Below are 57,055 nucleotides of genomic sequence, written 5' to 3' on the forward strand. Positions count from 1 at the left end.
GGTCTGACGGCCGCCTCGGCGGGAGGCCCGGGCCGGTGCCCGGGCCTCCCGTCATGCCGTCAGCAGCACGGCCGAGCGGGCGGCCAGGGTGACTTCGGCGACCGGCCCGGGCGCCGGTGGGCCGGCCAGCGCGGTGTCGATCAGCGGGCGGTGCGGGCCGGGCAGGGTGAAGTGCCGGGGCTCGGGGCCGGCGTTCAGCAGCAGCAGGAAGTCGGCGTCGTGCACCGCGCGGCCGTGCTGGTCGCGTTCGGCCATCGCGGTGCCGGACAGCCGCATCGCCAGCGCGTGGCCCGGGGCGAACCAGTCCGCCTCGGTCATCTCCCGCCCGTCCGGGGTGAGCCAGCTCAAGTCCCGCGGGCCGTCGGGCCCGGCCGGACGGCCGGAGAAGAACGCCCGCTGCCGCAGCACCGGGTGGGCCCGGCGCAGCCGGATCAGCCGGGCCGTCAGCTCGGCCAGCGAGCGCCACTGCGGGTCGTCCAGCAGCGACCAGTCCAGCCAGCCGGTCTCGTTGTCCTGGCAGTAGGCGTTGTTGTTGCCGCGCTGGGTGCGGCCGAGTTCGTCGCCCGCCGTCAGCATCGGCACGCCGCTGGACAGCAGCAGGGTGGTCAGCAGGTTGCGCAGCTGGCGCACGCGCAGTTCGCGGATCGCCGGGTCGTCGGTGTCGCCCTCCGCGCCGTGGTTCCAGGACCGGTTGTCGTCGGTGCCGTCCCGGTTGTCCTCGCCGTTGGCCAGGTTGTGCTTGCGGTCGTAGGAGACCAGGTCGCGCAGGGTGAAACCGTCGTGCGAGGTGATGAAGTTGACGGAGGCGTAGGGGCGCCGCCCGCCGCGCTGGTACAGGTCGGAGGAGCCGGCGATCCGGGTGGCCAGCTCGCGCACGTCCGGCCGGACGCCGCGCCAGAAGTCGCGCACGGTGTCCCGGTAGCGGTCGTTCCACTCGGCCCACAGCGGGGGGAAGCCGCCCAGCTGGTAGCCGCCCGGGCCGACGTCCCACGGCTCGGCGATCAGCTTGACCCGGCTGAGCACCGGGTCCTGCGACACCGCGGCCAGGAACGGGTGCTCCATCTCCACCGCGTCGCTGCCGCGGGCCAGCGCCGCCGCCAGGTCGAATCGGAAGCCGTCCACGCCCATCTCCTGCACCCAGTAGCGCAGCGAGTCGGTGATCAGCCGGATCACCTGCGGGCGGCGGGTGTCCAGGGTGTTGCCGCAGCCGGTGTAGTCGGCGTAGCCGCGGCGGGAGCGGTCGAGCCGGTAGTAGCCGGCGTTGTCGATGCCGCGGAAGGACAGCGCCGGGCCCATCACGCCCGACTCGGCGGTGTGGTTGTACACCACGTCGAGGATCACCTCGATGCCCGCCGCGTGCAGCGCCCGCACCATCCGCTTGAACTCGCCGACCTGCTGGCCCCGGCTGCCGGAGGACGAGTAGCCCGCGTGCGGGGCGAAGAAGCCGAGCGTGTTGTAGCCCCAGTAGTTGACCAGGCCGCGCTCCTGGAGGTGGTCCTCGCTGACGTGGTGGTGGACCGGCAGCAGCTCCACCGCCGTCACGCCCAGCCCCGTCAGGTGGGCGATCGCCGCCGGGTGCGCCAGGCCCGCGTAGGTGCCGCGCAGCTCGGGCGGGATGTCGGGGTGGCGCTTGGTGAAGCCGCGCACGTGCAGTTCGTACAGCACCGTCTCGGCCCACGGCGTCTTCGGGCGGTGGTCGTCGTACCAGTCGTCGGCGTCGTGCACCACCACCGCCCGGGGCACGTACGGCGCCGAGTCCCGGTCGTCCCGGACGGTGTCCGCGACGTCCCGCTCCGGCCAGTTGCGGACGGCCGAGCTCACCGCGTCGTGCGTCACGCAGCCGCCGTCGATGGCGCGGGCGTACGGGTCGAGCAGCAGCTTCGCCGGGTTGTGCCGGGCGCCCGTCCACGGGTCCCACCGGCCGTGCACCCGGAAGCCGTAGCGGGTGCCGGGCAGCACTCCAGGCAGGTAGCCGTGCCAGGTCTGGTAGGTCTGCTCGGTCAGCCAGTGCCGGCTCTCCCGGCCGCGGTCGTCGAACAGGCACAGCTCGACCGCCTCCGCGCCCGGTGACCAGAGCGCGAAGTTGGTGCCCCGGCCGCCCTCGCCGTCGGTGCGGAACCGGGCGCCGAGCGGCTGCCAGCTGCCCGGCCAGGGCGGCGCCGGGGCCGGCCGGGGCGCCGAGCCGTTCGGCCCGGCGGCCGGTCGTGCCTCCCGGGACGTGCTCCTGCCCAGCTCCTGCCACGCCGTCATGGCGACCCTCCCAGCCATCCGGGGGCCTGTCCCCGTTCTTCCGGTTGTTCCCTGTGCGACGGCGCTCGTCACCCCGGGTCGGAATGCGTGACGCACCGTGATCAATCCTGTGCCCAGCGCGGCCGGGTGGGGAAACCATCCGGTCGTGTCCGGGGAGTGCGATCGGTCGTTGTCCCCGGCATCGGGTGGTTCGCGCGACAGCGGGAGGACGGCATGCACGCCGCGGTACGGCTCTGGGCTCGGTGGGCGGCCGCGGCCGGACTGGTCCTGCTGACCGGCTGCTCGGGCGTGTTCTCGTCGGGCGACGCCGGGCCGCCGGTCTCCCGCGCCCAGCTCACGATCGGCCCCGCCGACGGCGCGCAGGGCGTCGCGGTGGACGGCGCGGTCAGGGTGAACGTCACCCAGGGCCGCCTGCTGGACGTCGAACTGACCGACGACAAGGGCGCCCGGGTGCCCGGCACGTTCACCGGTGACGCCACCGGCTGGACGCCCGACGACCGGCTGGCCGCCGGCACCGCCTACACCCTGGACGTGACCGCCGAGGACGCCGGCGGCCTGCGCGCCGTCCAGCACGCCCGGTTCGCCACGGTGCCGCCCGACCGCACCTTCGTCGCCTTCTTCACCCCCGAGGACGGCTCCACCGTCGGCGTCGGCATGCCCGTCTCGCTGCGCTTCTCCCGCCCCGTCCCGGCCGAGAACCGGGCCGCCGTCGAACGGGCCGTCTCCGTCACCGCCGACCCGCCGGAGGAGATCGCCGGCCACTGGTTCGGCGACCAGCGGCTCGACTTCCGCCCGCACGCGTTCTGGCCGACCGGCACCAAGGTCACCCTGGGGCTGCGGCTCAAGGACGTGGAGGGCGCGCCCGGCTTCCTCGGCACCCAGAACAAGGACATCCACTTCACCGTCGGCCGCTCACTGATCGCCACCGTGGACCTGGACCGGCACACCATGACGGTCCGCCAGGACGGCCGCCTGCTGCGCACCCTGGAGGTCAGCGGCGGCAGCCCCGAGCACTCCACCTACCTCGGCACCATGGTGGTCTCCGAGCGCTACCAGGTGACCAGGATGAACTCGCAGACCGTCGGCCTCGGCGACGAGTACGACATCAAGGACGTCCCGCACGCGCTGCGGCTCACCACCTCCGGCACCTTCGTGCACGGCAACTACTGGACCGACCGCGAGGTGTTCGGGGCCGCCAATACCAGCCACGGCTGCATCGGCCTGGCCGACACCAACGACGGCAGCCCCAACACCCCGGCCGGCTGGCTCTACCAGCACATCCAGGTCGGCGACGTGATGGAGGTGCGCGGCTCGCACGGCGACCGGGTCTCGCCCGACAACGGCCTGAACGGCTGGAACCTCTCCTGGTCGCAGTGGACGGTCGGGCGGTCGGTGCCGGTTCACTGAACGGGCACTCGGCTACCTCGGAAGATTCACTCAGCTTTGACGGTTATTGTTGCCCGCGCGCCCGACACGGTCGGGAGTGCGGTGGCTGTGCATACCGGAGGGGAGCAGCGCGGTGAAGGCGGTTCAGAAGGCCGAGGGCGGAATAGTCGGGGGCGGACGGCGGGCGCGGCAGGCCGCGACAGCCGTGCTGGTGGGCGGTGTCCTGCTGCTCGGCACGGCCTGCAGCAGCGGCGGCGGCTCGAGCGACGCCAAGGGCGGCGGCGGTTCCTCGTCCGCTTCGGACGCGACGCCGAAGGTGTCGACCGCTCAGCTGACGGTCACTCCGGCCGACGGGGCGAACGACGTGGCGCCCAAGGACGGTCTGCAGGTGACGGTGGCCAGCGGCAAGCTGACCACGGTCGCGGTGACCGACAAGAACGGCAAGGCGGTGGCCGGCGAGATCGCCGCCGACGGCCTGAGCTGGAAGCCCACCGAGCAGCTGACGGTCGGCACCACGTACACGGTGAACGCGCAGGCGACGGACTCGGCCGGCCTGGTGGCCGCCTCCACCACCACGTTCACCACGCTGACGCCGGCCAAGAAGGTCGCCACCAACGACAACATCGCCGACAACGGCCAGTACGGCGTCGGCATGATCGTCTCGGTGAACTTCAGCAAGGCCGTCAAGAACAAGGACGCGGTGCTGGCCGGCATCACCGTGGTGGGCTCGGACGGCACGGTGGCCAAGGGCCACTGGTTCGGCACCTCCCGGCTGGACTTCCGGCCGGAGCAGTACTGGAAGCCGGGCACCAAGGTGACGGTGAAGTACCGGCTGAAGAACGTCGAGATCGCGCCCGACGTGTACGGCGACGTCGACAAGGACGAGCCGTTCACCATCGGCCGCTACCAGGTCTCGACGGTGGACGCCGCGACCCACCAGATGACGGTCTCGCGCGGCGGCGGCGACAACCAGACCATTCCGATCACGGCGGGCGACGACCAGAACCCGTCCTGGAACGGCACCATGGTGATCGCCACCAAGGAGAAGGTCACCCGGATGAACTCCGCCACGGTGTCCAACATCAAGGGCAAGGAGTACGACGTCCCGGACGTGCCGCACGCGATGCGGCTGACCACCTCCGGCACCTACGTGCACGGCAACTACTGGGGCGACGCGTTCGGCAAGTCGAACGCCAGCCACGGCTGTGTCGGCATCGCCGACGTCAAGGGCGGCAGCGACGGTTCGAACGCCGGCAAGTTCTTCAACACGTCGATGGTCGGCGACGTGGTCAAGATCGTGAACTCCAAGAACGGCAAGACCGTCTCCGGGGACAACGGTCTGAGCGGCTGGACCATCCCGTGGAGCCAGTGGTAGCCGATCGGTTCAACCGGCAGTGGGACGGCCCGGCGATCGTGCGATCGCCGGGCCGTCGACCGTTCGTGACCGTACCGGGACACTTGGCGCGCAACGTTTCCCGCTGCCGACCCGTCATATCAACCGAAAGACCTGTCAGCCGACAGGCAGGGTGTTGGGGAGAGCGGAACGTGAAGGCTATACGCGGGGGTTACGCGGTGGGGGCACTCGCAGGAGCCCTGGTGCTGATGGCCACGGCCGGCTGCAGCACGAACCCGGCCAAGGCCGACAGCCCGGCGGCGGCCGCGAGTTCGGCCAAGCCGAGCGTGTCGGCCGCGACCATCGCGATCGAGCCCGCCAGCGGCGCCACCGACGTCAAGACCAACGGCACCGTCAAGGTGTCGGCCACCGGCGGCAAGCTGACCTCCGTCAAGGTCACCGGCCCCGACGGCGTCGAGGTGCCCGGCGCGCCCACCTCCGACGGCGCCGGGTGGGCGCCGTCCGGCAACCTCAAGATATCCACCGCCTACACGGTGGACGCGCTCGCCGAGGACTCCCAGGGCGTGGTCGCCAACGCGCGTTCCACCTTCACCACCCTCACCCCGGACAAGGACGCCGGCGTCAACGACAACGTCGCCGACAACGAGCAGTACGGCGTCGGCATGATCGTCTCGGTCCGGTTCAACCGGGCGGTGAAGAACAAGGACGCCGTGCTGGCCGGCATCACCTTCGAGGCCTCCGACGGCACCGTGGTCAAGGGCCACTGGTTCAACGACAAGCGGCTGGACTTCCGCCCCGAGAAGTACTGGAACCCCAACACCAAGGTCACCATCCACTACAAGCTCAAGGACGTGGAGACCGCCCCCGGCGTGTACGGCGGCGTCGACAAGGACGAGCCGTTCACCATCGGCCGCTCCCAGATCTCCACCGTCGACGTCAAGACCCACCGCATGGCGGTCGTCCGCGACGGCCAGCAGACCGACTCCATCGCGTTCACCGCGGGCAAGCCCGGCTACGACACCTGGAACGGCACCATGGTGGTCGAGGCCATGGAGGGCACCACCCGGATGACCTCCGCCGGCGTCACCAAGGCGGGTTCCGGGGACGAATACGATCTGGTGGTCCCGCACGCCATCCGGTTGACCGACACCGGCACCTACGTGCACGGAAACTCCTGGAGCGACGGGGTCATCGGCTACTCCAACGGCAGCCACGGCTGCATCGGCCTCACCGACACCAAGGCCGGCAGCGCGAGCAGCCCGGCGGGCAAGTTCTACGCCTCCACGCTGGTCGGAGACGTGATCACGGTGGTCAACTCCAAGGGCGCGGTGGTCGACCCGGTCAACGGACTCGGCGGCTGGAACGTCGACTGGGCGAAGTGGTGATCGTCGGGCGCCTGTTCGGTTGCTGACGGCATATGCCAAATGCGCGGTGATCGTTTGCTCATTGTCCGTACGCGGCTGCCCACGTTCCGCAATGATGGGCGCCATGGCGGGATGGGGCGAAGCGGAACAGGCATCACTTCCATTGGTCGACACCCGCGGTGACGGCCCGCCAGGGGCCGGCACCGCGGTCGTGCTCGCCGAACTGGAACGGATGACCGCGGACGAGATGGAGCACGCCTTCCTGGGCGTGCTCCGCGACACCGAGACCGCGGAAGAGGTGCGACTGCCCTCCCGGCCGGAGTCGGCGGGGGTCGCGCGGCGGCTGGTGCTCTCGGTCCTGGACTCCTGGAAACTCCACCACCTGCTGGAAGTCGGGGAGTTGCTCACCGGCGAGCTGGTCGCCAACGCCGTGCGACATGCCGGCGGGCGGATGATCGGACTCAAACTCGTCCGGCGACCAGGGTGGCTACGGATCGAAGTCCGAGACTCCTCGCGGGCGATGCCCTGTCTGATAGTCGCCCCCGAGATCGGCTACCAGAACGGCCACGGCCTCCAAGTGGTCAACGACCTCGCCGACCGCTGGGGAGCGGACCTGCTGCCACGCGGCAAGGGCGTCTGGTTCGAGATGAGGACCCGGGACCGAATGGCCCCCTAGTTTTTTCACCCTCTGCAAAAACGATGCGGGGCCCCTGTCCGCGGTTGTTCGCGGTCCGGGGCCCCTGCGCGTCATCCGGCAGCCAAGGGGGTGCGTGCCGCCGGATGGAAGTGGCCGGGCCGTAACGCCCGACACCCATAACTATCGCACGCCGTGGTGCCAAAAACAAGTCGAAACCAAGGTCTGAATCCCGTTAAACCTTAGGATCTCAGGCCGCTCGAAAATCATCTCATAATCCGGACACGCACTAACAGCCCCGAAGGTCCCGCGAACAGGGACCTTCTAGCTATACCCAAACCCCCGCCGGCAGGAGAAGCCCGCGCGGCGGGGTGCAGGCGCTCGGAAGGTGCACTACGGGAGCGTCTGCTGGCGCACTGGCCGTCTGGCGGACGCCTCGACGGTGCGTGCTGCTCGCTAGAGTGGAGCTCTGGCTTGCCAGGGGCCTCAGTCGAGTTACTGGCCACGGCGAGGAGTAGGAGGAGTCGATGAGCGCACAGCCCACCGAGGCGTATGGCGCGCGTCCCCGGACGCAGGACGAGATCGGGGCCGCGCTGCCGCCGCACCAGCGGATGGCCTTCTACCGCGACATGGGTTCGGCCGATGAGGACGAGATCGCGGGTGTGTTGCGTCGTTGGCGGCTGCGACTGGAGGTCTACAACGACCCCGCCACGGCTCGAGTCCACACCGCGGTCCAGCAGGGGACGGTCTCAGGGCGGGCCTTGTCGGCAGTCCTGAGGGAGCTCGGGCGCGGTGAGTGACTGGGACGACCCCTACGACGGCGACGAGGAGCACGACCCGATCACCCTGTCGCCGCAGGTCGAGGCAGTGTTCGACTACGCGGTGACGCCGCCGGACGTGGTCTCTGCGATCGCCGCGCTCCTGGTTGGTCTGCGCGAGACGTTGGACGGTGGGCGGCACCCGGAGCATGCTGAGGAGATCCCGGGCCTGCCGGGTGGCTACTTGGCCCCGCTGGTGAGGGATCTCGGGCTGGTTCAGTACCACGCGACCGAGACCCCCGGATGGACCAGGGTTCTACGTTGCCAGGGTCGTGCGCACGGACGATTACCCCGAGGGCTTCTGAGCTGGTTGTGTCCTGGGTGGACCCGTAGGCGCAGTACTGGCTCTAGCTCGCTCGCCTTGCGGACTGACCGGAACCAGTTCGGGCCACTGTCAGTCGAGATTGGTCGGATGGCTCGCCCGCCCCCCGCGTTCGGTCAGGATGCCCGCAGGAGACCGAAGGGGGAGCATCCGGTGGAAGGCGTAGGCACACCGATCGAGCGCATGCGGGCGCTGGATCATCTCAGTCCACGTGAAGCGGCGAAGGCATGGGGAGTCCCCAAGGAGGGGCTGACCAACGCCGCTGAGCAGATCAAGCAGATCCGCGCCGGCACCGACCGCGCGCTCGCCCCGGACCGGCCGCGCTGTCCGGAGCCGGTTACCTCGTTCTACGGGTTCCCCTGCAAGGTTCCGGTCGAGGCGGACATGGAAGTCTGCTACCAGCACCGGCGAGTCAAGGCGAAGCCCGGTGCGGAGGTCACGACCTACGCGCTCGCTGCGATTCAGGGACATGCAAGCTGGGAGCAACTGCGCGAGCGCTTCTGGAATCTGGACAAGCGGGCGTTACAGAGTGAGCGGCTTCGACTGTCGCGCGAACTCGAAGCCGGTGCCTCGCTTACCGAAGAGGACTACCGTCTTGCCGCACTGATCCTGCCTTCGCCGGACCCGGCCACTCAGGGGCGTCGTGCGCTGGGTCTCCCTGGCCCCAACGACGGCATCGGCGATGCCGCTCGCCTCCGGGGGCTCGGAGTTCTGCTGGCTGCGGCCGACGCTGCTGCGGTCGGCCTGCCGGTGAGGAACCCTGCGACGAAGCAGGCTGATAAGCCGCCGCTGAAGAAGGGGCCACTGCTCTACTCCATCGCTGAGGCGGCGGAGCGCCTGGGAGTAGCGGCGTCGTGGCTGCGCACCGAGTCCTCCGCCGGAAGGGTCCCGTACCGGCTGATCGGTAGCCACCGGATGTTCAGCGAGGAGGACCTCGAGCAGATTGTGAAGGACGCCTACCGACCGAGCAGCGGGAGAACTCGGTACGGCAGGCGTTGATTCCGACCGCCAGCCGCCACATGGACCGGGAGACCAGGCGGAGATGGGCCTGCTGGGTTATCTCGCCGCTCCACCGCCAGCCCTGGAGTCCCTGGTCAGTGCTCTGCCGACCAGGGACTCGCCAGGGGCTTTTCGGGGACTTTCAGAGCTGTCCGAGGGGCTTTTCAGGGACTTTTTGCTGTGCAAGCCGGGAGGCCTGCGACGGCTCAGAAAGGGTCAAACCCGCAGGTCAGGACCTATTTCTCTAGCATTCGATGACGTTGACGGCGAGGCCGCCGCGGGAGGTTTCCTTGTACTTGATCTTCATGTCGGCGCCGGTCTCCTTCATGGTCTTGATGGCCTTGTCGAGGGAGACGTGGTGGCGGCCGTCGCCGCGGAGGGCCATGCGGGCGGCGGTGACGGCCTTGACGGAGGCCATGCCGTTGCGTTCGATGCAGGGGATCTGGACGAGGCCGCCGACGGGGTCGCAGGTGAGGCCGAGGTTGTGTTCGATGCCGATCTCGGCGGCGTTCTCGACCTGTTCGGGGGTGCCGCCGAGGACCTCGGCGAGGCCGCCGGCGGCCATCGAGCAGGCGGAGCCGACCTCGCCCTGGCAGCCGACCTCGGCGCCGGAGATGGAGGCGTTCTCCTTGAAGAGCATGCCGATCGCGCCGGCGGCGAGGAGGAAGCGGACGATGCCGTCTTCGTCCGCGCCCGGGATGAAGTTCAGGTAGTAGTGCAGGACGGCGGGGATGATGCCGGCGGCGCCGTTGGTGGGGGCGGTGACGACGCGGCGGCCGGAGGCGTTCTCCTCGTTGACGGCCATCGCGTAGAGGGTGACCCATTCCATCGCGTTGCCGGGGCCGATGCCTTCCGCGCGCATGGCGCGGGCCGCGGACGCGGCGCGGCGGCGGACCTTGAGGCCGCCCGGGAGGATGCCCTCGCGGGACATGCCGGCGGCGACGCACTCCTTCATGACCTCCCAGATCTCGAGCAGCCCGGCCCGGATCTCGGCCTCGGTGCGCCAGGCCTTCTCGTTCTCCAGCATCAGGCCGGAGATGGACAGGCCGGTCTCGCGGGTGAGGCGGAGCAGTTCCTCGCCGGTGCGGAAGGGGTGGCGCAGCACGGTGTCGTCGGGCTTGACCCGGGCCTCGCCGATCGCGTCCTCGTCGACCACGAATCCGCCGCCGACGGAGTAGTAGGTCTTCTCGAGGAGGACCTCGCCGGCGGCGTCGTAGGCCCAGAGGGCCATGCCGTTGGCGTGGTAGGGCAGGGCCTTGCGGCGGTGCAGGATCAGCTCGGTGTCGGGGTCGAAGGCGATCTCGTGGCGGCCCAGCAGGTTGAGCCGCTTGGCGGCCCGGATCCGTTCGACGTCCACGTCTGCCTGGTCGACGTCGACGGTGCGGGGGGAGTTGTTCTCGAGGCCGAGCAGGACGGCCTTGGGGGTGCCGTGGCCGTGGCCGGTGGCGCCGAGCGAGCCGTACAGCTCGGCGCGGAGCGAGGCGACCTGGTCGAGGAGTCCTTCGGTGGCGAGCCGACGGGCGAACATCCGGGCGGCCCGCATCGGGCCGACGGTGTGCGAGGAGGACGGTCCGATGCCGATGGAGAAGAGGTCGAAGACGCTGATGGCCACGGGGTGACGTCCTTGTCTGGTCTCGTGGAGTGGTTCGTCCGGTGGGACGGGGGCTGCGCATGGAACGGGGCACCGCGCGCACGTTCCAGTGTGCGCGGTGCCCCGGGGGTTCCGGGCGACCGCCAGGTGTCGGCGGTCACAGGGAGGGGTTACAGCTCGGGGTACAGCGGGTGCTTGGCGGCGAGCGCGGAGACCCGGGCCTTCAGCGACTCGGCCTTGGCGGCGTCGAAGCCCGGCTTGAGGGTCTCGCCGATGATGTCGGCGACCTCGCGGAAGTCCTCGGTGTCGAAGCCGCGGGTGGCGAGCGCCGGGGTGCCGATGCGCAGACCCGAGGTGACCATCGGCGGGCGAGGGTCGTTCGGGACGGCGTTGCGGTTGACGGTGATGCCGACCTCGTGCAGGCGGTCCTCGGCGTCCTGGCCGTTGAGCTCGCTGTTGCGCAGGTCGACGAGCACCAGGTGCACGTCGGTGCCGCCGGACAGGACGGAGACGCCGGAGGCGGTCACGTCGTCCTGGAGCAGGCGCTCGGCGAGGATCTTCGCGCCTTCCAGGGTGCGGCGCTGGCGGTCCTTGAACTCGTCGGTGGCCGCGACCTTGAAGGCCACCGCCTTGCCGGCGATCACGTGCTCCAGCGGGCCGCCCTGCTGGCCGGGGAAGACCGCCGAGTTGATCTTCTTGGCGAACTCGGCCTTGGACAGGATGACACCGCCGCGCGGGCCGCCCAGGGTCTTGTGGGTGGTGGTGGTGACCACGTCCGCGTACGGCACCGGGGAGGGGTGCAGTCCGGCGGCGACCAGGCCGGCGAAGTGCGCCATGTCGACCATCAGCAGGGCGCCGACCTCGTCCGCGATGCGGCGGAACTCGGCGAAGTCCAGCTGGCGGGGGTAGGCGGACCAGCCGGCGATGATCAGCTTGGGCTGGTGCTCCTTGGCGAGGCGCTCGACCTCGGCCATGTCGACCCGGCCGGTCTTCTCGTCGACGTGGTACGCGGCCACGTTGTAGAGCTTGCCGGAGAAGTTGATCTTCATGCCGTGGGTCAGGTGACCGCCGTGGGCCAGGTTCAGGCCCAGGATGGTGTCGCCCGGCTGGATCAGCGCGAACATCGCCGCGGCGTTCGCCTGCGCGCCGGAGTGCGGCTGCACGTTGGCGTGCTCGGCGCCGAACAGCTCCTTGACCCGGTCGATGGCGAGCTGCTCGACCACGTCGACGTGCTCGCAGCCGCCGTAGTAGCGGCGGCCGGGGTAGCCCTCGGCGTACTTGTTGGTGAGCACCGAGCCCTGGGCCTCCATGACCGCCACCGGGGCGAAGTTCTCGGAGGCGATCATTTCCAGGGTGGTCTGCTGGCGGTGCAGCTCGGCGTCGACCGCGGCGGCGATCTCCGGGTCGAGCGCGTGGAGGGACTGGTTGAGAACCGTCATGAGGGGGATCTCCCGGTCAGGCGCCGATGAGGGCGTCGTAGCCGTCGGCGTCGAGCAGCTCGTCGGTGGCCTCGACCCGGACCTTGAACAGCCAACCGCCCTCGAAGGGCTCCGAGTTGACCAGGGCCGGGTCGTCGATGACCTCCTGGTTGACCTCGGTGACCTCGCCGGTGGCGGGGGAGAAGAGGTCGCTGACCGACTTGGTGGACTCGAGCTCGCCACAGGTCTCACCGGCGGTGACGGTGTCACCGACATTGGGGAGCTGGACGTAGACGATGTCGCCGAGGGCGTCGGCCGCGTGCGCGGTGATGCCGATCGTCGACACCCCGTCCACGGCGGCGGTCAGCCACTCGTGCTCCTTGGTGTACTGCAGGTGCGTGGGGTTGCTCATGACGTCATTCTCCAGGATCGCAAGAGGGGCGGGCGCGGCCGTCCGCTGGGCGGACGAACCGGAAACGACTGCTGGGACAGCAGGTGAAGGGCTGAGCGAAGGTCAGCGGGCGCGCTTGTAGAACGGCAGCGCGACGACCTGGACCGGCTCGGCCTTGCCGCGCACGTCCACCGCGACGGTGCTGCCCGGCTCGGCGTGCGCGGCGTCCACGTACGCGATGGCGATCGGCTTGCCCAGGGTCGGGGACGGCGAACCGGAGGTGATCCGGCCGATCACGGCGCCCTCGGCGTCCACCACGGAGTACTCGGCGCGCGGGACGCGGCGGCCCTCGGAGACCAGGCCGACCAGCTTGCGGGGCGCCTTGGCCTCGGCCGCGGCGGCGGCCTCCTCCAGCGCCTTGCGGCCGACGAACTCACCGTTGTTGGTGGTCTTGTCGAAGCGCACCACCCGGCCGAGGCCGGCGTCGAACGGGGTCAGCTCGGTGGACAGCTCGTGCCCGTACAGCGGCATGCCGGCCTCCAGGCGCAGCGTGTCGCGGCAGGACAGGCCGCACGGGACCAGACCCTCGGCGGTGCCGGCCTCGGTCAGCGCCGTCCACAGGTGCTCGGCGTCGGCGGGGGCGCAGAAGACCTCGAAGCCGTCCTCGCCGGTGTAGCCGGTGCGGGCCAGCCAGACCTGACGGTCCGCCACGGTGGCGGGCAGCAGCGCGTAGTACTTGAGGCCGGGCAGGTCGGCGTCGGTGAGCTTGGCCAGGATGCCGTTGGCCTCCGGGCCCTGGACGGCGAGCAGCGCGTAGGCGTCGCGGTCGTCGCGGACGGTGGCGTCGAAGCCGGCCGCGCGCTCGGTCAGGGCGTCCAGCACCACCTGGGCGTTGGAGGCGTTGGCGACGACCAGGTACTCGTTCTCCGCGGTGCGGTAGACGATCAGGTCGTCCAGGATGCCGCCGTCCTCGCGGCAGATCATGGTGTAGCGGGCGCGCAGCACGCCGAGCGCGGAGATGAAGCCGACCAGCGCGTGGTCGAGCAGCTCGCCGGCCTGCGGGCCGGAGACGGTGATCTCGCCCATGTGCGACAGGTCGAACAGGCCGGCCTTGGTGCGGACCGCGAGGTGCTCCTCGCGCTCGCTGCCGTAGCGCAGCGGCATGTCCCAGCCCGCGAAGTCGGTCATGGTGGCGCCGAGCGAGCGGTGCAGCGCGTCGAGTGCGGTGAGGCGGAGGGACACGGCAGGACTCCCGGGATCTGGAAACGGGCAGGCTGGGGCGAACCTCCCCGTCTGTCGTCGAACCTGAGAGCTTCACCGCCATCCGAAAGGATGGCGGTTTGCACCGTGGGTGGGCGCACGGCGCGGCCGTGTCCACTTTCCAGATCTGCCTCGCCCGGGCGGTTAGGGGGCCTGAGAGATTCCGGGGAGGACTTGCTCCTTCGGCGCCGGTCGCGACCTGGTGACGGTCGTTCCGGCTCTCCCGCGCGGGTTCGAGCGGCCGGTATGAAGTTTGGGCGGGCCCATCATGGCATGCCGGGACCCGCTGGTGGGAGTGGGGTTCGGCGGCGGCCGCCGCGGGGGACCCGTGCGCGCCGCTAACCTGATCGCAACCGTGAGTGTGGAGGGGCGAGATGAGCATCCCGCTGGGGCAGGTTCCGGAAGGCGGGAGCTGGCCGGCCAACGAGCTGGAGCAGGTGCTGATGGCGGCCCTGGGCGATCCGGGGGCGACACCCCGGGTGATCGAGGTGCTGGCCCGCAGCCAGGTGTGGATCCCGCTGCCGTCGGGCGCCGATCCGCAGTCCGGCGAACTCGACCTGCCGACCCTCGAACTGGCGGGCGCGCCCTACGTGCCGGTGTACAGCTCGCAGGAGCTGTACCTGCGGCACGTGCCGGGCATCCCGTTCGCGATCGCCCCGATGTGGGAGTTCGCCCGGGGGCTGCCGCTGGGCATCGGCATCGCGGTCAACCCCGAGGCGCCGGTGGGCATCCCGGTGCCGCCGGAGGGCGTGGGTGAGCTGCGGCGCGGGCCGCGCGGCGACCAGTGGGAGGCGCAGGGCGTCACCGAGGGCGCCAGGGTGGCGCTCAAGGAACCCGAGCCGCACCAGGAGCCGCTCGCCTTCCTGGCCGCCGCGACCGGCGAACTCGCCGCGCTGCCGGGCGTGTTGACGGCCCGCCGGGCGCTGGCCCGGGTGGAGGGCGAGTCGACCCTGCTGTACGTCGGCGTCCAGCTGGACCCGGCGGCCCCCGCCGACCCCGGCGACGTCAATCTGGCGCTCGGCCGGGCACTCGGAACCGCGGCGCCGAGCTGGGGCGTCCACCTGGTGCTGCTCGACCTGGTCGCCGACCCGGTGGTGGACTGGATGCTGGGGCGGGTACAGCCCTTCTACGTCAGACCGTGAATCCACCGGATGTCCGGGACGGCGGCATGACGGTTGTCGGGCGCGCCCCATAGGGTTGCCCCGGCACACCGCCGCGCGGTGGACGGGTGGACGAGGGAAGTCGAGAAAGAGGCGACGACGTGACGGGAGCAGCCGACGACCCGGGCGCGATCGAGCGCGCCCTCGCAGCGGTCGCACCGGAGCGCTGGGACGCGTACGAGGGGCTGCTGCGCGCCCTCGCGGGCGGTCAGGTCTGGATGCTGCTGTGGCACGGCAGCCAGGGCAGCCCGGACGCCCAGTACGGGAACATGGACGTCGGCGGGCACGGCTACGCGCCCTGCGTGACCTCCCCGGGGCAGCTGACGGCCAGTGGCTGGGCGCGCGGCCACGAGGTGGTGTCGGGGCCGGAGATCGCCGGCTCGCTGTACCGCTCCCGCTGGGGCCTGTGGCTGGACCCGCACCGCCCGGGCGGCGGCATCGGCGTACCGTGGGCCGACCTGCGGCGGATCGCCGTCGGCCTGGACCGGCTGCCGGCCGGGCCGCTGCGGATCTCCGAACCGGCCGGGCAGGCACCGCAGTTCTTCGCCGTGCTGGAGCAACAGGCCGCCGAGGTGCGCCCGTTGCGCTCGCTGCGCCGGGCCTGGGTGCAACCGGTGCTGGGCGAGCCGTACTTGGCGATCGGTCTGGACCTGTACGACACCTCGCCGCCGGCCGTGGAGGCCGCCCGGGCGCTGGTGCAGCGGGCCGCCGCGCACGCCCCCGAGGGGCCGGCCGTGTCGACCGTGATGATGGCCGACGAGTTCGACCCGGTGGCGATGTGGCTGTGGGCCAACGCCCGCCCGTTCTTCGACCGGCAGGGCCCGCCGCAGTCCTTCACCACCGGTTTCGGTTACGCAGCGCAACCGCCGGCCGGGCCCGCGCCGGGCTGGCCGCAGCCCCAGTGGCCGGGATATCCGGGTCGCTGACCGTACCGCGACAGAACGCCGGAAGACCCCCGTACGAACCTTCTTTCGAAGGTCGGCGGGGGTTTTTCGCTGTCCGGCCCTCTACGCGCGCCACCACGGCGTCACCTGGCGTTTCCCCGCCACTGGCGGGGTGTCGTCAGTGTGCCCCTTGACGTGTGAGTGACGGCTGTGTGAAGAGCGATATGCCAGCGCAACGAAAGTGCATGCGAGCAGATCACAGTTAGGCATCCTTCGCCATGGGGGTCTTCCGTACGGCACATCCCATGACAGAGAGTGCTGCCCAATGCGGAGCGCGAGACGATCCTCACGAAGGTGAACGTGCCGCCGCCACAGCATGAACCGCACGATGCGCATCTCCGTGCGGCAGCACCATGCGCGCCGGGGCACTCCGCCCGGCGTCGAACGGCACCACCCCGCAACGCCCTGCTTGCCAAACGCACTTCTGCACCGCCGCAACGGCACCCGGCACCACCGCAACCGCTCTGCCTTCCGCACCAAACGCGACTCCGTGGGCCGGCCACCGTCGGCGAGGGGAACGAACTGACTCATGACCACACCCACCGAGACCTCGGGTCCGCCGGCCGGCGCGCAGCCTGACGGCGCGTCAAACTCCGAGCCGGCCAAGAAGATCGAGGGTCGCTCGCCGGGCCGCATCGCCTGGGACCGCCTCAAGCGCGACAAGATCGCGCTGGCCGGCGGTGTCGTGGTGCTGCTCCTGGTGCTCGCGGCGATCTTCGCGCCGGTGCTGACCGCGCTGTTCGGCCACCCGGTCGACGAACCGCACCCGGACCAGATCAACCCTGACCTCGGCCTGCCCAAGGGCGCGTTCGGCGGCATCAGTGGCGACTTCCTGCTCGGCGTCGACCCGGTGTTCGGCCGCGACGTGTTCTCCCGCGTCCTCTACGGCGCGCAGATCTCGCTGCTGGTGGCGCTCGGCGCGGCCGTGCTGTCGGTCTGCATCGGCGTGGTCATGGGCGTCATGGCCGGCTACTTCGGCGGCTGGGTGGACGCGTTCATCAGCCGGATCATGGACATCCTGCTGGCCTTCCCGCAGCTGCTGTTCAGCATCGCGCTCGTGTCGGTGATGCCCACCACCGCGTTCGGCCTTTCGGACAAGTGGCTCCGCGTGGGCATCCTCGCGGTGGTCATCGGCTTCTTCGGCTGGCCCTACATCGGACGCATCGTCAGAGGCCAGGCCATGTCGCTGCGTGAGCGGGAGTTCGTCGACGCCGCCCGCAGCCTCGGTGCCGGCCGCGCCCACATCCTGTTCCGTGAACTTCTGCCCAACCTGGTGGCGCCGATCCTGGTCTACGCGACCCTGATCATCCCCACCAACATCCTCAGCGAGGCGGCACTCAGCTTCCTCGGGGCCGGCGTCCGCCCGCCCACCCCGTCGTGGGGCCAGATGCTCTCCGACGCGGTCCGGATCTACCAGGCGGATCCCACCTACATGGTGGTCCCCGGTATCGCCATCTTCATCACCGTGCTCGCCTTCAACCTGTTCGGCGACGGCCTGCGCGACGCGCTCGACCCCAAGGGCAACTGAGCCCGCAACCCTGGAGGTTCCCAAACCCATGAAGCGAAACAGGACGCTCGCGGTCGCAGCCCTCGCGGCCACCCTCGCCCTCACCGCCACCGCCTGCGGCGGCAGCAAGGGCGGCGAAGGCGGCGGCGACAACAAGGGCAGCGGCGCGGGCTTCAACGCCGCGGTCGACAAGGTGGTGAACGCCTCGGACAAGAAGGGCGGCACCCTCAACATGTGGACCACCACCGACGTGGACTCGCTCGACCCCGGTCGCGCGTACTACGCCTCGGTGTGGAACTTCGAGCGCTTCTACACCCGCACCCTGCTGGCCTTCGACGGCAAGCCGGGCAAGGAAGGCCTGAAGCTGGTCCCCGACCTGGCCGCCGCCCAGCCGGAGATCTCCGCGGACGGCAAGACCTACACCTTCAAGATGAAGCCGGGCCTGAAGTTCGAGGACGGCTCGGTCATCACCTCGAAGGACATCAAGTACGGCATCGAGCGCATCTTCGCGCAGGACGTCATCTCGGGTGGCCCGACCTACCTGATCAACGAGCTCGACCAGGGCCAGAGCTACAAGGGCCCCTACACCGACTCGGACCCGAACAAGCTGGGCCTGAAGTCGGTCACCACCCCGGACGACAACACCATCGTCTTCTCGCTGGCCAAGCCCAACTCGGACTTCCCGTACCTGCTGGCCATGGGCTCCGCCGCCCCGGTCCCGCAGAAGCTGGACACCGGCTCGCAGTACGGCCAGAAGCCGGTCTCCTCCGGCCCCTACAAGTTCAAGTCGGCCGAGGCCGGCAAGAGCTACGAGCTGGTCCGCAACGAGAACTGGGACCCGGCCTCCGACCCGTTCCGCAAGGCGCTGCCGGACGTCGTCAAGCTGACCGTCACCACCAACGCCGACGACATGGACACCCAGCTGCTGGCGAACACCGCCGACCTCGACTGGGCCCAGACCGGCCTGTCGCAGGCCGCGCAGGTCAAGGTCCTGCAGGACCAGGCGCTCAAGGCCAACACGGACGACCCGTACAACGGCTTCATCCGCTACATCAGCCTCGTCCCGGCGGTCGCCCCGTTCGACAACCAGCACTGCCGCAACGCGGTGCTGTACGCGGCCGACACCACCGCCCTGCAGACCGCCCGCGGTGGCTCGGTGGCCGGCTCGATCTACGGCTCGATGCTGCCCCCGAACATCCTCGGCTCGGACGACTACGACCCGTTCAAGCTGACCCAGGGCAAGCCGAACGTCGAGAAGGCCAAGGAAGAGCTGAAGGCCTGCGGCAAGCCGGAAGGCTTCAAGACCAACATCGCGGTCCGTGGCAACAAGCCGAAGGAGGTCAACTCCGCGGTGGCGCTGCAGACCGCCCTCAAGGCCGTCAACATCGACGTCACGGTCCAGCAGTACGACGGCAAGCTGATCGCCTCCGAGATCGGCGCGCCCGACGTCGTCAAGGCCAAGAGCTACGGCCTGATCGTGATGGGCTGGGGCGCCGACTTCCCGACCGGCTCCGGCTACCTGCAGCCGCTGATGGACGGTCGCTTCATCCCGAGCAACGGCAACAGCAACTACTCCGAGATCAACGACCCGGAGATCAACAGCTGGTTCGACCAGGCCGCCGCGATGACCGACCCGGCCAAGGCCGCCGAGCTGTACAAGAAGATCAACCACAAGGTTGTCGACGGCGCCTACTACCTGCCGATCGTCGCCGACAAGGCCCTGAACTGGCGCAACCCGCGCCTGACCAACGTCTACATCACCGACGCGTTCGGCGAGGTGGACTTCCAGGCCCTCGGCGTCTCCGACGGCAAGTGACCTGACCTTCCCCCTTTAGTTCGCACCGCTAGTCCGAAGGGCAGGTGAAGGCCCTGCCCGGGCCGGCCGGGGGCACCCCCACAGGGGAACCCCGGCCGGCCCGTGGCAGGGCCGACCGCAGTGCTCGTGTATCTCTTCAGGCGACTGATCAACGTCGTCCTCATGCTGCTGGTGGTCGCTGCGGTGACCTTCGGCATCTTCTTCATGGTGCCCAAGCTCACCGGAACCGACCCCGCGATGCTCTACGTGGGCAAGATCGCGGACAAGGTGGCCATCGAGGGTATCCGCCACAAGATGGGCCTCGACAAGTCGATCATCGAACAGTTCTGGCTCTTCCTGAAGGGCATCGTCGTCGGCCGCGACTACAACGCCGGTACCGACGTCACCCACTGCTACGCCCCCTGCCTGGGCTACTCGTTCAAGACCGAGCGCGAAGTGTGGCCGGTGCTGCTCGACCGGGTCGGCGTGGACTTCTCGCTGGCCGCCGGCGCCTCGATCCTGTGGCTGGTGCTCGGCACCGCCACCGGCATCATCTCCGCGCTGCGCCGCGGCACCGCGCTGGACCGCATCTCGATGTCCGTCGCGCTGGCCGGCGTCTCGCTGCCGATGTACTTCACCGGCCTGGTCTCGCTCGCCGTCTTCGTGCACCAACTCGGCTGGTTCCCGAGCAAGTACACCGACTTCACGGACGATCCGGTGTCCTGGTTCCAGGGGCTGGTACTGCCCTGGATCACCCTGGCCTTCCTGTTCGCCGCGACCTACGCCCGACTCAGCCGGGCCACCCTGCTGGACGTGCTCGGTGAGGACTACATCCGCACCGCGCGCGCCAAGGGCCTCCGGGAACCCGTGGTCATCGGCAAGCACGCGCTGCGTTCCACGCTGACGCCGATCCTCACCATCTTCGGTATGGACCTCGGCGGCCTGCTCGGTGGCGCGGTGCTCACCGAGTCCACCTTCAACCTGCGCGGGCTCGGCTACGAGGCGGTCCAGTCGATCGCCTCCAGCGACCTGCCGGTGATCATGGGCGTGACGCTCTTCGCCGCGTTCTTCATCGTGATGGCCAATCTCCTGGTTGACCTGCTGTACGCCGTCGTCGATCCCCGGGTGAAGCTGGCATGAGCAACATGGACAAGCCCCTCCAGGCAGACAAGCCCTTCCTTTCGGTTCGCGACCTGAAGGTGCACTTCCCGACCGACGACGGACTGGTCAAGTCCGTCAACGGCCTGAGCTTCGACCTGGAGCGCGGGAAGACCCTCGGCATCGTCGGCGAGTCCGGCTCCGGAAAGTCCGTCACCTCGCTGTCGATCATGGGTCTGCACCGCACCGGCACCAAGCGCGGCGCCCCGCAGATCTCCGGCGAAATCTGGCTGGACGGCCAGGAGTTGGTCTCCGCCGACCCGGACGAGGTGCGCAAGCTCCGCGGCCACAAGATGGCGATGATCTTCCAGGACCCGCTGACCGCGATGCACCCGTACTACTCGGTCGGCGCCCAGATCATCGAGGGCTACCGGGCCCACCACCCCGGCACCTCCAAGAAGGTCGCCCGCACCCGGGCCATCGAGATGCTCGACCGGGTCGGCATCCCGCAGCCCGACAAGCGGGTCGACAACTACCCGCACGAGTTCTCCGGCGGTATGCGCCAGCGCGCCATGATCGCCATGGCCCTGGTCAACGACCCCTCGCTGCTGATCGCCGACGAGCCGACCACCGCCCTGGACGTCACCGTCCAGGCGCAGATCCTCGACCTGATCCGGGACCTGCAGAAGGAGTTCGGCTCCGCCGTCATCATCATCACGCACGACCTGGGCGTGGTCGCCGAGATCGCCGACGACATCCTGGTCATGTACGGCGGCAAGCCCGTCGAGCGCGGCCCCGCCGACACCATCTTCGAAGCTCCCGAGCACCCCTACACCTGGGGCCTGCTCGGCTCGATGCCCCGCCTCGACCGGGAGCTCCAGGACCGGCTGATCCCGGTCAAGGGCACCCCGCCGAGCCTGATCAACGTGCCGTCCGGCTGCGCGTTCCACCCGCGCTGCCCGTACGCCGAGCTCACCGGCGGCCGCTCCACCAGCGAGGTGCCCGTGCTGGCCGAGGCCGCCCCCCGGCACCTCGCCGCCTGCCACCTGCCGGTCGCCGAACGCCACCGGATCTTCACCGACGAGATCGCGCCCCGGCTGTGAGCACGTACCACCCACTTGGAGACAACCGATGACGGACAGCCAGACGGCGGCCCCGCAGGCCGCGAAGGTGCCCGCCCAGGCACCCGGCCAGGACCGTGAACCCCTGCTGCGGGTCACCGGACTGACCCGGCACTTCCCGGTCACCAAGGGCCTGCTGAAGCGTCAGGTCGGCGCGGTGCGCGCGGTCGACGGCATCGACTTCGAGGTCATGCCCGGCGAGACGCTCGGCGTGGTCGGCGAGTCCGGCTGCGGCAAGTCCACCATGGGACGCCTGGTCACCCGACTCGACGAACCCACCGGCGGGAAGATCGAGTTCGAGGGCGCCGACATCACCCACCTGGGAGTCTCGGCGATGCGGCCCTACCGCCGCGACATCCAGATGATCTTCCAGGACCCGTACTCCTCGCTGAACCCCCGGCACACCATCGGCACCATCGTCGGTGCGCCGTTCCGGCTCCAGAACGTCCAGACCGAGCACGGCGTCAAGAAGGCCGTCCAGGACCTGCTGGAACTGTGCGGCCTCAGCCCCGAGCACTACAACCGCTACCCGCACGAATTCTCCGGCGGCCAGCGCCAGCGCATCGGCATCGCCCGCGCGCTCGCCCTCCGCCCGAAGATGATCGTCGCGGACGAGCCGGTCTCGGCGCTGGACGTCTCCATCCAGGCCCAGGTGGTCAACCTGCTGGACGACCTCCAGAAGGAACTCGGCCTGACCTACCTGATCATCGCGCACGACCTCTCGGTGGTCCGGCACGTCTCCGACCGGGTCGCCGTGATGTACCTCGGCAAGGTGGTGGAGATCGCCGACCGCGACTCCCTGTACGCCAAGCCGATGCACCCCTACACCAACGCCCTGATGTCCGCGGTGCCGGTTCCGGACCCGAAGCGCAAGGAGCGGCGCGAGCGGATCCTGCTCACCGGCGACGTCCCGTCGCCGCTCAACCCGCCGTCGGGGTGCCGGTTCCGCACCCGGTGCTGGAAGGCGCAGGACATTTGCGCGAGCCAGGAGCCCCCGCTCAGTGCTGCGCGGGCCGGGCACCAGGTGGCTTGCCACTTCCCGGAGAACGCTGAGTAGTTCGCTGTCCGAGGTCCGCCCGTGGAGGGGAGTTCTCTCCGCGGGCGGACCTTGCCGTTCACGGGGAGCGTTCGCGCGGCTCCGCCCCCTCGGCTTCGCCTGGCGGAACCCCCGGCGCCCCTGGCGGGGCGCGGGAACTGACGGTGCCGGCTGGGAGGATGGCGGGCATGCTTGAGATTGCGGTGCGGGACCGGACGGATGCGGTCCGGGTGCGGGTGTCGGAGGGCGAACTCCTCGACATGGTGCGGGACATGGGGGAATGGCCGGACTCCGTCCTGGTGCTGCAACGGGTGCCCGACCTGCCGCACACGTATGCGCAGGCGTGTCCGGAGTACGGGGCGTGGACGGTGGAGTACCGGGCGGGGAGCCCTGCGCGGCACTACGGGACTCAGGTGGGCGACGTGGAGCAGGTCGCCGCGCTGCTGCTCGGGTGGGCACGGGAGGACGATGGCTGGGGCGCCGGGGTCGCATGGGAGCGGATCGAGTTCGAAGTCCCGGAGCCCGCGCCGCTGGAGCTGTCCGCGCAGGACGAGGCGACCGTGGTCGACGAGGTCCGGCGGCTGCTGGTGGCGGGCTATGCGACCCGCGCGCAGGCGACCGAGGTCGCGGAGGAGTGCCTGGTGGACAAGGACTCCCGCCCGGTGACGAAGGAGCAGGCGAAGCAGCTGGTCGACCGGATGTGGCTGGAGCGGGTCGCCGAGCAGCGGTCGTGGGTGGGGGAGACCGACCCGGAGCGGGTGGCCAAGGCGTTCGCCGCGCTGGAAGCGACCGGCATCACGGCGCGGGAGAACTTCACCTGCTGCCGCAATTGCGGCAACGGGGAGATCTGGGCGGAGAACCCGGAGGCGCGCGGCTTCGTGTACTTCCACTCCCAGTGCACCGAGGGCGTGGCGTCCGGTGGGGACCTGTGGCTGCTGTACGGCGGCTTCGACGACTCGGCGGACACCACGGCGGCGGTCGGCCGGGAGGTCGTCGCGGCGCTGGAGGAGTGCGGCCTGGGGGTGAGTTGGGACGGCAGCCCGGACGACGCGATCCGGGTCACCGGCCTGGACTGGCGGCGCCGGCTGGTCGGGTAGTCCGAGTCGGCACAGCTTTCGTTCGTCCGGCGCAGTGCGGGGCGTGAGCTGTTGCCCGGGTGGTGGGGGTGCCTTGAGCTGGACCGGAATGTTCCGGCTCCCGTGCGAGGGGTAGGTCCACCATGCTGTCGGCCCGCAGTCTGTTCCAGGAGATCCACGACGACGACCGGGCGTTCCGGCTGTTCTGCTCGATCGCGGCCAAGGGGGAGGACCAGGGCGGCTGGGAGAACGGCCGGATCGCCCGGCTGGTGCCCGACCAGGAGTTGGCACCGAAGGTGGCCCGGCACGGAGCGGACGAGGACAAGCACGGGCGGATCTTCAAGGCGCTGATGCACAAGCGGGGACTGGATCCGGCCGAAGTCCCGGACGAGACCGACTACACGATGATCCTGGAACGGCAGGGCATCGGCCTGGCGCACGCCCGGCTGCGCCGGGACGAGCCGTTGTCCGAGCAGGACGTGATCACGTACCTGGCGCACAGCCGGGTGACCGAGCAGCGGGCGTCCGAGCAGATGCGGATGCTGAAGCGGATCTTCGGCGAGCACCCCGAGGTGGGCCGGGCGGTGCGGATGATCTCCAACGACGAGGACAACCACCTGGCGTTCTGCCACGAGGAGTTGCTGCGGCTCGCGTACCGCGGGCACGGCCGGTCGATCCTGGACACCCTGCAGGACACCGCGCGGGCGGAGATCCGCACCTACCGGGACGTCAGCCTTGCGGTGATGGCGCACATGGGGGAGCTGCTGCGCTGGCCGCGGGCGAAGTCGGCGGCGCTGGCGGCGGGCATCCACACGGTGTACGGGTACGAACGGGCGGGCGGGTGGCGGCGGATGACCACGCTGCGGATGCCGGCCAAGCTGAACGCGCTGGGCGGGCCGGCGCCGCACGAGTCGTTCGCCTGACCGCCCGGCGAACGGCGCCGGTCGGTCGGCATGGACACTGACCAGGTGAGCTCCGAGATCTTCCCGCACGACGTCCAGCAGGTCCTCGACCTGGTGGGCATCTTCGTCTTCGCACTGTCCGGCGGCCTGATGGCGGTCCGCAAGAACATGGACATCTTCGGCATCTGTGTCCTGGCCGAGGCCACCGCGCTCGGCGGCGGTGTGCTGCGGGACTTGATGATCGGGGCGCTGCCGGTGGCCGCGTTCACCAACGCCGGTTATTTCGCGACTCCGCTGGTGGCGGGACTGGTGGTGTTCTTCCTGCACCCGGAGGTGGAGCGGATCACCCGGTCGGTGATGGTGCTGGACGCGGCGGGCCTCGGACTGTTCGCCGTCACCGGCACCATCAAGGCGCACGACTACGGGCTGGGCGCGGTCCCCTCGGTGGCCTGCGGGATGCTGACCGCGGCGGGCGGCGGTGTGGTGCGCGACGTGCTGGCGATGGAGCCGCCCTCGCTGCTGCGCTGGGACCGGGAGATCTACGCGGTGCCGGCGCTGGTCGGCGCGGCGATCACGGCGATCCTGATCGCCGTCGGCCAACTCGCCCCGGTGAACGCCGCGCTGGCGGCGGTGGCCGCCTTCACGATGCGGCTGCTGGCGCTCAGGTACGGCTGGCGGGCGCCGCGGGCCTGGCACCGCAACGGTTCGCGGGCCGGTGAGGAGTAAGGCCCTCACGGGCGCCGCGGGCAGGCACCGCAACGGTTCGCGGGTCGGTGAGGAGTAAGGCCCTCAGCTGCGTGCGGCGCGGACCTCGTGCTTGGCGCCGCAGCGGTTCTCGCACCAGCGGGGGGTGGGGGAGCCGCCGTAGGCCAGCGAGATCGCCTCGACCGTGCAGAGCAGTTCCGGCAGCAGTTTGCTGAGTTCGACGACCGAGGCGACCTGCACCGGGGCGGAGATCGAGCAGGCGGCGATCGCGGTGCCCTCGGTGCCGGCGATCGGGGCGGCGATGCAGTTCACCGACGGGTGGTACTCGGCCTGGTCGACGGCCCAGCCGCGCCGCTGCACCTCGACCAGCTCGGCCCGCAGTTGCTCCGGGTCGCTGATCGACTGCGGGGTGCGGGCCGGGAATTCGGCCTCGGCGAGGTAGGCGGTGAGCCGGTCGGCGGGCAGGTCGGCCAGCAGCACCTTGCCGGCCGCGGTGGCCGCGGCGGGGGCGCGCCGGCCGATCCGGCTGTCCTCGCCGAGCCAGCTGCGGCCGGGGTCCGGGTACTTGGCGTCCACCTTGTCCAGGTAGAGCACCTCGTCGCCCTCCAGGACCGACAGGTGGACGGTGTGCCCGTAGCGCTCGTTGAGCACCGCCAGGTAGGGGGCGGCGACCTGGCGGATGTCGATGCCCTCGAGGGCCTGGTGGGCGAGCGCGAACAGCCGGCCGCCGAGCCGGTAGCGGTGGTCGGACTGCCGGGTGACGAAGCCGTGTTCCTGCAGGGTGCGCAGCAGCCGCAGGGCGGTGGACTTGTGCACGCCGATCCGGGCGGCGGCCTGCTCCAGCGAGGCCGGGCCCTCGCCGAGCGAGGCCAGGATGGTCAGCGCGCGGTCGACCGTCTGGGACACGGCCCTCCCCCTCTCACAGCGGCGTGGCCGGAACGCTAACGGCGCGTTGCAGAGGGTGCAATGGCCAAATCGTGACCTGCGGGCCGCCTACACTGGACCCGCTATGGCTTACCTCGACCACGCCGCCACCACCCCGATGCTGCCCGAGGCGATCGCCGCGATGACGGCGCAGTTCGGGACCGTCGGCAACGCTTCCTCCCTGCACACCGCCGGGCGGCGGGCCCGCCGGGTGATCGAGGAGTCCCGGGAGTCGCTGGGCGAGTCGCTGGGCGCGCGGCCCAGCGAGATCGTGCTCACCGCGGGCGGCACCGAATCCGACAACCTGGCGGTCAAGGGCCTGTACTGGGCCCGGCTGGCCGCCGACCCGGCCCGCCGCCGTGTGCTGAGCAGCCCGGTCGAGCACCACGCGGTGCTGGACGCGGTGCACTGGCTGGCCGAGCACGAGGGCGCCGAGGTCGAGTACCTGCCGGTGGACGAGGCCGGCCGGGTGCGCCCGGAGGCGCTGCGCGAGGCGATCGAGCGGGCGCCGGAGACGGTCGCGCTGGTCACCGTGATGTGGGCCAACAACGAGGTCGGCACCGTCCAGCCGGTACGCGAACTCGCGGCCGTCGCCGCCGAGTTCGGGATCCCGATGCATGCGGACGCGGTGCAGGCGCTGGGCCAGGTCCCGGTGTCCTTCGCCGACTCCGGGCTGACGGCGCTCACCGTCACCAGCCACAAGATCGGCGGCCCGTACGGGGTCGGCGCGCTGCTGCTGTCCCGCTCCGCGACGCCCGTTCCGCTGCTGCACGGCGGCGGCCAGGAGCGCGACGTCCGCTCCGGGACGCTGGACGTGCCCGGCGCGGCCGGGTTCGCGGTGGCGGCCGAGCTGGCCGTCGAGCGGCAGCCCGAGTACGCGGCGGGTGTCGGCATGCTGCGTGACGACCTGGTCGCGGTGGTCCGGGCGGCCGCGCCCGAGGCGCTGCTGAACGGCGACCCGGACCCGGCGGGCCGGCTGCCCGCCAACGCGCACTTCTCCTTCCCCGGCTGCGAGGGCGACGCGCTGCTGATGCTGCTGGACGCGGCCGGTGTGGAGTGCTCCACCGGTTCGGCCTGTTCGGCGGGCGTCCCGCAGCCCAGCCACGTGCTGCTGGCGATGGGCGTGGCCCCCGAACTCGCCCGCGCCTCGCTGCGGTTCTCGCTCGGCCACACCTCCACCCGGGCGGACGTCGAGGCGCTGGCCGCCGCGCTGCCCGGAGCGGTGGAGCGGGCCCGCCGGGCCGGTCTGGTGCGGGCCGGTCGCTGACCGGATCTGTTCTGTGGCGGAACGATCTGCTGTCGAGCCGACCGTCCGGCGAGCCGCCCGTCCTGGTGTCGAACTGACCGTCCGGCGAGCCGCCCGTCCTGGTGTCGAACTGACCGTCCGGCGAGCCGCCCGGCCACCGTTAGGCTGGACTCCTTATGACTGACTTCCCCGGCGCCCCGACCACCCCGTCCACCGGCCGACTGCGCGTGCTCGCCGCGATGTCCGGCGGCGTCGACTCCGCCGTCGCCGCCGCCCGGGCCGTCGAAGCCGGCCACGAGGTGACCGGCGTCCACCTGGCGCTCGCCAGCAACCCGCAGTCCTTCCGCACCGGCGCGCGCGGCTGCTGCACCCTGGAGGACTCCCGGGACGCCCGCCGCGCCGCCGACGTGATCGGCATCCCGTTCTACGTCTGGGACTTGGCGGAACGCTTCCGCGAGGACGTGATCGAGGACTTCGTCGCCGAGTACGCCGCCGGGCGCACCCCCAACCCGTGCCTGCGCTGCAACGAGAAGATCAAGTTCGCCGCGCTGCTCGACAAGGCGATCGCACTCGGCTTCGACGCCGTCTGCACCGGCCACTACGCCCGGATCGTCGACCTGCCCGACGGCACCCGCGAACTCCACCGGGCCGTCGACGGCGCCAAGGACCAGTCGTACGTGCTCGGCGTGCTCGACGCCGACCAGCTCGCCCACTCGCTGTTCCCGCTCGGCGACACCACCAAGGACGTCATCCGCGAAGAGGCCGACCGGCGCGGCCTCGCCGTCGCCAAGAAGCCCGACAGCCACGACATCTGCTTCATCACCGACGGCGACACCCAGGGCTTCCTCGCCGAACGCCTCGGCACCGCCACCGGCGACATCCTCGACACCGACGGCACCAAGCTCGGCGAACACGACGGCGCCTACGGCTTCACCATCGGCCAGCGCAAGGGCCTCCGCCTCGGCCGCCCCGCCGCCGACGGCAAGCCCCGCTACGTCCTCGACATCTCGCCGGTCAACAACACCGTCACCGTCGGCCCCGCCAGCGGCCTCGACGTGCACGCCCTCACCGCCATCCGCCCCCGCTGGTGCGGCACCCCCGCGAGCGGCGAAGGCCGCTACACCGCGCAGCTCCGCGCCCACGGCGAAGAGGTGCCGGTGACGGCGGTGATGACCGGTGACGAGCTTCACGTCCGCCTCGACACCCCCGCCCGCGGCATCGCGCCCGGGCAGGCCGTGGTGCTGTACGACGGCACCCGGGTGGTCGGCTCGGCGACCATCGCGAGCACCGAGCGGGCCGTCGAGGCCTAGGGGCTGTCTTCAAACCCCCGCCTGCCCCACAGCGCCTGGCACGCACTCTCGCCGCACCGGGCGAAAGACCAAGTACACCCAGTACGAGGCCTTCCACCCGGCACGCCGAGAGCACGCACCAGACGCCGCGGGGCTGCGCCGCGGGTTTGAAGACAGCCCCTAGCCACTATTGGTTTGACCCGGGCGTGGCGGGCGGTGATAGGACTGTTTGCACTATGAACATCACGGTCTTCTGTTCGGCGAACCTGCTCGATGCCAAGTACACCGCTCCGGCGGCGGAGTTCGCCCGGCTGCTCGGGGCCGGTGGGCACACGCTGGTGTGGGGCGGGTCGCACACCGGGCTCATGGGGCTGCTGGCCGACGAGGTGCAGCAGGCCGGGGGGCGGCTCGTCGGGGTGTCGGTGGAGTTCCTGCGGCACAAGGCGTACGAGGGCGCCGACGAGCTGGTGGTGACGCCCGATCTGGCCACGCGGAAGGCCGAGTTGCTGGCGCGCGGGGACGCAGTGGTGGTGCTGGTCGGCGGGCTCGGGACGCTGGACGAGGTCACCGAGGTGCTGGAGCTGAAGAAGCACGGGCGGCACGACAAGCCGATCGTGTTCCTCGACACCGAGGGGTTCTACGCCGGGACGCGGACCCAGCTCGAGCGGATGGACAGCGAAGGGTTCCTGCCGCGTCCGCTCGCCGAGCTGGTGAGTTTCGCGCAGACTCCCGCCGAAGCCCTCGCCCACGCGACCGCAACCGCCAAGCAGAACTGAGGAATCCCATGGGTGTCCACCTGATCACCGGCGCCGGCTCCGGCATCGGCTCCGCCGTCGCCGACAAGCTCACCGCCCGCGGCGAAGAGGTCTGGCTGCTCGCCCGGGACGCGCGCCGCGCCGCCCAGTTGCGCGAGCGCTACCCCGAGGCGCGGACGCTGGTCGGCGACCTCGACGACCCGGCCAAGCTGTCCTGGGCGTTCGGCCACCAGGCGCTGCCCGTCGAACTCGACTCGCTGCTGCACATCGCCGGCGTCGTCGAACTCGGCACCGTCGGCGAGACCCCCGTGAAGGCGTGGCAGCAGCAGTTGAACGTCAACACCGTCGCACCCGCCGAGATCACCCGCCTGCTGCTCCCTTCGCTGCGCCTCGCGCGCGGACACGTGGTGTTCGTCAACTCCGGTGCCGGCCTGCGCGCCGACCCGACCTGGGGCTCGTACGCGGCCAGCAAGTTCGCAGTCCGCGCGGTCGCCGACGCACTGCGGCAGGAGGAGCACGCCAACGGGGTCCGGGTCACCACCGTCTACCCCGGGCGGACCGCCACCGCGATGCAGGTGAAGGTGCACCAGCAGGAGGGCAAGGAGTACGACCCCTCGAAGTGGATCGCTCCGGAATCGGTCGCCACCGCGATCCTCGCCGCCCTCGACCTGCCGCGCGACGCGGAGATCACCGAGATCACCGTCCGCCCCGGCCAGTAGGGCGGTCACCCCAGGCGGTGGCGGAGCCAGGCCAGGCCATGGGCACCGAGCGCGTCGGCGCGCAGCGTCCACAGCCCGGTGAGGGTCGCGACGAACGCAGTGACGGCCCCCGGTGAGGCTGCGCGCCACATCGACACGCCGTTGGCCCATCGTTCCGCGTTCTCGGGTGTGTGCCCCGCCTGGATCAGCCGGACGACCAGGTACGCCGTGTCGCCCCAGGCCGCGCCGGGTGCGGGGAACGCCCAGTCCACGACCCGGACCGTGTCGCCGTCCACCAGGAGGTTGGGGCCGGTGAGGTCGGTGTGGACGAGAGTCCCGCCGTCGATCAGGCCGGGTGCTTCGCGTTCCGCGCGGGTCAGCGTGTCCAGATGCTCGACGGCCCACGGGTCGAGCCGTTCCTGGTGCCGGTCGCCGAGCGTGTGCCAGAAATCCTGGCCGGACCACCGGTCGGCCAGCCGCAGAGCTCGCAGCGGCGGAGCGGGGGTCAGCGTCTCGGCGAGGGTTTCCAGCGCCTGGGCGAGCAGGGGCAGATCGGCCGATCCGGGGGACAGATCCGCGTGTCGCCCGGGCGCGCGTTCGAACCCGAGGGCCAGCCACCCGGCGGCCTCGACCGTCCACAGCAGGCGGGGGCCGATGCTGGGCGGGAGGACGGCGTTGACGGCCGATTCCAGTCGGTGCATCCACGCCTTGGCGTTGTCCTCCCGGACCGCTTTGCAGAACACCGGCCCCCCGGCCGCGTCCAGTAGCGCAGCGAAGTCGGAGACGGTCCCGGCGGTCGGCGGCGTCGCGCGGGCAACTGGTCCGGTCCGTCCCTCGATTCCGCTTCGCAGTTCGGACGGCAGTTGGTGCCAGGCGTAGCCCACGGGAGTCCTCCGGAGTGCGGCCCGCCCCGGTCAAGTCGCGAGCGGAGCGGGCCGGTCGGTTTCTAACTGCTGTGGCAACCGCGATGGCACTGGCTGCAACTGCCGCTCCCGCTGGTGTCGCTGCCGTCGCCCCCGCTGCCCTCGGAGCAGTCGGCGGACATGGCCCACAGCTCGCCGTCCACGGCGAATCCGCTGGCCTCGATGACGGCCACCCAAGGTGATCGCTCGCCATGCGTGCGACAGTACGCCGCTGCACGGTGTCCAACCAGAACGGCCAGCAGACGGCGCCTCCGCCGCGCTCGACCTGCCGCGCGACGCGGAGATCACCGAGATCACCGTCCGCCCCGGCCAGTAGCCGGGGGAGCGCGGCTGCGGTCCACTGGAGGGACGGGGCCGTGGTTGCGGCTCCACCAGGTGAGGAGCGGTCGCATGCCTGTGGCCCGGGTGAACGGTGTCGGCCTGTACTACGAGCTGGCGGGGGACGGCGATCCGCTGGTGCTGGTGCACGGGTCCTGGACCGACCACGGCACCTGGGGCGGCGTGGTGCCCGACCTCGCCGAGCGGTACCGCGTGCTGGCCTACGACCGGCGGGGGCACAGCCGGAGCGAACGCCCGGCCGGGCAGGGGACGCGGACCGAGGACGAGCAGGATCTCGCCGCGCTGATCGAGACGTTCGACCTGGCACCGGCGCACGTGACCGGCAACTCCTTCGGGGCCTCGACGGCGCTGGGCCTGGCGGCGAGGCGTCCTGAGCTGTTCCGGAGCCTGGTGGCGCACGAGCCCCCGCTGATGGGGATCGTGGGGGAGGACCCGGACCTTGGGCCGCTGATGCGGGCCATGGGGGAGAAGCTGGAGTCCGTCCGGGAGCATCTGCGTGCGGGCGAGAACCTCGCGGGCGCCGAGCAGTTCGTCGAGGAGGTCGCTCTCGGCCCCGGGAACTGGGAGCAGCTCCCGGACTGGCTCCGGGACACCCTGGTCACCAACGCCCCCACCTTTCTCGACGAACTGGCCGATCCCGACTGGCTGTTCCTCGACCTCGCCGGGCTGTCCGGTTACACCGGCCCCGCCCTGCTGACCAACGGCACCGAGAGCCCGCCGTGGTTCCCGGCCATCATCTCCCGGCTCGGCGAGGCGCTGCCCCGGGCCGAGGTCAGGACGCTGGAGGGAACCGGCCACGTCCCGCACGTCTCGCACCCCGAGGACTACCTGCGCAGCCTGACCGGCTTCCTCGATGCCGTCTGAGGGCGAGGCTGCGTAGGCTCTGTCCCGTGACTGACGTGGACGTTTTCGGAGAGCTGGCCGGGGCCGCGACCGGGGTGGGGTCGATGCCCGGCGGGGATGTGCGGGACATGGTCCGGGGGGTGATGGCCGAGCTGGAACAGCTGCCGCACCTGCCGGAGCTGCCCGGGCGCGGGCCCGGGGCCGACATGATCGGGCGCGGGGCGGGCCTGCTGACCGAGCTGTTCGTGCAGACCGAGCCGAGCGGGTGGCGGTTCACCGACCACCCCGGGCGGGACACCAAGCGGGCCCGGTCCTGGCTGGGCGAGGACCTGGACGCGCTGGAGGAGTACACCCAGGGCTACCAGGGGCTGCTGAAGATCCAGGCGGTCGGGCCGTGGACGCTGGCCGGGTCGATCGAGCTGCGGCACGGCGAGAAGGCGCTCAGCGACCCCGGCGCCTGCCGGGACATCGCGGAGTCGCTGACCGAGGGCCTGCGCCGTCACCTGGAGGACGTCCGCCGCCGGGTGCCGGAAGCGACGATCGTGCTGCAGTTGGACGAGCCGCTGCTGCCCGCCGTCCTCGCCGGTTCGGTGAAGACCGCCAGCGGCTTCCAGCGGCTGCGCGCGATCGACCGCCAACTCGCCGAGCAGGCGCTGCGCGAGGTGATCCGGGGCGTGGAAACGCCGGTGCTGGTGCACAGTTGCGCGCCGAAGGTGCCGATTCCCTTGCTGCGCCGGGCCGGTGCGGCCGGGATCAGCCTGGACTTCTCGTTCCTGACGGAGCGTGACGACGACGACCTGGGCGAGGCGGTCGAGGGCGGGACGCTGATCCTCGCCGGTGTGGTGCCCTCCACCGACGCCGAATCGTCAGACCCGGCCGGTAGTGTCCAGGGTGTCAGGACGTTGTGGCGCAGGCTCGGGCTGGCCCCGGAGCTGTTGGGCCGCCGGGTGGTGGTGACGCCGACGTGCGGGCTCGCGGGGGCGTCCCCGGTGTACGCGCGGCGGGCGCTGGCCTCGGCGGTGCGGGCGGCACGGAGCCTGGTGGACAACCCGGAGTGACGAGCGAGGAGGACGGCGCGGTGGCGGCTGTGGAGGGCTGGGAGGAGATCCCGGCGGAGGTGCGGACCCGGCACGCCGAACTGGCGACCGAGATCGAGGAGCACCGGGCCCGGTACTACGAGCTGGACGCGCCGACCGTCAGCGACGCCGAATTCGACCGGCTGATGCGCGAGTTGGAGTCGCTGGAGGCCGAGCACCCGGCGCTGGTGACGCCCGACTCGCCGACCCAGAAGGTCGGTGGCGCGCCGGCCGTGCTGTTCGCGCCGGTCGAGCACCGGGAGCGGCTGCTCAGCCTCGACAACGCGATGGACGCCGAGGAGTTGGCGGCCTGGGCCGAGCGGGTCGCCACCGAACTGTCCGGCATCGAGTACCACTACCTGTGCGAACTGAAGGTCGACGGCCTGGCCGTCAACCTGACGTACGAGAACGGGGCGCTGGTGCAGGCCGCGACCCGCGGCGACGGCCGGGTCGGCGAGGACATCACCGCCAACGTCCGCACCATCAAGGAGATCCCGCACCGCCTGCGCGGCGACAACATCCCCGCGCTGGTGGAGATCCGCGGCGAGGTGTACTTCCCCACCGAGGAGTTCGACGCGCTGAACGCCTCCTTCGCCGAGGAGAACGAGCGCCGCCGGCAGGAGAACGAGGAGCGCGCCAAGGAGGGCAAGCGGCCGCGGGCGATGATCCGACTGTTCATGAACCCGCGCAACGCCGCCGCCGGATCGCTCCGGCAGAAGGACCCGCTGGTCACCGCCGCCCGCCCGCTGCGGATGGTGGTGCACGGCATCGGCGCCCGGGTCGGCTTCGACATCGACAACCAGTCGCACGCCTACCAGCTGCTGCACGACTGGGGCCTGCCGACCGCCAAGCACAACAAGGTGGTCGGCTCGCTCGAGGAAGTGCGGGCGTTCATCAAGTACTTCGGCGAGCAGCGGCACTCCGTCGAGCACGAGATCGACGGCGTGGTGGTCAAGGTCGACGAGATCGCCCTGCAGGGCCGGCTCGGCTCCACCTCCAAGTCGCCGCGCTGGGCGATCGCCTGGAAGTACCCGCCGGAGGAGGTCACCGGCAAGCTCGCCGAGATCAAGATCGGCATCGGCCGCACCGGCCGGGCCACCCCGTACGCGGTGCTGGCCGAGCCGGTGAAGGTGGCCGGCTCGATGGTGCAGTACGCGACGCTGCACAACCAGCAGATCGTCAAGGCCAAGGACGTGCTGCTCGGCGACACCATCGTGCTGCGCAAGGCCGGTGACGTGATCCCGGAGATCCTCGGCCCGGTCTACGACCTGCGCGACGGCAGCGAGCGGGCGTTCGAGATGCCCACGCACTGCCCGGAGTGCGGCGGCGAGCTGCGCCCGATGTCCGAGGGCGACATCGACCTGCGCTGCCCGAACGCGCAGCACTGCCCGGCGCAGATCCGCGAGCGGATCGCGTTCCTCGGCGGCCGCCAGTGCCTGGACATCGAGGGCCTCGGCTACGTCGCGGCCACCGCGCTCACCCAGCCGCTGGAGCCCGCCGACCCGCCGGTCAAGGACGAGGGCGACATCTTCGGCCTGACCGAGGAGCAGCTGCTGCCGATCAAGGTGCTGGTGCGCGACCCGAAGACCGGCATGCCCAAGCCGGACGACAAGACCGGCAAGGAGAAGCGGACGTCCTTCTTCGCCACCACCGCCGGCGCCCCGAAGAAGAACACCGGTGTTCTGCTGGACAACCTGGACAAGGCCAGGGACCGCCCGCTGTGGCGCTTCCTGAACGGGCTGTCGATCCGCCACGTCGGCCCGGTGGCCGCGCAGGAACTGGCCCGCGAATTCCGTGACCTGGACCGGATCTTCGCCGCCGACGAGACCGAACTCGCCGCCGTCGAGGGCGTCGGGCCGACCATCGCCAAGGCCATCAAGGAGTGGTACGCGGAGGAGTGGCACCGCGAGATCCTCCGCAAGTGGCGCGACGCGGGCGTGCAGTTCACCGAGGAGGCCGGCGAGGAGCAGGGCGAACGCCCGCTGGAGGGGCTGACGTTGGTGGTCACCGGAACCCTCGCCGGGCACACCCGGGACGGCGCGAAGGAGGCGCTGACCTCGCGCGGCGCGAAGGTGACCGGATCGGTGTCGAAGAAGACCCACTTCGTGGTGGTCGGCGACAACCCCGGCTCCAAGTACGACAAGGCGGTGCAGCTCGGCGTCCCGGTGCTGGACGACGCCGGGTTCGCGGTGCTGCTGGAGCAGGGCGCGGACGCCGCCCGCAAGCACCTCGGGCTGGACGTCGAGGGGGACGGCGCGGAGGGCGAGGCCGGTGGGGAAAATGCCGGAGAAGTACCGGAGGAGCAGGTTTCCTGACAGGTCGTTACCGTCCTGATGCCGCGTCAGTCGGGTGTTCGGGAGCGAAATCGGGCATTGTGTCATCGAGCAGCGCGCGGATATGACGTCGCGCTCGGAGGTGACCGGAAAGTGCGCCCGTACGGCGGACCCCGGCTTACCCTGGGCGCTACGAACTGTCAGCAGGAGTGTGTGGCACCGGTTCTGCCGGAGCCCCGGGGACACGCCCTCGTCTGACGTCCACCGGCATCCCGAGGAGGGGGTGCCTCACCGTGAGGCGGCCCAGCGGGGGCGGGCCCGACGGAGGACTGGGCTTATGGATCGTACGACCGGCGGCGCGCCCACACGCCCGCCGCAGGGGATGGCGGGGGCGGTGCTGCTGCTCGGCGTCCTGCTGGCCGGGGCCGCGCCGCTGATCCCGCTGGCCGTCCTGGTGTACCGCTACGAACCCGAACTGCTCCCGCTGTTCGCGGTTCCGCTGGCCGTACTGGTCGCCGCCTGGCGGATCGCCCGGGACCGGGCCAGGGACCAGCTCACCGACCCGCTGACTGACCTGCCCAACCGGCAGGCCCTGCTGATCGCCACCCAGGAGGCGCTGGCCGCGCACGAGGGCGAGGACGGCTACAGCGTCGGCCTGATCCTGCTCGACCTGGACCGCTTCCGGTCGCTGAACGACGCGCTCGGGCACACCGCCGGCGACCGGCTGCTGGTGCACATCGCCCGCCGCCTGCACCGGGCGCTGCGCTCCGGCCCCAGCTTCGCGCCGGGCCCGGACACCGCCGTGCTGCCCCCGCAGGTGCGCCGCCGCAGCGAACGCCCGGTGGTGGCCCGGATGGGCGGCGACGAGTTCGCGGTGCTGCTCCCCGGCGTCGGCAGCCCCGAACTGCTGGAGCGGATCGCCAAGGGGCTGATCACCGAACTCGCCGCACCGATCCGGCTGGACGGGCTGCTGCTGGTGCTGGAGGCCAGTGCCGGGGTCTGTGTGCACCCGACGCACGCCCAGGACGCAGAATCGCTTCTGCGGCGCGCCGACGTGGCGATGGGCCACGCCCAGCACAGCCGCAGCGGCGTCGAACTGTACGACGAGGCACGGGACTTGGAGACCCCGTACCGGATCGGCCTGCTCGGCGACCTGCGGCGTGCGCTGGAGATGAACGAGGTCGCCCTGCACTACCAGCCGAAGGTCGCCTTCGACGGCCGGGTGGTCGGCCTGGAGGCGCTGGTGCGCTGGGAACGGCCCGGGCAGGGCCGGGTGCCCCCCGACGAGTTCATCAGCCTCGCCGAGTCCTCCGGCCTGATGCCCCGGCTCACCGACTACGTGCTGGAGAGCGCCGTCGGGCAGATCGCCCGCTGGCGCCACCAGGGCCTGATGGTGCCGGTCGCCGTCAACGTCTCGCCGCGCGACGTCCTCAATCCGGGTTTCGCCGCCCGGGTCGCCGGACACCTCACCCGGCACCAGGTCCCCGCCGAGGCGCTCCAACTGGAGATCACCGAACGGCTGCTGCTCGACGACAGCCGGCGGGCCGCCGACACCTTGGCCGAACTGCGCCGCTACGGCGTGCGGATGTCGCTGGACGACTTCGGCACCGGGCACTCCTCACTGGTGCGGCTGCGCAGCCTCCCGGTCGGCGAACTGAAGATCGACCGCTCGTTCGTCTCCCGGATGGTCGCCGACGACCACGACGCGGCAGTGGTCCGCTGCTCCGTCGAACTCGCCCACTCGCTGGGCCTGACGGTGGTCGCCGAGGGCGTCGAGGACGACGAGACCTGGGAGCGCTTGCACGACCTCGGGGTGGACGCCGTGCAGGGGTGGCTGGTGTCGGCCGCGCTGCCGGTCGACCAGGCGACGGCGTGGCTGCAGGTGCGGCGGACGGGGGCGGTTTCCTCGCTGCCGCGATAGTCGTTCGTTCGCGAGGTCCGTCCGGGGAGGGAGTTCTGTCCCCGGGCGGACCTTGCTGTTGGTCCCCTTCCGCCTCGCGCAGTTCCCCGCGCCCCTGAAGGGGCACATAGGATGGCCCTCAAGACCAAAAAGGACGGGTGTGCCCAGGGCCGCCCGGTCTACCGGAACTCACCCTTGAGGATCGCTGCATGCCTGGCATCACGCGCGAGGAGGTCGCCCACCTCGCCCGGCTGTCGCGTCTGGAGTTGCAGGCGGAGGAGTTGGACCACTTCGCCGAGCAGCTCGACGTGATCATCGGCGCGGTCGCCCGCGTTTCCGAGGTCGCGGGGCAGGACGTCCCGCCGACCTCCCACCCGCTCCCGCTGAGCAACGTCATGCGGGCGGACGAGGTGCGACAGTCGCTGACCCCGGAGCAGGCGCTGTCCGGCGCCCCGGCGAGTGAGGACCAGCGTTTCCGCGTGCCGCAGATCCTCGGGGAGGACTGACCGAGATGACCGACCTGATCAAGTACACGGCGGCCGAGACGGCCTCCGCGATCGCCAAGGGCGAGGTGTCGGCCGTCGAGGTCGCGCAGGCCCACCTGGACCGCATCAACGCCGTCGACAAGAAGGTCAACGCCTTCCTGCACGTCGACAACGAGGGCGCGCTGGCCGCCGCCCGCAAGGTCGACGACAAGCGGGCCAAGGGCGAGCAGCTCAGCCCGCTGGCCGGTGTGCCGCTGGCGCTGAAGGACGTCTTCACCACCAAGGGCATCCCGACCACCTGCGGTTCGAAGATGCTCGAGGGCTGGATCCCGCCCTACGACGCCACGCTGACGCGGCGTCTGAAGGACGCGGACGTCGTCATCCTCGGCAAGACCAACATGGACGAGTTCGCGATGGGCTCCTCCACCGAGAACTCGGCGTACGGCCCGACCGGCAACCCGTGGGACCTGACCCGGATCCCCGGCGGCTCCGGCGGCGGCTCCGCGGCGGCGCTCGCCGCGTTCGAGGCGCCGCTGGCGATCGGCACCGACACCGGCGGCTCGATCCGCCAGCCCGGCGCCGTCACCGGCACCGTCGGCGTCAAGCCGACCTACGGCGCGGTGTCCCGCTACGGCCTGGTCGCCTTCTCGTCCTCGCTGGACCAGGGCGGCCCGTGCGCCCGCACTGTGCTGGACGCGGCGCTGCTGCACGAGGCGATCGCCGGCCACGACCCGCTGGACTCCACCTCGATCGACGCGCCGGTGCCGGCCGTCGTCGAGGCCGCGAAGATGCGTGACATCCGCGGCATGCGGATCGGCATCGTCAAGGAGTTCGCCGGCGAGGGCTACCAGCCCGGCGTCATGCAGCGCTTCAACGAGTCGGTGGAGCTGCTGCGCGAGCTGGGCGCCGAGGTCGTCGAGGTGTCCTGCCCGTCGTTCACGCTGGCGCTGCCCGCGTACTACCTGATCGCCCCGTCCGAGTGCTCCTCGAACCTGGCCCGGTTCGACGCGATGCGCTACGGCCTGCGGGTCGGCGACGACGGCAACCGCTCCGCCGAGCAGGTCACCGCGCTGACCCGTGAGGCCGGCTTCGGTGACGAGGTCAAGCGCCGCATCATCCTCGGCACCTACGCGCTGTCCTCCGGCTACTACGACGCCTACTACGGCTCGGCGCAGAAGGTCCGGACGCTGATCTCCCGGGACTTCGACGCCGCGTTCGCCGGTGTGGACGTGCTGATCTCCCCGACCACGCCGACCACCGCGTTCCCGATCGGCGAGCGGGCGGACGACCCGATGGCGATGTACCTCGCCGACCTGTGCACCATCCCCTCGAACCTGGCGGGCAACGCGGCCATGTCGCTGCCCTGCGGGCTCGCCCCGGAGGACAATCTCCCGGTCGGCCTGCAGATCATCGCCCCCGCGATGGCGGACGACCGCCTCTACCGCGTGGGCGGCGCCGTCGAGGCCGCGCTCAACGACAAGTGGGGTCACACCCTGCTGGAGGAGGCACCGGCACTATGAGCAAGATCGAGAAGGCCAAGGGCTGGAAGCACTCGAAGCCCGGCCTGTGGCTGTCCATCGGCGGAAGCGCGTTCGGGGCGATCTCCATCGTCAAGGACATTCGCCACGCCCGTGAGGACCACGACACCCTCAAGCTGATCAACGCCGTGGTCGGGGCCGCCGCCCTGATCACCGGGACCGCGCTCCTCGTCCGCGAGCTCAAGCGTCTCGGCGACGACGACGTCCTGCTCGGCTGAACCTCCCATGACTGAAGAAGGGACGCTGTGAGCGTCATGAGCCTGGTCTCCTACGAGGAGGCACTCGCCTCGTACGACCCGGTGATGGGCCTTGAGGTCCACGTCGAGCTGGGTACCAAGACCAAGATGTTCTGCGGCTGCTCCACCGAGCTGGGCGCGGAACCGAACTCGCAGACCTGCCCGACCTGCCTCGGCCTGCCCGGCTCGCTGCCGGTGGTCAACGCGGTCGGTGTGGAGTCGGCGATCCGGATCGGTCTCGCGCTGAACTGCGAGATCGCCCAGTGGTGCCGGTTCGCCCGGAAGAACTACTTCTACCCGGACATGCCGAAGAACTTCCAGACCAGCCAGTACGACGAGCCGATCGCCTTCAACGGCTACCTCGACGTGCAGCTGGAGGACGGCGAGGTCTTCCGCGTGGAGATCGAGCGCGCCCACATGGAGGAGGACACCGGCAAGTCCACCCACGTCGGTGGCGCGACCGGCCGCATCCACGGCGCCGAGTACTCGCTGCTCGACTACAACCGGGCCGGCATCCCGCTGATCGAGATCGTCACCAAGCCGATCGAGGGCGCGGGCCACCGGGCCCCCGAGGTCGCGAAGGCGTACGTCGCCGAGCTGCGCGAGCTGATCAAGGCGCTGGGCGTCTCCGAGGCCCGGATGGACAAGGGCCAGATGCGCTGCGACGTCAACCTGTCGCTGCGCCCCAACGGCACCGAGAAGTTCGGCACCCGCAGCGAGACCAAGAACGTCAACTCGCTGCGCAGCGTGGAGCGGGCCGCCCGGTTCGAGATCATGCGCCACGCCACCGTGCTGACCGACGGCGGGACGATCGTCCAGGAGACCCGGCACTTCCACGAGGAGGACGGCTCCACCACGGCCGGCCGGATCAAGGACAACGCCGAGGACTACCGGTACTTCCCGGAGCCCGACCTGGTCCCCGTCGCCCCGGCCCGTGAGTGGGTCGAGGAGCTGCGGGCCGAACTGCCCGAGCTGCCGCGGGTCCGCCGGGCCCGGCTGCAGGCCGAGTGGGGTCTGAACGACCAGGACATGCAGTCGGTGCTGAACGCCGGCGCGGTCGAGCCGATCACCGAGACCATCGCGGCCGGCGCCCCCGCCGACCAGGCCCGCAAGTGGTGGATGGGCGAGCTGGCGCGGCGCGCCAACGAGACCGGCACCGAGCTGTCCGAGCAGCCGATCACCCCGGCGCAGGTGGCCCGGGTCTGCGCGCTGGTCGCCGAGGGCAAGCTGAACGACAAGCTGGCCCGCCAGGTCATCGAGGGCGTCCTCGCCGGCGAGGGCGAGCCGGACCAGGTCGTCGAGAAGCGCGGCCTGGCCGTGGTCTCCGACGACTCGGCGCTCGGCGCGGCCGTCGACCAGGCGATCGCCGACAACCCCGACGTCGCCGCGAAGATCCGCGACGGCAAGGTGCAGGCGGTCGGCGCGCTGGTCGGCGCCGTCATGAAGGCCACCCGCGGGCAGGCCGACGCGGCGAAGGTCAAGGACCTGATCCTGGAGAAGCTGGCCTGAGGCTGCTGCTCCGTACGGTGCCCGTCCCCGAACCGGGGGCGGGCACCGTCGTTTTCCGGCACCGTCGTTTTCCGGCACCGTCGTCTTTCGGCACCGTCGTCTTTCGGCACGGTTCGTTCTCCGGCGCGGTTCGAGCGGCGCTCCAGCCGTCGGCCGGATCCTGCCCACCGCGATACGCCGGAGACGAAGCGAGGTGGAGCAATGGCCGGGGTGACCCGTTCGGGACGGAGGCTGCTGGGGGCGGCCGTGAGACGGCTGCTGTGGGGACTGTCGCTGCTCGGCGACATGTATCTCTGTACGGCGGCGTCCCGGTACGAGGCAATGCTGCTGGGGCGGCCGGTGGAGCGGCCGTGGCCGCTGGAGCCGCCGATCACGCTGCTGCCGCCGCCGCCCGGGCACCCCGAGCAGCTGATCCCGGACGTTCCGCTGAGCGCGGTCGAACTCGAGCTGCGGTCCGAACTGCTGCACCTGAGGCGGCTGCTGCCCGGTGACGGGGTGCGGCGATGACCGTGCGGGAGCGGCCGAGCCGGAGGAGAGCGGGCTTCAAGAGGCGGTTGAGCGGCCCACCGGAGACTGGACGCAGCGCCGCCCGACGAGCGGGCCGGGCGCGGAACCTCCGGAGGTGCGGAATGCGGGAGCCGGCGACTCTGACCGAGGCCCTGGCCGAGCGGTTCGCCCGTGCGGCCGCCGACCCTGCGGTCCTCGAACCGGGCGATCCACACGATCCCGCTCCCGGTGCGCGCGCCGCGAGCTTCGGCGAACTCGACCGTCGGGCCCGCGAGTTGGGCCAGTGGCTGACGGAACGCCAGGTGGCCGGCCGGCCGGTGCTGGTGGCGCTGGAGACCGGCGTCGACCTCGCCGTCGCGGTGGTGGCCTGCCTGTATGCGGGCGCCGTCGCGGTGCCCGTCCCGCCGCCGTCGACGTCCGCGGCCGCCGCCGAGCGGACCACCGCGATCGCCCGGGAGACCGGCGCGGCCGTGGTGCTCACCGTCGCCCGGCACGCCGCGGACGTCTCGCGCCGGCTGTCCGACGCGGGGCGCGGCGCGGTGCTCTGCCTGGCCGTCGACACGGCGCTGCCGGCGGCGGACGGGTGGCAGCCGGCCCGGCTCGGCCCGGAGGCGGTCGCGCTGATCCAGTACACCTCCGGCACCACCGCCGCCCCGCGCGGCGTCCAGGTCACCCACGCCAACCTGCTGGCCACCATGCGGGAGATCCAGCAGGCGCTCGGCACCCACGCCGGTTCGCGGATCGGCGGCTGGCTGCCCTGCTACCACGACCTGGGCCTGATCGGGCAGTTGCTGCACCCGCTGTGGCTGGGCGCGACCGCCGTGCTGATGCCGCCCCGGCTGTTCCTGGGCCGTCCGGCGCGCTGGCTGGAGGCGATCGACCGGTACGGCGTGACGGTGGCCGCGGCCCCCGACTCGGCGTACGCCCGGTGCGCCGCCGAGGTCACCGACGCGGAACTCGGCGGGCTCGACCTGTCGCGCTGGGAGACCGCCGTGAACGCCGCCGAGCCGGTGTCCGCCGCCACCGTCGAGGCGTTCGCCGGTCGGTTCGCCGCGGCCGGGCTGCGGCCCGGGGCGATGGTCGCCGGGTACGGGCTGGCCGAGGCCACCCTGCTGGTCAGCACCACCGGCGGCGGCCCGGTCGCGGTCCGGACCGGGCTGCCGGTGGGCGCGGGCGGCGACCGACGGGTGGTCAGCTGCGGCCGTCCGCGCGGTGGCGAGGTGCGGATCGTCGACCCGGCTTCCCGGGCCGAGTTGCCCGACGGCGCCGAGGGCGAGGTGTGGGTGCGCGGGGCGGCCGTCGCCGCCGGCTACTGGCAGCGGCCGCTGGAGACCGCCGAGGTGTTCGGCGCCGTCACCGCCGACGGCGCCCGCGGCTTCCTGCGCACCGGTGACCTCGGCGTCCTCAGCGACGGCGAGCTGTACCTGACCGGACGGCTCAAGGACACCGTGGTGGTGGCCGGGCAGAGCGTCCACCCCCAGGAGATGGAACGCCGCCTGATCGACTGCGGCGAACGCCTGGCCTCCGCCGTGGTGTTCGGCGCCGACCAGCCCGACCGGCTGGTCGTCGTCCAGGAGGTCCGGCACCCCGGCCGCGACCAGGCCGCGCTGGCGGCGCTGGCCGCGCGGGTGCGCGGCTGCCTGGCCGACGAGTTCGGCGCCCGGCCGGCCGGCGTGCTGCTGGTCCGCCCCGGTTCGGTGCGCCGCACCACCAGCGGCAAGGTCCGGCGCTCGACGATGCGGCAACTGTTCCTGCGCGGAGACCTGCGACCGGTGTACGCCGAACTCGACGAGACGCTGCCGGCGCCGCCCCGGGAGGTGGTCCGGTGAACGTGATCGAGCAGCAGGAGGAGTGGGCCGAACTCGCCGTCGCCGCAGGCCCGGTGGGCGTCACCGAGCAACGGGTCCGGGAGCGCGTCGCGGAGTGGGAGCGGCGGCTCGGGGATCCCGACGACCCGGAGAATCCGGCCGGGTTCCGGGCGCTGCTGGCCGCCGACGAGCGGGCCGAGCCCGCCGAGGGTGCGGTGGCCGTGCTGCACGAGGGCGGGTTCGGGGCCGAGCTGGTGCCGGTGGAGCTCGGCGGGCGCTTCGAGCGGGCCGACGTGCTGGCGCGGGTGCTGCGGCCGGTGTTCCGGCGGGACGTCTCGCTGGGATTCGGGCACGGGATCACCTCGCTGTTCGCCGCCGCCCCGGTGTGGGCGGCCGGCAGCCCGGGGCAGCGGCGCCGGCTGGCCCGGCTGCTGCTGGACGGGCGGCCGGTGGCGATCGCGCACCACTCGCTGGCGCACGGCAACGCGATGTGGCAGGGGGAGTTCAGGGCTGTCGCGGACGGCGACGGGTACCTGCTGCGCGGGCGCAAGGACGTGGTGATCAACGCCGACCGGGCCGGTGCGGTGGTGGTGTACGCCCGCACCGGGCAGCAGGGCGGCAGTCACTCGGTGCTGCTGGTGGACCCGGCGGAGGCCGTCGGCGCGCTGACGGTGCTGCCGCGGCGGATCAGTACGGGCCTGCGCGGCTGCCGGTTCGCGGGGCTGGAGTTCACCGACCTCCCGGTGCCCGAGGACGCGCGGGTCGGACCGGACGGCGAAGGCGTCCGGCTGGCGCTGCGCACCTTCCAGCTGAACCGGACGCTGATCCCGGCGGTGGTGGTCGCCGCCGCCGACACGGTGCTGCGGGCCGCCGCCCGGGCGGCCAGCGGGCCGCGCCACCGGGCGCTGCTGGCAGGGGTGTTCGCCGATCTGCTGGTGTGCGACGCGATGGCCACCGCCGTGCTGCGGGCCCTGCACCTGCTGCCGGACAGCGCCCACCTGGGTGCGGCGGCCGTGAAGTACCTGGTGCCCGACCTGTTGCAGGAGGACGTGGAGGAGCTGTCCACGGTGCTCGGCGCGGCCGGGTACGACCGGGCGGGCGGGCCCGGCAGCCTGCAGAAGCTGCTGCGGGACCTGCCGGCGGCCAGCCTCGGGCACGTCGGGACGGCCGCCTGCCAGGCCGTGCTGATCCCGCAACTGCCGCTGCTGGCCCGGGAGTCCTGGCTGCGGGCGGACGAGCCGCCGGCCGCGCTGTACGCCTGGGAGGAGCCGCTGCCGCCGCTCGACCTGGGCGGGCTCGGGGTGGCCGGCGGCACCGACTTCCTGGCGGCCACGCTGACGGGCGCGGCGGCCCGGCTGCGCGCCCGCCCGCCCGCGGGGCCGGACGGGGTGGCCCTGGCCGAACTGGCCGGGGTGCTGGCCGAGGAGCTGTCGGCGGTGCGGGAGCGGGCGCTGGCGCTGCCCGCGGACAGCGCCGCCGCCCTGGCCAGCCCGTCCTGGTGCGCGCTGGTGGAGCGGTACGCGCTGCTGGCGGCGGCGGGGGCGGCGCTCGGCGGCTGGGAGGCCCGGCGGGGCGGGGGCGGTTTCCCGGCCGACCCGGCGTGGCCGGCGCTGGCGCTGTCCCGGCTGGCCCGCCGGCTCGGCCTGCCGGTGCCGCCGCCGTCCGCGGACTGCGTGCGGCGGGTGCACGACGAGGTGCTGGAGCGGGTGGCCGGCGGGCGCTCCCTGGACCTGTACGACACGCCGCCGGCCGGAGGAGGGGTGCAGTGACGAGCTATCAGGAGGCGGTGAACGCGCCACTGCTGATGCCCGGGCCGGGCGCCAAGTGGCTGCAGGTGCGGCAGGCGATGGCCTGGCACGGGCACGCGGTGGTGTACGCCTACACCGAGCAGTGGCAGGACGCGGTGCTGGCCGAGCCGGACCTGCGGCAGTTCCTCGGCAACCGCGACTGGCAGCGGCTCAGTTCGCTGGAGCAGGTCCGCACCCGGGAGCGGTTCGCGGCGTCCCGGCTGCTCGTCAGGTACGCGGCGGGGGCCGCGTTGCAGGTGCCGCCGGACGCGGTGGAGCTGGGCTACAAGCCCGGCGGCCGGCCGTACCTGCGGGGCTGCGACCAGATCGACGTCAGCATCAGCCACACCCGGGACCTGATCGTGGTGGGGCTGAGCCGGCGCGGCCGGATCGGGGTGGACACCGAACTGGCCGACCGCAAGGTCCGTTACCAGGACATGCGGCGCCTGCTGTGCACGCCCGCCGAGCGGGGCTGGCTGGGCGGGCTGCCGGCGCGGCGGCAGGAGAAGCAGCTGCTGCGGCTGTGGACGCTGAAGGAGGCGTACACGAAGGCGCTCGGGCAGGGCATGCGGCTGGGCTTCACCGAGTTCGGGTTCGCCGAGTTCGGTTCCGGCCCGGGGACGGCCCTGCACACCCCGGACGGTGCGGCGGCCGGGTTCGGCGAGTGGACGTTCGGTACGTATGCCCTCAAACGCGGCTACCTGGTGAGCATCGCCTGTCACGACGCCGGGCATCAGGCGGTGGCGGACACCGCGGTCTCCACCATGCTCGACGGCGGCTTCCTCGCGGAGGTGGTGAACCTGTTGAAGGCCGGTGCCCGGTAGCCGCGGACCCTGGAAATCCGTTTGTCCCAGAAGATCACAAGCTGCGCTGAGATCGTTATTGTTCAGCCTGATCGTGTGTCAAGTCTGTGGAAATAACGGGGGCAAGCCAATGATTCGCGTGCTGTTGGCGGAGGACATGCAGGTGCTGCGCAGAGCCCTGGTCGCGCTACTACAGCTGGAACCCGACCTGGATGTGGTGGCGGAGACCGGGTCCGGAGCGGAGGTGGTGGCCCGGGCGAAGGAGAGCGCGCCGGATGTCGCCGTGCTCGACATCGACCTGCCGGGAATGGACGGCATCACCGCGGCCGGAGAGCTGGCCAGGGAAGTGCCGGCCTGCCGGACGCTGATCCTCACCAGTCTCGGCCGGCCCGGCAATCTGCGCCGGGCCATGGCCGCGCACGTCGCCGGGTTCCTGCTGAAGGACATCGAACCGGGCCAACTGGCCGCCGCCATCCGGACGGTGGCGGCCGGCGGGCGGGCGATCGACCCGGCGCTGGCGGTCGCCGCGCTCGACTCCGAGCCCTCGCCGCTCACCTGCCGCGAACTGGAGGTGCTCCGGCTCGCCGCGGACGGCATGGAGGCCGGGCAGATCGCCGCCCGGCTGTTCCTGTCCGCCGGGACCGTCCGCAACTATCTGACCACCGTGGTCGGCAAGTTGAACGCCCGCAACCGGGTGGACGCGATCCGGATCGCCCGGGACGCCGGCTGGCTCTGACGTACGCCGGTGCGCCCGCTCAGGCCGCCTGGGCGGGCGCGTTCCGGCGGCCGGTGCCGCCGGAGCCCGACAGCGCCAGCGTCGCCGCGTCCAGGTCGATCGCGGCCTCCACCACGAACCAGCCGGTGCCGTGCGGGCCCGCGGTCAGCGTGCCGCCGAGCTCGCGCGCCCGGGTGGTGAGGTTGCCGATGCCGCTGCCGCCGCCGGTGTCCCGCACCAGCGGCGGCTGCCCGGGCACGGTGCGCCCGACGCCGTCGTTGGCCAGCCGGAACCGGACGATCCGGCCCTCGCGGACCGCCGAGATCTCGCACTGCTCGACCTTGCTGTGCCGCAGCATGTTGGTCAGCCCCTCGCGCAGCACCGTCGCCAGCACCGTCTCCACCTGCTGCGGCAGCAGCCCGAAGTCCAACCGGGCGGTGCAGCGCACCCCGAGCGTGGCCAGCATCGCCTTGGCGCTCTCCACCTCCGCGCTGAGCGACATCTCCCGGTAGCCGCGGGCCACCGCCCGGACGTCCGACAGGGCTTGACGGGCCGTCTGCAGAATCTCCGTCAACTCCTGCTGTGCCAGCTCGTGCTGGCCGGGCACCAGCCGGTACGCGAGTTCACACTTGAGGGTGATCGCGGAGAGGCTGTAGCCGAGCAGGTCGTGCAGGTCGCGGGCGAACCGCAGACGCTCCTGCGCCACCGCCAGGTTGGCGAGTTCGGCACGCGAGCGGTGCACCTCGATCACCAGGTCGGTCAGCCGGGACAGCCCGAAGATCACCAGGCCGTTGGTGACCGTGGCGACCGAGATGTAGAAGGTCTCACCGACCGGGTCGCCCATCAGCAGCATCAGCACGTTGCTGCCCACCACCACGCCGACGAACCCGGGCCAGGCCACCACCGGCCGCAACAGCAGCAGCATCGATCCGGCCAGGAAGCTCGGGATGCCGATCCACAGCGGGCCCAGCCAGCAGAACGGCACGTAGGTGATCACCGCCTGCACGGCCAGCGTCACCGGCCAGCGCCTGGCCAGCGAGGGGACCAACCGCGGGAAGGAATGCACCAGTTGGATGCCCAGCAGCAGCGCCAGCAGGACCAGCGTGCCGGACAGCAGCAGGCCGCTGGGGTGCAGTGCGAGGACGTAACTGGTCGCCACTCCGGTGTAGCCGAGGAACACCAGGGCGGTGATCGTCACCGCGGCCTTCGGTGCCAGCTGGTTGCCGCCCGGGTCGGGTTTCGGCCATGAAGCCTCATCGTTCACGATTTCCCCCTCGGACTCGTACGTTTCCCGCTTGCCGCTGCTCCCGGATCGTACGGGACATGACTAGCCCAGGTCTGCTGCCGGCGGGCTCGTACCGACCACGAACTCTCCGACGCTCGACTCGACGGCCCAGTCCAGTCCGAAGGCGCGGGCCGCGGTGTCCGAGTTGCCGGAGGCGAGCGCGCACGGGGCCAGGCCCATCGCGGTCGACACCAGGTAGAGGTTCTGCATCAGCACGCCGACGTCCTTCATCAGGCTGGTGTAGGCGATGCCGCTGAAGGCCTGGGTGGCGCGCCGGAACCGGGCGGTGATCACCAGCAGCAGCGGCGGCGGCCCGTCGGCGGACAGCGTGGCCTGGGCGGCCTCCCGCAGCTCGGCGGTCTCGGCGGCGGGCGCGTCCAGCGGCTCCAGCAGGTGGCCGAGCGGGTCGTAGTGGTAGACGCCGGGCGGCAGTTCGGTGTCCGGGCCGGCCACCAGGTACAGCTCCAGGGCGTACACCGAGCCCATGCTCGGGTACGGCCGCCCGTCCCGGTCGGCGCCCTCGCGGATCCGGCAGGCCCGGAACAGCAGTTCGCCGATCTGACGGGTGCTCAGCGGTGCCGGGCCGTACCGGCGCAGCGAGCGGCGGCGCTCCAGCACCGAGCTGAACGGCTCGTCGGAGGTGCGCAGTTCACCGAGGTCGGGGCGCGGCAGCGGGACGGCGGTGCGGGCGCCGAGCGGCTTGACGGCCGGCTCGGCGGGCATCCGGCCCAGGTGGGCGAAGGTCGCGCCGAACGGGCCGTCGCTGCGGCCGAGCCGGCTGCGGGCGTGCACCATCATGTCGTCGGCGGACCAGCCGGCCAGCGTCGGGTCGTCGTCCTCGGCGTACCGGGGCGCGTCGGCGCCGACGGCGGGGTGCTCGGCGGCGACCGCGATCCGGGAGGCCAGCAGGTAGCCGATCGCGGCCTCGGTCACCTCCTGGTCGAGCTGCAGGCCCACCGGCCGGTCGCCGCCGGACAGCAGGCCCAGCAGCTGCACCATCTCGGGGCGGTGCAGCTGCACCCGGTGGTGGGCGAGCGGCGACTCCATGCGCAGCCCGCCCTCGGCCCAGCGCAGCACCGCGAACCGGGACAGCCGGCACGGCCGGTCCTCGGGCACCGGCTGCGGGACGAACCAGGTGTCGCGGGCCAGCGGGACGACGCTCAGCAGCGGGGTGCCGCCGAGCGCCAGGGTGCGCACCAGGCAGTGGCGGATCCGGCGCAGCCCGCGCAGCAGCGCGGCCACCTCGGGGGAGTGGGCCTCGGGCCGGTCGAGGTCCTCCAGGCCGGGGAAGCCCGGCAGCACGTTGCTCAGCGACACCGGGCCGAGCGTCATCCGCTCCAGCGCGGTCCGCAGCACCGGGTCGGGGTTCTCGAAGTGCACCGGCCCCCAGCGGGTCTGGACGGTCACGGGGCCGTCCGGCCCGTCGTCCGGGTCGACCAGGGTGTCCTCGCGCAGCGACCACAGCTCGTTGAGCTGCGGGGCGGCCAGGCATTCGATACGCATCAGTCATCCAGCACGGTGAGCGGGGGCTGTTCAGACGAACAGCGGTACGGGGTTGAGCAGGTGGTACGGGGTGGGCGCGGTGAGGCGGCCCAGTCGCACCGGCACGTCGAACAGGCGGCCGGGGGCGAACCGGTTCCAGTGCGGGCGCAGGCCCGGCACCACGACCTTGGCGACCGGCAGGCCGGCCTCCGGGCGGGTCTGGTCGAGCACCAGCAGTTCCAGGCCGGCCCGGCGGACCAGCTGCTCGGCGGCCGTGACGTCGTCGCGCAGGTCGTCGTGCGGGCCGAGGGCGGCGGGGGCCGGGCGGCCGGCCGGGCGGGCCTGGTCGGGCAGCAGGTACGGGAGTTCGGCGACCTTCGCGGTGCGCATCCAGTCCATCGCCTGCGGGTCGGTGAAGCCGTAGCCGGTGCCGTCGGCGCGGGCGTCCACCACGTTCGGCAGCAGCTGGTTGACCTCGGCGAGGGCGCGGCGCAGGGCGATCGCCGGGTCCAGGTGGGCGCCGAAGCCGGGCATGATGTCCTCGGCAGGCTTGTCGGTGCGGCGGGAGAACGCCGCGACCACCGGGATGCCCAGGTCGGAGGTCAGCTCGATCGCCCACACCTCGCGGTGCAGCGAGGCGTGCAGGTCGCGCAGCTGGGCGACCCACGGGTCGGGGCAGGCGTCCAGGTCGATGCCGGGCTGCGCGGTGCGGTTGTACCACCACAGCGCGATGGCGTCGCGTTCCACCAGTTCCAGGAAGCCCTGCAGGACGGCGTCCTCCAGGGTGCCGCCGGCCGCCGCGCCGTTGGAGTTGGCCAGGCAGTAGCGGCGGCCGCGCTGCTGCGGGGCGTTGTAGTAGAGGAGTGCGGCGGGCATCAGCTTCTGCCGCTGCTCGGTCAGCGACCACACCGGCAGCCAGTCGATCGGGTCGTTCTCGTCGAACGGGTCGGCGATCTGGTGGAAGGCGCCCGCCCGGGCGTTCCACTCCTCGCGGCCGGCGAACTGCCGCGGGTCGAACAGCTGGACGGTGTCGGGGTGGACGGCGTCCGCCGCCAGCTCCCGGTAGCGGCCGCGGACGATCGGCTCGCCGCCCTGCAGGTGGCCGGAGTGCCGCTCCAGCGACTCGGCGAGCGCGCCGACCTCGGCCTGCAGGGCGGTCTGGCCCTTGCCGGAGGCGTTGGCGCGCAGCCCGGCGCGGACCGAGGCCAGGCCGGCGGCGCCGCCCACCGGGTTCAGCCCGGCGTGGAAGCAGTTCAGCTCGGCGGGTCCGCGCGGGTCGCGGCGGATCTCCTTGACCAGGCCGGTCAGCGGATCGACGTGGTGGCCGTAGCGCTCCATCATCTGTTCCAGCGTCAGCGCCCGGTGCCCGCCGCCGTCGGTCTGCGCCTTGGGCCGCGAACGCAGCACCACGGGTGCGTTGATGCGTGCGGCGACCAGTCCGGGGTCGCCGCACTGCGGGCACTCCGGGCGGCGGGTGACGGGGTGCCGGCGGCCGTCCAGGGTGAGCGAGTCCAGCGTCCACAGCTGCCGCTGGCCCGGGTGCCGGTGGCCGGCCAGCCACTTGGTGGCCTCCAGCGCGGCCAGTTGCAGCGCCGCGGTGCGGGCCGCGGGCAGCGAGCAGGCGCGGCGCGGGGCCGGGCCGGTGCGCTCCAGGGTGCGCTGGACGTGCGCCTCGACCTGCCGGCCGCACCACAGCCGGTCGGCCAGGCAGCTCCAGCACGCCCCGTCGGGCCCGAAGAACGGGCCGATCCAGGACTCCACGCCGTTCGCCCGGACCGGCAGCCAGGGCCGGCCCGCGGCCCGGTGCGCGGCGTCGATCGCGCCGAGCGCCGGGTCCAGGTAGTCCTCGCAGAGCACCACCGTCAGGTCGGCGCGGGGGCCGTCGGTGACGGTGTGCAGGCCCGCGGCGTCCAGCGCGCCGCGCAGCTCGGGCCGGTCGGCGCCGTCCGGGCCGATCGCCCGTACGGTGGCCGCGCCGAGCCGCTCGCCCGCCGCGAGTTCGTCCTGCCCGGCGGCCGACCAGTAGCCGTGCTGGGCGGTGGCCGGCCCGGCCGGGCGTTCGGACACCAGCCCGGCCCGGCGCAGTTTGGCGACCAGCGCGGCGGTCTGCTCCGCGCCGAGCTGACCGGCGGTCTCCCGCTGGAGGTCGTGCAGACTCCTCGTCCCGTCCAACAGCGGTGCCAGCCGGGCGATCTGCGCTCCGTGCAGCGCGGTGACCTGCTGGTCCGAGATCAGGTAGACCGCCTCGCCGGGAACCTGCTGCACGCTCAGGTGCGGCCGGAAGGCGAGGAACGGGCCGGGGCCGGCCGGGTCGAGGAGGTCGCTCACGCCAGGCGTCCGGAGGTGGCCTCGGCCGGGGCGGTCAGGTAGGCGTCGGCGGCGCGGCAGAAGCAGAAGATGCCGGGGCCGGTCGGCCGGGCGGCGGAGGAGTGCTGGCTCAGATCCTCGATGAAGAGGTCGTCGTCCTGACCGATGACACTGGCGTGGGGGCCCATGGTCTCTCCCGTGGTCGAGTTCGAGTCGCTGTTCGCTCGATGTGACCAGAAGTCTCCTGGCGGCGGCCCGATGGCAGCCAGTGCCAGCCTCACGAGCCGGATGTGAAGGATTCACGTTCGCCGGGTGCCGAAACGCATGCCCCGCTCGGGAGCCTGGCACTGGCCGCCGCGGAGCCGGCCGAGGGAGCCTGATGACGGCAGCGGAACCGCTCCGGTCCCGCATCCCCCACGGCGCGTCCCGGCAGTCGCCGGACGGGCCCATCCACGGGAGGAACCCTCATGGACATCAGAGTGCTCGGCCCGCTGAGCGCCGAGACGCGGCGCAGCTCCATCGTGCCGAGCGCCGGCAAGCCCCGGCAGATCCTCGCGCTGCTCGCGCTGTACGCCAACCAGGTCGTCCCGGTGCCGACCCTGCTGGAGGAGCTGTGGGGCATGGACGCCCCGCGCAGCGCCCTCACCACCCTCCAGACGTACATCCTCCACCTGCGCCGGCTGCTCGGTCAGGCGCTCGGCCCGGACGCCCCCTGCGGGGCCAAGGACATCCTGGTCACCCGGCACGGCGGCTACCTGCTGGAGGTCCAGCCCGGCGCCGTCGACGTGCACGAGTACGACCGGCTCGCCGAACTCGGCCGGGACACCACCGACGCCGGCGACGACGAGACCGCCGCCGAGATCTACCGCGAGGCGCTGGCACTGTGGCGCGGCCCCGCACTGGTGGACGTCAAGGTCGGGCCGATCCTGGACATCGAACTGGCCCGGCTGGAGGAGAGCCGGCTGCGGGTGCTGGAGCGCCGCATCGAGGCCGACCTGCGGCTCGACCGGCACGCCGACCTGGTCGCCGAACTCACCGGACTGACGGTCCGTCACCCCCTGCACGAGGGGCTGCACGCCCAGGCCATGGTCGCGCTGTACCGGTCCGGCCGGCAGTGGCAGGCGCTGGAGGTCTACCAGGGGCTGCGGGGGCGCCTGGTGGAGGAACTCGGCCTGGAACCGTCGCCGCGGGTGCGCAAGCTCCAGCAGGCGATGCTGGCCGCCGACCCCGCCCTCGACGGACGGTCCGGCCGCCGCACCCCGGTCCTCGACCTGTTCGCCGCCTGACGGCCCGGCGGCCCCAGCGCCGCCCTGCCCCGCCTCGAACGAGGTTCGAGGCGGCGACCGCACAGTGCTCCCACGCGTTCCGCCGCCCACCTGGCGCGGAACCCCGCACCCGACCGTGGGGGAGAACTTGCGGATCATCGACCTGTCGTCACCGGTGGACGCGGCCGGCTGGGAGCCGGACCCGATCGTCCACGAGATCATGACGCCCGCCGAGGGCGCCCGTCACATGGCCGACGAGATGCGCCTGCACTTCGGCCTCGACTTCGACCCGGCCGACCTGCCCGGCGGTGAGCTGCTGTCCCTGGACACACTCACCCTCACCAGCCACACCGGCACCCACGTCGACGCGCCGTCGCACTACGGCTCGGTCGGCGACTACGGGACGCCCCGCCACATCGACGCCATGCCGTTGGACTGGTTCCTGCGGCCCGCCCTGGTGCTCGACGTCTCCGACGTCGGGATCGGGGTGATCGGCGTCGAACGGATCGAGAAGGCCTTCGCCGAACTCGGCCACCGGCCCGCGCCGATGGACATCGTGCTGCTGTACACCGGCGCCTCGAGGCACGCCGGTACCCCGCGGTACTTCACCGATTTCGCCGGACTCGACGGCCCGGCCACCGACCACCTGCTCGACCTCGGGGTCCGGGTGATCGGCACCGACGCCTGGAGCCTGGACGCCCCGTTCGGGCACATGATCCGCAGCTACCAGGAGACCGGCGACAAGTCCGTACTGTGGCCCGCCCACTTCGCCGGGCGGCGCCGCGAGTACTGCCAGGTCGAACGGCTCACCAACCTGGACCAGCTGCCCGGACACGGCTTCACCGTCTCCTGCTTCCCGGTCAAGATCGCCGGCGCCGGAGCGGGCTGGACCCGCGCCGTCGCCCTGGTCGAGGAGTGAGCGGCACCCCGCCACCCCGGCTGATCTGCTTCCACCACGCCGGGGCCGGGATCTCCGCCTTCGCCCGCTGGCAGTCCGTCATCGGCCCCTCCGCCGACGTGGTGCCGCTGCTGCTGCCCGGGCGCGGCCCGCGGATCAGGGAACGGCGGATCACCGACCCCGACCGGCTGGTCGCCGAACTCGACTCCCTGATCGAACCGTTGCTCGACCGCCCGTTCGCCCTCTACGGCCACAGCCTGGGCGGACTGGTCGCACACGCCTGGGCCGCCGCCCGCCAGCGCTCCGGCGGCCCGCAACCCGAACTGGTCGCGCTCGGCGCCGTCCTGCCCCCGCACCTGCGCTCGCCGGTGCTCGCCGCCGCCGCCCTGCCCGACCCCGAACTGCTGCGCCGGCTGGTCGGATACGGAGTACTGCCGCCCGGCGCCGTCGAGGAGGACGAGGCGACCGGACTGTGGCGGCGCCGGGTGCTGCCCGCGCTCCGCGACGACCTGTACCTGGGCCGGGCGATCTGCGAACGCGGCGGCGAGCCGCTGCACACCCGGGTGCTGGCGGTGGCCGGCGAGGGCGACCCGATCGCCCCGCTGTCCGGGGTCTCGCAGTGGGCCCGGTACGCGCCGGGCGGCTTCGAGCTGCGCACCGTCCCCGGCGGCCACTTCTTCGTCCGGGAACGCGCCGCGCCGCGGCTGCTCGCCGAGCAACTCGACGGCCCGCGGGCCGGGTCGCGAGCGCTGCCCCGCCCGGCGTCGAGCGCGGCTTGAGGACGCCGCCGCAGGCTACCGGCGAACGCGGCGCGACCGCGGACGGCGACGCAGGCCACCGGCGAACGCGGCGCGACCGCGGAACCACGAGCGGCGAAACCGCAGAACCACAAGAGGAAGGAACGGCGTTGAACAGGACTAAGGGGAGGCGGCCATGAGCCGGCGAGTGGTCATCACCGGGATCGGCGTGGTCGCCCCCGGCGGGGTCGGCAGCAAGGAATTCTGGTCGCTGCTCACCGACGGCCGGACCGCGACCAGGGCGATCTCGCTCTTCGACGCCTCTTCGTTCCGCTCGCGGATCGCCGCCGAGGCCGACTTCGACCCGGTCGCCGCCGGGCTGAGCCCGCAGGAGATCCGCCGGATGGACCGGGCTGCCCAGTTCGCCGTGGTCAGCGCCCGCGAAGCGGTCGCCGACAGCGGACTCGACCTGGCCGCGCTCGACCCGTTCCGCACCGGCGTCACCGTCGGCAGCGCGGTCGGCGCCACCATGGGCCTGGACACCGAGTACAACGTGGTCAGCGACGGCGGCCGCGGCTGGCTGGTCGACCACCGCTACGCCGTCCCGCACCTGTTCGACTACTTCGTGCCCAGCTCGTTCGCCGCCGAGGTCGCCTGGAGCGTCGGCGCGCAGGGCCCCGCCGGAGTCGTCTCCACCGGCTGCACCTCCGGCCTGGACGCCGTCGGCCACGCCGTCGAACTCATCCGCGAAGGCAGCGCCGACGTGATGATCGCCGGCGCCACCGAGGCCCCCATCTCGCCGATCTCGGTCGCCTGCTTCGACGCGATCAAGGCCACCTCCCCGCGCAACGACGACCCCGAGCACGCCTCCCGGCCGTTCGACCGCACCCGCAACGGCTTCGTGCTCGGCGAAGGCTCCGCGATCTTCGTCCTGGAGGAACTCGGCGCCGCCCGCCGCCGCGGCGCCCACATCTACGCCGAGATCGCCGGATTCGCCACCCGCTCCAACGCGTACCACATGACCGGACTGCGGCCCGACGGCAAGGAGATGGCCGAGTCCATCCGGGTCGCCCTCGACGAGGCCCGGCTGCCCGGCACCGCCGTCGACTACATCAACGCGCACGGCTCCGGCACCAAGCAGAACGACCGCCACGAGACCGCCGCGTTCAAGCGCAGCCTCGGCGACCACGCGTACGCCACCCCCGTCAGCTCCATCAAGTCGATGATCGGTCACTCGCTGGGCGCCATCGGCTCGCTGGAGATCGCCGCCAGCGCCCTCGCCATCGAACACGGCGTCGTGCCCCCCACCGCCAACCTGCACGAACCCGACCCCGAGTGCGACCTCGACTACACCCCCCTCACCGCCCGCGAGCGGAAGATCGACACCGTGCTGAGCGTCGGCAGCGGCTTCGGCGGCTTCCAGAGCGCCATGGTGCTCACCCGACCCGAGCGGAGGACCGCATGAGCAGCGACCTGCTGGAACGTACTGGGACTGCCACGGCCGTGTTCACCGGCATCGGCGTGGCCGCCCCCAACGGCCTCGGCACCGACGCCTGGTGGCAGGCCACCCTCGAAGGCCGCAGCGGCATCCGCCCCGTCGAGCGGTTCGACGCCGCCCAGTACCCGGCCACCCTGGCCGGCGAAGTCCCCGGCTTCGCACCCGCCGAACACATCCCCGGCCGACTGCTCCCGCAGACCGACCACATGACCCGGCTCGCCCTGGTCGCCGCCCAGGAAGCCATCGGCCACGCCGGCCTCGACCTCGAACAACTCCCCGAATACGCCGCGGGCGTGGTCACCGCCGCCTCCGCCGGCGGCTTCGAATTCGGCCAGCGCGAACTGGAAGCGCTGTGGAGCAGAGGCGGCAAGCACGTCAGCGCGTACCAGTCCTTCGCCTGGTTCTACGCCGTCAACACCGGCCAGATCTCCATCCGGCACGGACTGCGCGGCCCCAGCGGCGTCCTGGTCAGCGAGCAGGCCGGCGGCATCGACGCCGTCGCCCAGGCCCGCCGCCAGCTCCGCAAGGGCAGCCGGGTCATCGTCACCGGCGGCGTCGACGGCTCCATCTGCCCCTGGGGCTGGGCCGCGCAACTCGCCGGCGGCCGGCTCTCCACCGCGACCGACCCCGCCCGCGCCTACCTGCCGTTCTCGCCCGACGCGGCCGGATACGTGGCCGGGGAGGGCGGGGCGATCCTGATCCTCGAGAACGCCGAATCGGCGCGGGAACGCGGCGCCACCGTCTACGGGCAACTCGCCGGATACGCCGCGACCTTCGACCCGCGGCCCGGCAGCGGGC

At 71.9% G+C, this 57,055-nt stretch carries 50 protein-coding genes, 1 pseudogene and 1 riboswitch (2 of these 52 running past the window's edge); of the genes and pseudogenes, 40 read left to right on the top strand and 11 right to left on the bottom strand.

Features of this window, described 5'->3' with window-relative positions:
* Positions 1-7 carry the end of a geranyl diphosphate 2-C-methyltransferase gene (locus ACIHEI_RS03605; RefSeq protein WP_392950817.1) on the top strand. Its footprint begins 857 nt before the window's first position, so the window shows 7 of its 864 coding nt (coding positions 858-864); the start codon falls outside the window, past its left edge; it ends in the stop codon at positions 5-7.
* A gap of 44 nt (positions 8-51) precedes the next feature.
* On the opposite strand, the gene glgX is transcribed toward ACIHEI_RS03605, so the two are convergent.
* Positions 52-2,250, bottom strand: coding sequence for a glycogen debranching protein GlgX (glgX, locus tag ACIHEI_RS03610; protein ID WP_396605434.1), 2,199 nt, complete (start codon positions 2,248-2,250; stop codon positions 52-54).
* Positions 2,251-2,463: 213 nt separating this feature from the next.
* Between glgX and ACIHEI_RS03615 the strand changes: the two genes are divergently transcribed.
* From ACIHEI_RS03615 to ACIHEI_RS03640, 6 genes are all read left to right on the top strand, one after another.
* Positions 2,464-3,657, top strand: a complete 1,194-nt coding sequence (locus ACIHEI_RS03615) for an Ig-like domain-containing protein (RefSeq protein WP_396605435.1) — start codon at positions 2,464-2,466, stop codon at positions 3,655-3,657.
* Between the two features lie 112 nt (positions 3,658-3,769).
* Positions 3,770-5,011 carry an Ig-like domain-containing protein gene (locus ACIHEI_RS03620; RefSeq protein ID WP_396605436.1) on the top strand — a complete coding sequence of 414 codons (1,242 nt, stop codon included), beginning with the start codon at positions 3,770-3,772 and terminating at the stop codon, positions 5,009-5,011.
* A 170-nt stretch (positions 5,012-5,181) separates the two neighbouring features.
* Positions 5,182-6,375 carry an Ig-like domain-containing protein gene (locus ACIHEI_RS03625; protein ID WP_396605437.1) on the top strand — a complete coding sequence of 398 codons (1,194 nt, stop codon included), beginning with the start codon at positions 5,182-5,184 and terminating at the stop codon, positions 6,373-6,375.
* 103 nt (positions 6,376-6,478) lie between these two features.
* Positions 6,479-7,030 (top strand): ATP-binding protein, encoded by a 552-nt coding sequence (locus ACIHEI_RS03630; RefSeq protein WP_387866205.1) that lies wholly within the window; start codon positions 6,479-6,481, stop codon positions 7,028-7,030.
* 485 nt (positions 7,031-7,515) lie between these two features.
* Entirely contained in the window at positions 7,516-7,788 is a 273-nt protein-coding gene (locus ACIHEI_RS03635) for a hypothetical protein (RefSeq protein ID WP_392950829.1), read from the top strand.
* A complete protein-coding gene (locus tag ACIHEI_RS03640) occupies positions 7,781-9,127 on the top strand; it encodes a helix-turn-helix domain-containing protein (RefSeq protein ID WP_396605438.1) in 1,347 nt (448 codons plus the stop codon). Before ACIHEI_RS03635 ends, ACIHEI_RS03640 begins: the two co-directional genes overlap by 8 nt.
* A 244-nt stretch (positions 9,128-9,371) precedes the next feature.
* Here ACIHEI_RS03640 and ACIHEI_RS03645 read toward each other — a convergent pair whose 3' ends face one another.
* From ACIHEI_RS03645 to gcvT, 4 genes are all read right to left on the bottom strand, one after another.
* Entirely contained in the window at positions 9,372-10,739 is a 1,368-nt protein-coding gene (locus ACIHEI_RS03645; protein ID WP_392950835.1) for an L-serine ammonia-lyase, read from the bottom strand.
* Positions 10,740-10,888: 149 nt separating this feature from the next.
* Positions 10,889-12,157, bottom strand: coding sequence for a serine hydroxymethyltransferase (gene glyA, locus ACIHEI_RS03650; protein WP_396605439.1), 1,269 nt, complete (start codon positions 12,155-12,157; stop codon positions 10,889-10,891).
* A gap of 16 nt (positions 12,158-12,173) precedes the next feature.
* Positions 12,174-12,548: a glycine cleavage system protein GcvH gene (gene gcvH / locus ACIHEI_RS03655; RefSeq protein ID WP_387637113.1), complete on the bottom strand. Its 375-nt coding sequence runs from the start codon at positions 12,546-12,548 to the stop codon at positions 12,174-12,176.
* Positions 12,549-12,650: 102 nt separating this feature from the next.
* The gene (gene gcvT / locus ACIHEI_RS03660; RefSeq protein WP_387637110.1) at positions 12,651-13,769 is read right to left on the bottom strand and encodes a glycine cleavage system aminomethyltransferase GcvT; all 1,119 of its coding nucleotides are present in this window, start codon (positions 13,767-13,769) and stop codon (positions 12,651-12,653) included.
* 149 nt (positions 13,770-13,918) lie between these two features.
* Positions 13,919-14,023: riboswitch (glycine riboswitch) on the bottom strand.
* Between the two features lie 138 nt (positions 14,024-14,161).
* On the opposite strand from gcvT, the gene ACIHEI_RS03665 reads away from it, so the two are divergent.
* From ACIHEI_RS03665 to ACIHEI_RS03710, 10 genes are all read left to right on the top strand, one after another.
* On the top strand, positions 14,162-14,929 hold the full coding sequence (locus ACIHEI_RS03665; RefSeq protein WP_387866198.1) for an enhanced serine sensitivity protein SseB: 768 nt from the start codon (positions 14,162-14,164) through the stop codon (positions 14,927-14,929).
* 119 nt (positions 14,930-15,048) lie between these two features.
* Positions 15,049-15,873, top strand: a complete 825-nt coding sequence (locus ACIHEI_RS03670; protein WP_396605440.1) for an enhanced serine sensitivity protein SseB C-terminal domain-containing protein — start codon at positions 15,049-15,051, stop codon at positions 15,871-15,873.
* A 547-nt stretch (positions 15,874-16,420) separates the two neighbouring features.
* Positions 16,421-17,419 carry an ABC transporter permease gene (locus ACIHEI_RS03675; RefSeq protein ID WP_387866192.1) on the top strand — a complete coding sequence of 333 codons (999 nt, stop codon included), beginning with the start codon at positions 16,421-16,423 and terminating at the stop codon, positions 17,417-17,419.
* A 28-nt stretch (positions 17,420-17,447) separates the two neighbouring features.
* Positions 17,448-19,214 carry an ABC transporter substrate-binding protein gene (locus ACIHEI_RS03680; protein WP_396605441.1) on the top strand — a complete coding sequence of 589 codons (1,767 nt, stop codon included), beginning with the start codon at positions 17,448-17,450 and terminating at the stop codon, positions 19,212-19,214.
* 120 nt (positions 19,215-19,334) lie between these two features.
* Positions 19,335-20,333, top strand: a complete 999-nt coding sequence (locus tag ACIHEI_RS03685) for an ABC transporter permease (protein WP_387866189.1) — start codon at positions 19,335-19,337, stop codon at positions 20,331-20,333.
* Positions 20,330-21,394, top strand: coding sequence for an ABC transporter ATP-binding protein (locus ACIHEI_RS03690; protein ID WP_396605442.1), 1,065 nt, complete (start codon positions 20,330-20,332; stop codon positions 21,392-21,394). The genes ACIHEI_RS03685 and ACIHEI_RS03690 overlap by 4 nt, the downstream gene beginning before the upstream one ends.
* Positions 21,395-21,422: 28 nt before the next feature.
* Positions 21,423-22,469, top strand: coding sequence for an ABC transporter ATP-binding protein (locus ACIHEI_RS03695; RefSeq protein ID WP_387637093.1), 1,047 nt, complete (start codon positions 21,423-21,425; stop codon positions 22,467-22,469).
* Between the two features lie 167 nt (positions 22,470-22,636).
* Positions 22,637-23,545: a DUF6891 domain-containing protein gene (locus ACIHEI_RS03700; protein WP_396605443.1), complete on the top strand. Its 909-nt coding sequence runs from the start codon at positions 22,637-22,639 to the stop codon at positions 23,543-23,545.
* A gap of 122 nt (positions 23,546-23,667) precedes the next feature.
* Complete coding sequence (locus tag ACIHEI_RS03705) at positions 23,668-24,447, top strand: ferritin-like domain-containing protein (RefSeq protein ID WP_387637089.1); 780 nt, start codon at positions 23,668-23,670, stop codon at positions 24,445-24,447.
* 45 nt (positions 24,448-24,492) lie between these two features.
* A complete protein-coding gene (locus ACIHEI_RS03710; protein ID WP_396605444.1) occupies positions 24,493-25,152 on the top strand; it encodes a trimeric intracellular cation channel family protein in 660 nt (219 codons plus the stop codon).
* Between the two features lie 63 nt (positions 25,153-25,215).
* Here ACIHEI_RS03710 and ACIHEI_RS03715 read toward each other — a convergent pair whose 3' ends face one another.
* Positions 25,216-26,037: an IclR family transcriptional regulator gene (locus tag ACIHEI_RS03715; RefSeq protein WP_396605445.1), complete on the bottom strand. Its 822-nt coding sequence runs from the start codon at positions 26,035-26,037 to the stop codon at positions 25,216-25,218.
* A 103-nt stretch (positions 26,038-26,140) separates the two neighbouring features.
* Here ACIHEI_RS03715 and ACIHEI_RS03720 point away from each other — a divergent pair, with 103 nt between their 5' ends.
* From ACIHEI_RS03720 to ACIHEI_RS03735, 4 genes are all read left to right on the top strand, one after another.
* Complete coding sequence (locus tag ACIHEI_RS03720; RefSeq protein ID WP_396605446.1) at positions 26,141-27,322, top strand: cysteine desulfurase family protein; 1,182 nt, start codon at positions 26,141-26,143, stop codon at positions 27,320-27,322.
* Positions 27,323-27,477: 155 nt separating this feature from the next.
* Positions 27,478-28,611, top strand: coding sequence for a tRNA 2-thiouridine(34) synthase MnmA (gene mnmA, locus ACIHEI_RS03725; protein WP_387637075.1), 1,134 nt, complete (start codon positions 27,478-27,480; stop codon positions 28,609-28,611).
* A gap of 215 nt (positions 28,612-28,826) precedes the next feature.
* Positions 28,827-29,366: a TIGR00730 family Rossman fold protein gene (locus ACIHEI_RS03730; RefSeq protein WP_396605447.1), complete on the top strand. Its 540-nt coding sequence runs from the start codon at positions 28,827-28,829 to the stop codon at positions 29,364-29,366.
* A gap of 8 nt (positions 29,367-29,374) precedes the next feature.
* A complete protein-coding gene (locus ACIHEI_RS03735) occupies positions 29,375-30,064 on the top strand; it encodes an SDR family oxidoreductase (RefSeq protein ID WP_392950856.1) in 690 nt (229 codons plus the stop codon).
* Between the two features lie 5 nt (positions 30,065-30,069).
* Here the strand turns inward: ACIHEI_RS03735 and ACIHEI_RS03740 are convergent, their stop codons facing one another.
* Positions 30,070-30,927 (bottom strand): phosphotransferase, encoded by an 858-nt coding sequence (locus ACIHEI_RS03740; protein ID WP_396605448.1) that lies wholly within the window; start codon positions 30,925-30,927, stop codon positions 30,070-30,072.
* 217 nt (positions 30,928-31,144) lie between these two features.
* Here ACIHEI_RS03740 and ACIHEI_RS03745 point away from each other — a divergent pair, with 217 nt between their 5' ends.
* The 14 genes and pseudogenes from ACIHEI_RS03745 to ACIHEI_RS03810 all read left to right on the top strand — a co-directional run bounded on the left by ACIHEI_RS03745 (position 31,145) and on the right by ACIHEI_RS03810 (position 46,806).
* The gene (locus ACIHEI_RS03745) at positions 31,145-31,282 is read left to right on the top strand and encodes a hypothetical protein (RefSeq protein WP_396605449.1); all 138 of its coding nucleotides are present in this window, start codon (positions 31,145-31,147) and stop codon (positions 31,280-31,282) included.
* A gap of 74 nt (positions 31,283-31,356) precedes the next feature.
* On the top strand, positions 31,357-32,169 hold the full coding sequence (locus tag ACIHEI_RS03750) for an alpha/beta fold hydrolase (protein WP_396605450.1): 813 nt from the start codon (positions 31,357-31,359) through the stop codon (positions 32,167-32,169).
* An 83-nt stretch (positions 32,170-32,252) separates the two neighbouring features.
* Positions 32,253-33,206, top strand: a complete 954-nt coding sequence (locus tag ACIHEI_RS03755; RefSeq protein WP_396605496.1) for a methionine synthase — start codon at positions 32,253-32,255, stop codon at positions 33,204-33,206.
* Positions 33,203-35,539 carry an NAD-dependent DNA ligase LigA gene (ligA, locus tag ACIHEI_RS03760; protein WP_396605451.1) on the top strand — a complete coding sequence of 779 codons (2,337 nt, stop codon included), beginning with the start codon at positions 33,203-33,205 and terminating at the stop codon, positions 35,537-35,539. The genes ACIHEI_RS03755 and ligA overlap by 4 nt, the downstream gene beginning before the upstream one ends.
* Positions 35,540-35,897: 358 nt before the next feature.
* A pseudogene (locus tag ACIHEI_RS03765) lies at positions 35,898-37,385 on the top strand (putative bifunctional diguanylate cyclase/phosphodiesterase); the annotation flags it as partial.
* Positions 37,386-37,606: 221 nt separating this feature from the next.
* Positions 37,607-37,903: an Asp-tRNA(Asn)/Glu-tRNA(Gln) amidotransferase subunit GatC gene (gene gatC / locus ACIHEI_RS03770; protein ID WP_035866399.1), complete on the top strand. Its 297-nt coding sequence runs from the start codon at positions 37,607-37,609 to the stop codon at positions 37,901-37,903.
* 5 nt (positions 37,904-37,908) lie between these two features.
* The gene (gatA, locus tag ACIHEI_RS03775; protein WP_387637059.1) at positions 37,909-39,402 is read left to right on the top strand and encodes an Asp-tRNA(Asn)/Glu-tRNA(Gln) amidotransferase subunit GatA; all 1,494 of its coding nucleotides are present in this window, start codon (positions 37,909-37,911) and stop codon (positions 39,400-39,402) included.
* Complete coding sequence (locus ACIHEI_RS03780) at positions 39,399-39,638, top strand: hypothetical protein (protein WP_396605452.1); 240 nt, start codon at positions 39,399-39,401, stop codon at positions 39,636-39,638. Before gatA ends, ACIHEI_RS03780 begins: the two co-directional genes overlap by 4 nt.
* A 27-nt stretch (positions 39,639-39,665) precedes the next feature.
* Positions 39,666-41,165, top strand: coding sequence for an Asp-tRNA(Asn)/Glu-tRNA(Gln) amidotransferase subunit GatB (gene gatB / locus ACIHEI_RS03785; protein WP_396605453.1), 1,500 nt, complete (start codon positions 39,666-39,668; stop codon positions 41,163-41,165).
* A 201-nt stretch (positions 41,166-41,366) separates the two neighbouring features.
* Positions 41,367-41,672 carry a DUF6059 family protein gene (locus tag ACIHEI_RS03790; RefSeq protein ID WP_387637050.1) on the top strand — a complete coding sequence of 102 codons (306 nt, stop codon included), beginning with the start codon at positions 41,367-41,369 and terminating at the stop codon, positions 41,670-41,672.
* A gap of 122 nt (positions 41,673-41,794) precedes the next feature.
* Positions 41,795-43,501: a fatty acyl-AMP ligase gene (locus ACIHEI_RS03795; protein ID WP_396605454.1), complete on the top strand. Its 1,707-nt coding sequence runs from the start codon at positions 41,795-41,797 to the stop codon at positions 43,499-43,501.
* The gene (locus ACIHEI_RS03800; RefSeq protein ID WP_396605455.1) at positions 43,498-45,249 is read left to right on the top strand and encodes an acyl-CoA dehydrogenase; all 1,752 of its coding nucleotides are present in this window, start codon (positions 43,498-43,500) and stop codon (positions 45,247-45,249) included. The genes ACIHEI_RS03795 and ACIHEI_RS03800 overlap by 4 nt, the downstream gene beginning before the upstream one ends.
* Positions 45,246-46,091 carry a 4'-phosphopantetheinyl transferase family protein gene (locus ACIHEI_RS03805; RefSeq protein WP_387637042.1) on the top strand — a complete coding sequence of 282 codons (846 nt, stop codon included), beginning with the start codon at positions 45,246-45,248 and terminating at the stop codon, positions 46,089-46,091. The genes ACIHEI_RS03800 and ACIHEI_RS03805 overlap by 4 nt, the downstream gene beginning before the upstream one ends.
* Positions 46,092-46,200: 109 nt before the next feature.
* Positions 46,201-46,806: a DNA-binding response regulator gene (locus ACIHEI_RS03810; RefSeq protein ID WP_387637039.1), complete on the top strand. Its 606-nt coding sequence runs from the start codon at positions 46,201-46,203 to the stop codon at positions 46,804-46,806.
* Positions 46,807-46,825: 19 nt separating this feature from the next.
* On the opposite strand, the gene ACIHEI_RS03815 is transcribed toward ACIHEI_RS03810, so the two are convergent.
* From ACIHEI_RS03815 to ACIHEI_RS03830, 4 genes are all read right to left on the bottom strand, one after another.
* On the bottom strand, positions 46,826-48,049 hold the full coding sequence (locus ACIHEI_RS03815) for a sensor histidine kinase (protein WP_387866164.1): 1,224 nt from the start codon (positions 48,047-48,049) through the stop codon (positions 46,826-46,828).
* Between the two features lie 63 nt (positions 48,050-48,112).
* Positions 48,113-49,573, bottom strand: a complete 1,461-nt coding sequence (locus ACIHEI_RS03820) for a SagB family peptide dehydrogenase (protein ID WP_396605456.1) — start codon at positions 49,571-49,573, stop codon at positions 48,113-48,115.
* Between the two features lie 30 nt (positions 49,574-49,603).
* Positions 49,604-51,880: a TOMM precursor leader peptide-binding protein gene (locus tag ACIHEI_RS03825; protein WP_396605457.1), complete on the bottom strand. Its 2,277-nt coding sequence runs from the start codon at positions 51,878-51,880 to the stop codon at positions 49,604-49,606.
* The gene (locus ACIHEI_RS03830) at positions 51,877-52,047 is read right to left on the bottom strand and encodes a hypothetical protein (protein ID WP_387637028.1); all 171 of its coding nucleotides are present in this window, start codon (positions 52,045-52,047) and stop codon (positions 51,877-51,879) included. Before ACIHEI_RS03830 ends, ACIHEI_RS03825 begins: the two co-directional genes overlap by 4 nt.
* A 279-nt stretch (positions 52,048-52,326) precedes the next feature.
* Between ACIHEI_RS03830 and ACIHEI_RS03835 the strand changes: the two genes are divergently transcribed.
* From ACIHEI_RS03835 to ACIHEI_RS03855, 5 genes are all read left to right on the top strand, one after another.
* Complete coding sequence (locus tag ACIHEI_RS03835) at positions 52,327-53,145, top strand: BTAD domain-containing putative transcriptional regulator (protein WP_387637026.1); 819 nt, start codon at positions 52,327-52,329, stop codon at positions 53,143-53,145.
* A 127-nt stretch (positions 53,146-53,272) separates the two neighbouring features.
* Positions 53,273-54,043 carry a cyclase family protein gene (locus ACIHEI_RS03840; protein WP_387638824.1) on the top strand — a complete coding sequence of 257 codons (771 nt, stop codon included), beginning with the start codon at positions 53,273-53,275 and terminating at the stop codon, positions 54,041-54,043.
* On the top strand, positions 54,040-54,801 hold the full coding sequence (locus tag ACIHEI_RS03845) for a thioesterase II family protein (RefSeq protein ID WP_396605458.1): 762 nt from the start codon (positions 54,040-54,042) through the stop codon (positions 54,799-54,801). The genes ACIHEI_RS03840 and ACIHEI_RS03845 overlap by 4 nt, the downstream gene beginning before the upstream one ends.
* 154 nt (positions 54,802-54,955) lie before the next feature.
* A complete protein-coding gene (locus ACIHEI_RS03850; RefSeq protein WP_387637022.1) occupies positions 54,956-56,224 on the top strand; it encodes a beta-ketoacyl-[acyl-carrier-protein] synthase family protein in 1,269 nt (422 codons plus the stop codon).
* Positions 56,221-57,055 carry the 5' portion of a ketosynthase chain-length factor gene (locus ACIHEI_RS03855; RefSeq protein WP_396605459.1) on the top strand. It continues 404 nt past the right edge of the window, so 835 of the gene's 1,239 nt are visible here — the first part of the coding sequence; its start codon is at positions 56,221-56,223; its stop codon lies off the right edge, out of view. Before ACIHEI_RS03850 ends, ACIHEI_RS03855 begins: the two co-directional genes overlap by 4 nt.

This window comes from Kitasatospora sp. NPDC051984 (assembly GCF_044593455.1).
Taxonomy (GTDB): domain Bacteria; phylum Actinomycetota; class Actinomycetes; order Streptomycetales; family Streptomycetaceae; genus Kitasatospora.

Coding starts and splice junctions, on each gene's coding strand:
- ACIHEI_RS03700 (WP_396605443.1), top strand. CDS start 22,637: ATGCTTGAGATTGCGGTGCGGGACCGGACGGATGCGGTCCGGGTGCGG.
- ACIHEI_RS03730 (WP_396605447.1), top strand. CDS start 28,827: ATGAACATCACGGTCTTCTGTTCGGCGAACCTGCTCGATGCCAAGTAC.
- glyA (WP_396605439.1), bottom strand. CDS start 12,157: ATGACGGTTCTCAACCAGTCCCTCCACGCGCTCGACCCGGAGATCGCC.
- ACIHEI_RS03755 (WP_396605496.1), top strand. CDS start 32,253: ATGCCCGGCGGGGATGTGCGGGACATGGTCCGGGGGGTGATGGCCGAG.
- mnmA (WP_387637075.1), top strand. CDS start 27,478: ATGACTGACTTCCCCGGCGCCCCGACCACCCCGTCCACCGGCCGACTG.
- gatA (WP_387637059.1), top strand. CDS start 37,909: ATGACCGACCTGATCAAGTACACGGCGGCCGAGACGGCCTCCGCGATC.
- ACIHEI_RS03830 (WP_387637028.1), bottom strand. CDS start 52,047: ATGGGCCCCCACGCCAGTGTCATCGGTCAGGACGACGACCTCTTCATC.
- gatC (WP_035866399.1), top strand. CDS start 37,607: ATGCCTGGCATCACGCGCGAGGAGGTCGCCCACCTCGCCCGGCTGTCG.
- glgX (WP_396605434.1), bottom strand. CDS start 2,250: ATGACGGCGTGGCAGGAGCTGGGCAGGAGCACGTCCCGGGAGGCACGA.
- ACIHEI_RS03735 (WP_392950856.1), top strand. CDS start 29,375: ATGGGTGTCCACCTGATCACCGGCGCCGGCTCCGGCATCGGCTCCGCC.
- ACIHEI_RS03690 (WP_396605442.1), top strand. CDS start 20,330: ATGAGCAACATGGACAAGCCCCTCCAGGCAGACAAGCCCTTCCTTTCG.
- ACIHEI_RS03810 (WP_387637039.1), top strand. CDS start 46,201: ATGATTCGCGTGCTGTTGGCGGAGGACATGCAGGTGCTGCGCAGAGCC.
- ACIHEI_RS03665 (WP_387866198.1), top strand. CDS start 14,162: ATGAGCATCCCGCTGGGGCAGGTTCCGGAAGGCGGGAGCTGGCCGGCC.
- ACIHEI_RS03780 (WP_396605452.1), top strand. CDS start 39,399: ATGAGCAAGATCGAGAAGGCCAAGGGCTGGAAGCACTCGAAGCCCGGC.
- ACIHEI_RS03720 (WP_396605446.1), top strand. CDS start 26,141: ATGGCTTACCTCGACCACGCCGCCACCACCCCGATGCTGCCCGAGGCG.
- ACIHEI_RS03795 (WP_396605454.1), top strand. CDS start 41,795: ATGCGGGAGCCGGCGACTCTGACCGAGGCCCTGGCCGAGCGGTTCGCC.
- ACIHEI_RS03790 (WP_387637050.1), top strand. CDS start 41,367: ATGGCCGGGGTGACCCGTTCGGGACGGAGGCTGCTGGGGGCGGCCGTG.
- gcvH (WP_387637113.1), bottom strand. CDS start 12,548: ATGAGCAACCCCACGCACCTGCAGTACACCAAGGAGCACGAGTGGCTG.
- ACIHEI_RS03675 (WP_387866192.1), top strand. CDS start 16,421: ATGACCACACCCACCGAGACCTCGGGTCCGCCGGCCGGCGCGCAGCCT.
- ACIHEI_RS03680 (WP_396605441.1), top strand. CDS start 17,448: ATGAAGCGAAACAGGACGCTCGCGGTCGCAGCCCTCGCGGCCACCCTC.
- ACIHEI_RS03695 (WP_387637093.1), top strand. CDS start 21,423: ATGACGGACAGCCAGACGGCGGCCCCGCAGGCCGCGAAGGTGCCCGCC.
- ACIHEI_RS03615 (WP_396605435.1), top strand. CDS start 2,464: ATGCACGCCGCGGTACGGCTCTGGGCTCGGTGGGCGGCCGCGGCCGGA.
- ACIHEI_RS03820 (WP_396605456.1), bottom strand. CDS start 49,573: ATGCGTATCGAATGCCTGGCCGCCCCGCAGCTCAACGAGCTGTGGTCG.
- ACIHEI_RS03850 (WP_387637022.1), top strand. CDS start 54,956: ATGAGCCGGCGAGTGGTCATCACCGGGATCGGCGTGGTCGCCCCCGGC.
- ACIHEI_RS03750 (WP_396605450.1), top strand. CDS start 31,357: ATGCCTGTGGCCCGGGTGAACGGTGTCGGCCTGTACTACGAGCTGGCG.
- ACIHEI_RS03635 (WP_392950829.1), top strand. CDS start 7,516: ATGAGCGCACAGCCCACCGAGGCGTATGGCGCGCGTCCCCGGACGCAG.
- ACIHEI_RS03835 (WP_387637026.1), top strand. CDS start 52,327: ATGGACATCAGAGTGCTCGGCCCGCTGAGCGCCGAGACGCGGCGCAGC.
- ACIHEI_RS03630 (WP_387866205.1), top strand. CDS start 6,479: ATGGCGGGATGGGGCGAAGCGGAACAGGCATCACTTCCATTGGTCGAC.
- ACIHEI_RS03705 (WP_387637089.1), top strand. CDS start 23,668: ATGCTGTCGGCCCGCAGTCTGTTCCAGGAGATCCACGACGACGACCGG.